Raw genomic sequence first — 48506 nt, 5'->3', positions numbered from 1 at the left:
ACCACACTTATTCCAGCAGACGGCTCATTGCTCGAACATTGGCGAGGCATTAAGTGTGGTTATCCCACTCTTACTGTGTTCTGAACGGGAATCGTGTACGTTTAAGCAGGGGTTAGCCACACTTATTCGACTTATCCCATCATCCGCATGTACAACGCGACGCGACTTTACTGAACTCGACTGGGCGTAGATCCATGCACAAGAAAGAGAGGCAGCCCGACTGCGACTGCCTCTCCCATTTGTACAACTATTATGGCTGCTGGAACGAGAATAACTGATTATCGGCGCCGGTATAGCTCCACTGCTGGACAGTACCGCCGTTAGCCGTTGATACGCTTGCGATATCCAGCGCTTTGCCGCTGCTGCGGCTAATGATTTTGTAATAACCGCCGCTTACAGCGACGACCTGCCATTGCTGGTTCGTGCCGCCGCTCCCGGATACAACCCACTGTTGAATGCTGCCTCCGTCTGCTGTAGATGAGTTAGCGACATCAAGTCCTTTGCCGCTGTTCACGTTAATGATGTTGTAATAGCCATTGCCTGCATCCTTCAAGTACCACTTCTGATTGTTCCCGCCTGTATAGTCCCACTGCTGCACTTTCGCGCCGTCGGCTGTCGAAGCGTCGGTAACGTCCAGCGCTTTGCCGCTATGCTTGGCGACGATCTTGTAATTCGTATTGAGCTGAGGCACTACTGGCGTAACCGGAGGGTTAGTCGTAGACGAGCCTGCCGTCCATTTGAACGTAATCGCGCTCTCAGCCGGCACCTGGTAGGTGAACGATTGCGAGCCCCATTGGATCTTAACCGATTTGGAGCTGGTCAGACGGTTGGACAAAATGACGACGATCGAACCGTCCGGATTGCGATAAGCGACGTCCTCCATGTTGTCCTGATAGGTGTTCGAGTCGATGCGCTGCGCACCTGGATCAACGAATTTGCTGCTATGGCCGAGGCCGTAATATTGCGAGTTGTACGTTACGCTGTCATTCACGTCCGAGCGGATCGTAAGCAAGCCGCGGTTCGTGTTGCCGACACCGGCCAGAACTGGACCGCCATTCTGATCCAAGGCGACATTCCACATGATGTACGACTTTGCCCAATTTCGAGGGAAACGAATCGTGTGCATCATTAGATCTTGGAACATTCCTTTGTCAGTGCCGCCGCCGATCCACGTGCCGCTGCCGCCTTCCGTGAACCAGATGTCTTTGCTTGGGTAGTTGTTGTGAAGCGTCGTCAAATTCGAATGGCTGAGTGAAGAGTAATAGTGGAACGCGCTGCCGCTTACATAAGATGAGGCATTGTTAAGGACGGTGGATGGATAGCTGATGTCATCGTAGTTGTGGTCATAACCGATGATTTTGGTGGTAAGACTGTTCTGCGCAAGCTTAGGTCCAAGCACGTTGATGAAATTGGCCTGCTCCGTCGCCGACATGACCAGACCTGGATAATGCGGTCCGAACTTCGGCTCGTTCTGGACGGACATCGCATAGACCGGCGTTCCTTTGTCCCGGTATTGCTGTAAGTATTTGACGAGATAATTAGCATACGCATTATAGGCGTCCGTACGCAGTGAACCGCCGCTGTCTCCGAGCAGCGTCTTGCCGGTCTTCATCCAAGCCGGAGGGCTCCATGGCGCTGCGAAGATTCTAATCCTCCCCGGATTCACGCCATACGCTTGATCCAGCATGGGGCGAATGTACGCGTCCTCCCGCCACAACGAGAAGGAATTCAGATTCATATCGTCCACATTGTTCGTCGTATCGTCGTACGTCCAGCTTTCCCAGTTGAAATCGCTTGCACCAATCGGTTGGCGAAGGGCGCTGATGTTGATGCCGCTCGGGCCAAACAGATTGTTCATAACCTCTGTGCGTTTGGCCGCTGACAGCTTGTAGAACAACAGCCAGCTGGACGAGTCCGTCAGCGATGCGCCGAAGCCGTCCATCGATTGATACTTCACCCCGTCGTTGACGGTAATCGTGTAATCTGCGTTTGCGCTTGACGCGCCAAAATTGACATCAGCCTGCCGAGCCAGCCACGTACCGTTGTTCGGATTGGTCAGCCATACTTGCGCCGTTTCGCCTGCCGCCAGCGTCTGCGATGGCGCCACAGTTGCGGCAGGAACGGCAATCGCCAGCGCCGCCGCGGTGGTAACCAGCTTCTTCAAGGACTTCTTAGACATGAATAATACCTCCCTTGATTTGGTGTTTTTTGCTCATTCGAGACAATCCAATCAATGCGAACTGCAAACTGCTCCCATAAAACGCGGGTAGATGGAGCAGTTATACGATGCAGACAGACTACATAGGCCACCACCTCCCTCCCGCAAATTGCACAGGAAAGAAGACGCCCGGCCTATACCAGCTAGGCGTCTTCGTCGTTCGCTTACAGAGGTCGTTCAACAATTCCGCTTTTGATCACGAAGCAGCACAAGAAGAGTATTCGGCATCAGGTGCTGAAAACCTGACTTCTTGAACTCGCACTTATACTCGCTTCAGCGCGACTAAGAGGTTATATAAAACAGTTGCAGCTTCAGCTCTTGTAGAAAGCTTATCCGGCAGGAACAGGCCCTGCGAATCGCCATGAATAATGCCTGCGTCATACACCTGTGCGACCGCGTCCTTCGCCCAGCCGGCAATGTCTGCCGCATCCTTGAACGCCGCTTCCAGCTGCTGCACGTCAGCAGTTGCATTGTCCTGCTGCTTCGCTCGAGCAATCGCCTTCGCCAGCGTAACCGCCATTTGCTGCTTCGTCACGAGCGCGTTCGGCTGGAATGTGCCATTCTCGAAGCCTTGAACCAAGCCCGCCTCAGCTGCAGCGCCAATTGCACCTGCATACCATTGGCTTGGCAGAACATCGGCGAATGCCGCCTTCTCAGGCTTCTCGGTCAGATCCAGCGCTCTTACGAGCATCGCTGTCCACTCAGCACGCGTCACGGCACGATTCGGTGCGAATGTATCCTTACCCGTGCCTTGTACGATGAATCTCGAAGCCAGTGCTTCGATCGATCCGCGAGCCCAATGCTTCGTCACGTCGTTGAAGCTGACCGACGATTGCACAACACCATACACGCTGTTATGGTTGTTCGTCATAACCGCGTGCATACTGCCGTCTTCAGTCGACGGGCCGAATACGGTCGATACGAACTGCAACTTACCGGATGCATCAACAGATACGCCGACTGCATTGGAAGTATCGGCTCCAGCATGCAGCGGCAGTACACGAGATACGGTGTAGATGCCGAAATCGTTGATCTCCTGTTCGGAGACGCCGCCAGTCACAAGTGACACGTTGAACGCCACCAAGTCGGACAGCAGCGCTGAGCCTCGGCTTGTCAGCGATGCTACTGCAGCTGCCTTCTTGTCGCCTGTCACCTTCGCAATCTCGATTCGCACCTCGGCTTGCGAGTCGAGATTTCCCCATACCGATTCAATCGAACCGATCGGAAGCTCATAGCTGATCCCGTTCCAGTTGACGGATATAGTCCGCGTTCCGCCATTTTGTACCGCGTTGCCAAGCGCTGCAACTGGGAACGATACCGTCACGCTATCGAGCTTCTCTGCAGAAGCAGGCAGCTGTGCGACAATGCGATTCGTATTGGAACGCTCTGCTGCTTCCTGCACCAGCTTCGCAGGGATATGGAATAGAGCCGCCCCTTCGTTGGATGCGCCCTCCGCTTCTGCTGTCAGGCCATGAATGGTCGATGTACCGCCCTTGTGCTCAACCGTCGGCTCGGCAGACGTGCCCGACCCTCCAGATGATGGCGGGATTACGACTGGTGGCGTATATTGATCAGCCGTAACCGTCACGGTCGCCGATGCTGTAAACTCCCCATCCTCGGTAGTCGCTGTGATCGTTGCCGTACCGGCGGATACTGCCGTTACATTGCCGTCATTGGATACGGTTGCAACCGCTGGGGCACTGCTGCTCCATGCGACGTTCTTGTTCGATGCATCCGACGGGTTAATGACAGCGGTCAGCTTATCCGTCGGATTAGAAGTCATATGAAGCGCGAGGCTGCTCTTATCCAGCGTCACTCCGGTAACCTGCGTCGGATAACGATAAATCTCGAAATCGTCGATCGCAGTCCAGTTGCCCGCCTTCGCGTCGGAGAAGACGCCGATCTCGAGCTGGCCATTCGTTACGACGACATTGTCGATGCTGAATGGCGTATACGTCCCGCCGCTGGCGCTGCGCAGATCCTTAGTCAGCTGATTGCCGCCGTAGTTCTTCACTTCAAGCTGCAAAGTGTTCTGTCCGCCGCCTGTGCGCACCCACACTTGAACCTTGTAGACGCCGTTCGGCAGGTCGAACTTACGGTACGTCGATTGCTGATATGCCGATCCGTTCCAGTGCGTCAGCTTGTATTGCCCGCTGCGAGGCGTATCCTGGTCTACGAAATTGGCGATTCCCTGCGTATCCGGATGCCATTCCGACCAGCCTTCGAAGCTGCCTTTCTCGAAGTCCATGTTATCCAGCGGCACTAGCACGCCAGCTGCCTGCGGCACAGCCGTAACGGCCGTGCTTCGAGCCGATTCGTTGCCCGCTTGGTCAACTGCCGTCACTTCGAAGCTGTACACGGCTCCTGCTCGCAGCGGAACAGCCGTGTACCACGTATTCGTTACAGGGTCGACGGAAGCAATCTTCACGCCATTGCGATACACGTTATATTGCAGGAAATCGCTCTCCAGGTTCGTGTCCCAAGTCAGCTTCGCTTGCTCAATGCCCGCTGCCGCTGTTAGGCCAGTTGGCACAGCAGGTGCCTCGGTATCAGACACGGCGGCCGTACGTGCCGAGACCCGATCGGAAGCAGCCGATTCGCCTGTTTCGCTAAATGCAGCGACACGATAATAATAGGTCGTATCTCCACGAAGACCGCGATCGATATATTGGACAGCGCCTGCTGGCGCCATGCCCACATCTTGATAATCGGCGTAGATGGAATCAGCGCCGCTGGCCGAATCGAGAACCGAACGATAAATCTTGTATCCCGCCGCGCCCGGTACGTCATTCCACTGCAGCCCAACATTCAATTGATCAACACTAGGCACAGCCGTTACACCTGTCGGCGTTGCCAGCGCATTCGTGCCGCGTGTGGAAGCCGAAGCCTTCGTCGTTACGCGGACGAGCGAGAAATCGTCGAACGCCGCCCATTCGCCGCCTGCGATAGTCGAGTGAACGCCGATGTCCACCTGACCGTTCGTCACTTTGATCGCTGGAATAACAAGCTGCGTCCATTGACCGACGTAATCAGCAGTCCCTGCGCCAACTGCCAGCGCAGCGCCGCCATAGTTTCCAGCTTCGAGCTGGACATCGGAATGCGACCCTTTCTGATACCACACGGATGCGCGATAAGTGCCGTTCGGTACTTGAACCGTGCGGAAAGTCGACTGCTCGTAATCGGTGCCAAGATAATGAACCAGCTTATAAGTGCCGCTTCTCGGCGAACCGTTATCTACCTTGTGCGCGGAATCCTGTCCGTTAGGCACCGTTTCCTGCCAACCCTCCAGCGTGCCCTTCTCAAAGCCGCCGTACATCGCTAAGTAGTCGAAGCTGTCCTGGATGTTGTCGAAGGAGAATTGGAACCAGTTAAGGTTCACTGAGCCCGTGAATACGGCATACAACGTGTGCGCACCGGATACGGATTGGACAGCCGCCGATTTGGTCGTCCAAGCATCTGGGCCGCCAGTGCTGCTCAAGTGAACGCTGCCTACGGATTGTCCGGTTGGGCTGTCCAGGCGGAAGTCGATCACCGCATCTTGACTCGCCGCCGCTCTTACCTTCACGCTTGTGGTTCCGTTCATGAACGACACGTTGTCAAAAGCGATATACCCGCCAGCGCTTCCCGTGGTTACTTTCTGGCCGCCGCCCTTGTCACTTGCAACAGCGAGCTGCACACCGTTCATCGCCGTGTAATCTTCCGCCTCGATCTTCGAATAAGGCGTTACGAAGCTCGCATTGTCCTGTGTGCCATTCCATACGAACGTTGCAACGGCACCCGCAGACAGCGTATACGTGAAGCTTTGCGTCCCCCACCGCACCTTGAACAGCTGCGACTGCTTCGAGGAGTTGAGCGCAATGAGCACCTTGGAGTCATCGGGATTGCGGAACGCAGCCGACTCGATGCTTCCTGCTCCGAACGTATTCGACTTGATCCGTACGGCGCCCGGCAATACGAACTGGCTTGCATGGCCGAATGCGTAATACTCTTCATTCAGCTTATAGCTGCCCGTCTGGCTGTCGATCGTCACGAAGCCGCGGCAGTCCATGCAGCCGCCATTCGTTGGGCCATGGTTCTCGTCGAGCGCAATGTTCCACTTCAGCGACGTCTTCGCCCAGTTGCGCGTCGCGCCGATAATCAGATTTTGCACATCCCATGCGACATTATCGCCGAACACATTGGCAAACTCGCCGCCTGAGCTTTCGGTAAAATAAATGTCTTTGTCCGGATGTTGATCATGAACGAACGCCTGACTATCAACCGAGCCTGCGTAACCGTGGAAAGCCGAGCCCGCAATATATGGCTTCGCTTCCGCATCGTTCAGCACGTCGATCGGATAGTTCGGTTCATCCCAGTTGTGGTCCCAGACGATGATCTTCGTCGTAATGCCTGCAGCCTGGAAAGCAGGGCCGAGCACCTTGACGAATGCCGCTTGATCCGCCGGTTCCATGCGCATGCCCGGATAGCCGCCCGGCTCAAAATGCGGTTCATTCTGCAGCGTAATCGCATCGATTGCGATGCCTTCTGCTTCATATGCCTGAATGAACTTCACGAAATATTGCGCGTAAACCGCGTAATACTCCGGTTTCAGCTTCCCTTTGATCAAAGACTCGTTCGTCTTCATCCATGCAGGAGCACTCCATGGCGTCGCCATGATCTTCAGATCGGGATTGATCGCGAGCGCCTGCTTGATCGTTGGTATGATGTAAGCTTGATCGTGCGCAATCGAGAAATGATCGAGATTCTCATCCGTTGTCCCCGGCGCGATATCATCATAGGTATAGTTGTTTAACGCAAAATCAGTCGAGCCCATCGGCAGTCGCATATAGCTGATGCCGATGCCGCCTGTGCGGCCGAACATCTTGTTCATCAGCTCATTGCGCGAAGCCTCGTCCAGCTTGTTCTGAATCAGCCACGTAGAGGAATCGGTGAACGCTGCCCCGAAACCTTCAATGGACTGGTAAGTCGTATGCTCATCAACCTCAATCGTAGGGTTCACGGCCGCGCCATCGGCAGCGAAGGTAATGCCGGACTCCGCGCTGAGCAGCTTGCTCTTATTCCCTTCCGTCACCCATGCCTGAACCGCTTCCGCCGCAGCGGAAGCCTTCGTGACATACAAGCCGCCATAACCGGACAGCATGAGACTGAGCATAAGGATGAATACAATTGGTTTGCTTATTCGCGAATATCTCATTCGAATGGTTACTCCCCTTCGTATCAATGGAATGGTATACATCGAGCGACTAATCTTATGCATTCATTAATCTCATAAAATGTAATCGATTTCATTTTTAACGACACTAATTAATCGCATTTCTCCCCGATAGTGCGTCTACAATTCGTTAGGGAGAAAACAAGCCGTGTCCACGGCGAATAGCATTGCTGAGGTTCTTCAGCCAAAAATCAGTCGACTCCTAAGAATGAACGAAGTAACGAACTGAGCACACGCTATCTGCCCTTGGTGGAACGCTCGTCGCTGTAACGAATCGAGAACACTCTATATGGAACAAAACCTAACCTACTACACGCATTTCTCCCAAATAGTACGTCTACAATTCGTTAACGAGTAAATAAGCCGTGTTCACGACGAATAGCGCTGCTAAGGTTCTTTAGCCAAAATGGCATTAAGATTAAAGCGGAGGGAGAGGCAAGATATTTGTCCCCTTATAAATTCCCGAAACGCATAAGCATCGCGGTAATTCTACCTCCAGTTCACCAACCCAGGGGGATTCTTAGAATGCGAAGCGATAGACAGCTTCAAGATTATATCTTTGGGCTAGACCACCTCCTAAACATCGTCAGAACGCTTCGCAACCGGACGCATTCGGCAGCCTTGGAACGCCCGCCCTTCGAATCCCTTAGTAGAATTACGATAGGCGAGCGAACCGTTGAAGCCCTTGGCTTAACCTGTACACTTATGTGCGTAAGCTGCGATATGCACAAATAACTCTATACTAGCTGCGCCATACATAGGTTCCGATTGCACGAGCAGGAAGCACTGCCATGAACTGCTTGCCTTCACACAACACGCGGAATGGCTGTTCCTCGTCCGTCTGATTGATGACGACGGCCACCAGATCGCCGTCCGGATTGCGGAACGCAACGTTCGTCACCGTATCCTCCGAGCCGTACGTGCTCTCAACTCGGAACGCGCCGGGCCGTACGAATCGCGCATATTGCCCAAGCAAGTAATATTCCGGCGTCCGCCAGTAACGATCCGGCTCCGAGGCATCCTGCACGAGCATCGTTGGTCCAGGCGTACCGACCCACTGATGGGTGCCGATCCGGCTGTCCAGCATCGTCACCCACGCATTGTAGCTGGAGGCATAGTTGCGGAAGTACTGCGCCATGCGGTCGGCTCCTGCGGTCCCCCACACTGCCCGTTCCGTTAGATAAATCGGTTTATCCGGGTATGCAGCATGCAGCTCGCTCATAATCGCCAGCGATCCCTCGTAATCGTGGAGTGCAAGACCGTCCACGACATCTCGTCCTTCTTCATCATTGAGAATCGGCGATATATAATCCCATGCATCGATGCAATTATGGTCGAAGATCCACAGCTTCGTCTTCATGCCATGCGCCTCGAATTCGCGTCTTAGCGCAACCGCAAGCTCCTTCTGTCTGGCTGGGGTCATATGGCAGCTCGGATAATCGATCTCCAGCAGCGGTTCATTCTGCAGCGTCATCGCATAGATCGGAATGCCGTGCTGCTCGTACGCCTGAATCGCCATCCGATAATAACGAGCGAGCGCTTCGGTATACTCCGCACCTTCCTTCAGACTGCCGCGCTTCAAGCTGCCATTCGTCTTCATCCAAGCAGGCGGGCTCCACGGCGAAGCGAAGAATACGGTGTCGGGCGCAGCCTCCAACAGCTGCTGAACCGTCGGGATAATATGGAGATCGATATCCTTCTGGATCGAGAACCGCTTCATCTCGAAGTCGGTCTCCCCTTCCTCCAGATCGTTGTACGTATAGAACGGCTCTGCCGTGAAGTCCGACGTTCCGATCGTCAGTCGGAACAGATTGAACCCGATGCCGCTCTCCCGATCGGTCAGCTGTTGGATGATAGCGGCTTGCTGCTCCTTATCCATCTTCGCCAGGTTGTGGATTGTCGTTTCTTCCAGCGAGGTGCCGATGCCAAGCATTTGTTGATACGTATGCTCCGGCTTTACAATTATCGTCGTTGCTGTCGACGGAGCAGGCGATGTCAACGCCAGATTCGGCTGAGGGCTCAGTGCATAATCAGCCGCATGCGGCCCTTCGAACCAACGGCCGCGGCCAGGATCCAGCTCCGAGCTGATCCATACTTCGACTTCATGGTTAGTCAATTGATTCCCCTCCAGATCAATGTAATTTCTCTATTTATCAGGTCTTTGCAGCCGGCAGAACGAACGTCGCCGCCGCGCCCGCAGGCAGCTTATAAGAGAACGACTTGCTGCCATGGCGAACATGAAGCTCCCGCTCCTCCCCGGCGCTGTTCATCGCAATAAGCGCGATGGAGCCGTCCGGGTTCTGGAACGCGACCTGCTCGATTCCTTCTTCGTCCGAAGGACCCGATTCGATTCGATAGGCGCCGCTGCGGACGAATTTGCTCGCATGGCCAATCGAGTAATAATCGGAATTGAACGTTACGTCGCCCGAATGCTGATCGATCGTCACGAAGCCCATGCAGTTCTGGCAGCCGCCGATCGTCGGCCCATAATGCTCGTCGAGCGCCAAGTTCCATTTCAATACGACCTTCGCCCAGTTGCGCGTCGCGCCGATAATCAAGTTGTGCATATCCCACTTCAAATTGCCGCCGAACTCGGTCGCCCATGCGCCGCCGGAAACTTCGGTGAAATACATATTTTTATCCGGGTATGCATCATGCACTTTGGATTGGTTGTCAACCTCGCCTGCATACCCATGGAACGCTGAGCCATCGATATAGCGGTTCGCCTCTGCATCGCCTAGCACGGTCATCGGATAATAATACTCATCCCAGTTATGATCCCAGATGACGATCTTCGACTTGATGCCTTCCTTCTCGAAGGCCGGACCAAGATTGCCCTTGATCCATTCCGCCTGCTCGAACGGCTCCATCCGCATGCCGGGATAATTGTCAGGCACATAATGGGGCTCGTTCTGCGGCGTAACAGCATCGAAAGGTACGCCCTCCGCTTCGAACGCCTTAATAAACTTCGTGAAATAGTTCGCATACGGTTTGTAGGCTTCCGGCTTCAGACCGCCGCCGATCATCGACTCGCTCGTCTTCATCCATCCCGGCGCGCTCCACGGGCTGCCCATCAGCTTCAGATCAGGGTTGATCGCAAGCGCCTGCTTCAGCGTCGGAATGAGAAACTCCTTGTCGTGATCAATCGAGAAATTGGCGAGCTGCGGGTCCGTTTGACCTGCAGGCATTTCATCATACGAATACAGCGTCCGTGCAAAATCCGATGCGCCGATCGGAATGCGCATATAGCTGATGCCGATGCCCTGCTCGTGGTCGAACAGCTGATCCATCAACGTCTCCCGCTGCTGCTCGGACATTTTACTGGCGATCAAGTAAGCAGACGAATCGGTCATCGATGCGCCGAAACCGTCCATCTGTTGATATTTCGTCGTCTCGTCGAGCACGATGCCGCCAGCCTGTGCGTCCTCGCCGGATGTCAGCTTCACGCTCTCTTCTTGCGATAGCAGCTTGCTCTTATCCGCCGTCGTCAGCCACACCTGCACCTGATTCGACGCCGAATCGCCTCCAACACCACTGCATGCAGCAGTCAGGCCAACGAGCAGAACGCCAGCCAGCGCACTGCTAACAACTCGTTTCATTGCGTACCCCTTCCCGCACCGTGACAACGCCGCCGCTGTCTCCTGTAAGGGACTGATAGTCGGCTCTGATATGAGCAGCAACCTGCTTCTCTGTCGTACGATCCATATGACAAATGCCGAACGTATCGATCCAATTGTTGTGATTGACGTACCAGTCATACATAATCCAGAAATCGATGCCGGCTACGTACCCATCAGGCCGCCACTCTCCTGCATCGCTCACCGTTGCATGCTCCATCAGCGCCCGCATGGTATCCCGGTAAGTCGCCACCTGCTTCGCTTCTTCCGAATCGGCTCCTGCCGTCCAATGGCCGAATTCCGTATTCAGAATAGGCTTATTCGGATAAGCCCGATGGGCCTCCTCTAGAAAATCGCGTGTACCTTCGTAATAAGTGCCGCCGTGAAAAATGCCAAAGTACATCGTCCATGCCGCTACATCGAGAGGAGCCATGGACGGATCATGCGGCCCCGGCTGATCGGCAGCCGAGCTTTGCGTCAGCAGCCGGCCGTCGTCATAGCTGCCGCGCAGGTCGGCCGTCAGGCGCTCGTTATAAGCAAGGCGGAGCCACACATCCTTGGATTCGTTCTGCGTGCTCCACATGATGACCGATGGCCGGTTGTACTGCGAGAACACCATCTCCCGCCACATTTGATCCGCCAGCCGCTTCTCGTTCTGCGCCTCGTAATGCTCCGTCTCGAACTGCCAGAGCGGAATTTCGCTCATCGCCAGCAATCCCAGCCTATCAAGCAAGACATAGGTGTGCAGATGGTTCGGGTAATGACCCGTGCGAACCATATTGGCATTCATCCCCCGGATCTGCTTCAGATCGGCGAGGATACGATCCCATGAAGCGGTTCTGCCGGTATCCGGCCATTCCTCGTGACGAGCGATTCCCGCCAAGAACAACGGCGAACCGTTCAGCTCGATCTGCGTGCCGCGCGTCCGTATCGTCCGAATGCCGAACTGCGTACAGAACGTATCCTTCGACTCGGCTGCTCCGCCTTGGATCAGAGCGGTCAGCGTAAATGACGCCACGTACAGGTTCGGCTGCCAAGCGGACCACAGCTTCGGATTGAGCACGGTCGTCTCGAATCGAACGACCCTCGCTTCCCCCGGCTGAAGCGTCAGCATACTGCGCATCTCCCTATTGATAGCAGCCGGTATATCTGCAATCGTCGATGCTTGCGGCGATGCGAGAAAATGGTCCGACCGCGGATCTGCTTCGAACAAGCTTCCCTCCAAGCAGACATAGGACGCAGCATGCCCCCGATTGTCCACCACCACTGTCACTTGCAGCCGTCCGTCCGTATCGAGCGGAACGATGTCGGCCCTAACGATCGAGGATGCCGGCGCGGCCTCGATCCATAAATCTTGAATGATGCCTGTATAGTTGAAGAAATCGGTGCCCGCCACTGCAGGAATCGTATCGATGCGGCTTCCCCAAGGCGGATTATCGACGCGAATGCGAATGTCATTCTCGCCCTCTCGCAGCGCAGTGGTCACATCAAATGCGAACGGCGTAAAGCCGCCCTCGTGATACCCGATCCAGCTGCCGTTCACCCATAAATCAGCGACATAGCTGATGCCAAGCGATTTGAATGTATAGACGAGACTTCGATCCAGATGCTCCACTACGAATGTGCGCCGGTACCAGACGCCGTCCTCATACGTCTCGGCTGCCTTCGCCTCGGCCGCTCCGCTCAATTGGTTTTCCGGCATCGGTACGGTATGCGTTGTCCACTGCTGCGCCGCATCGCCTCGAACGTAATCGTCCTCCTTCTCCGTAAGCTCCCGCAGCCATTGCTCGCCGCGCGGGGCAAGCGAGAACGAATGATCCATCGCTAGACGCCGCTTCATCCATTCGCCATTCAAAGAGATGACCGTACGGTTCTGCTCCTCGAAGGACGGTACCGGCATGCCGTTCTGATAAGGAATGCTCACGCCGTCGATTGTATTCAGCGTCATTGTCGTCTGCAGCATGATTGCTCTCCTCTTTCGTTAAACTCAAACAGGGGGATGCGGACCGCACGGCAGCCCCTTCTATTGCAGCTGTCGCGTAAGTCATTGAACATCCCCCTGGAGCTTGATGATTAACGTTTATTTATTATTTGATGCCTTGCGAGTCAAAGTACTTGTTCGCTTGCTCTTTGATGTAGTCCATAACATCGTTCACGCCGGCTGCTTCAAGCTGCTTGCGGTAGTTCGCAATCGCCTTGTCCACGTCCGGTACGAGACCCATCATGATCGGCATGCCGTACTGCTGGATAACCGAGTTGACGGCTGCTTGCTGCGATTTCACCGGTGCATAGTCCATCAGAACGCCTGCGAAGATGTTCGGCTTGCTCTGCGATTTGAATTCTTCCAGCAGCGCATCGAAACCTGGCCAGCCGCCTGCTTGCTTCACGCGTTCCATCGACTCGACGCGGTAGCCCCAGCTTGCAACGCCGTATGCCGTATGCTCTTTGTCGTCCTTCGGCGTGCCTGCCGGCGGAGAAACGATATACTTGCTGTCTGTTGTATCGACCGAGTAGTTCGTGCCTTCGAGACCATAGTTCATCAGGTCATAGTACTTCGGATCGTTGCGCAGTTTGTCCAGCACCATCAGGGAACGCTCTGGGTTCGGCGCGCTCTTCGGAATCGCCATTGCGTTGTTAACCGACAGCGTAGGCATCGTCAGGTTGTTGAAACGGCTGAAAGGGAAGTAACCCATCTCAATGTCTGGATTCGACGTTTGCAGACCCATGATGTAGCCGCCTGCACCCGGTGCGTTACGCCAGTACACGGCGCCTTGACCTGTCTTGATTGCGTCGCCCGCTTCCTTCTGGTCGGACAGCGTATCGGATTTCCAGAAGCCTTTGTCTTTCCACTCTTTCATCTTGTGCGCCCATTGCTCGAACTCCGTCGTGAACGGATAAGCAACGATATCACGCGGCGTATCATACGACTTCGCTACAACGACGCCGCTGTCGCCGCCGATTTGCTGGTAGTTGTTGTACGCTTTGAACATGGTGAAAATTTCGTTGTACGCTTTGCCGTTGATCGGCGTTACGTTCTTCGATTTCTTCACGCCATCCAGGTACGCTTCGATCGAATCGAGGTCCTTGATTTCTGGCAGATTCAGCTCTTTTCTCCAGTCCTCGCGGTACACGATGCCGTCCGGCGTATATTCCGGATACGTCGCAGGCACGGCATAGATTTTGCCGTTAACCGTCGCTTCTTTCCAATCCTGCTCCGGTACGCTCTTCCACGTCTCCGGCGCGTATGTCGGCAGCAGATCATCAAGCGGCATGAACGCGCCTTGATTTGCGAATTTGTAGTAATCCGCCCATGAAGAGGCGAAGATCATATCGACTTTCTCGCCGGAAGCGAGCATCAAGTTATACTTCGTCATCCAATCCGTCCACGTCGTGAAGTTCAGCTTCACCGTTACGTTGAGATCTTTCTCGAGCATCTTGTTCCACTCTTCAACGACTTTAGGCGTATCCTTGTGCGCATCGCCGAGCAGATACCAGACGAGCTGGACTTTCTTCGACGTATCCGGTTTGGACGCGTCTGCCGCCTCGCCGCTCGTATCCGTTGCGGCCGTATCGATCTTCGTCTCTGTTCCTTTGCCTTGCGACGTTTCTTTGTCCGAGCTGCTGCCGCATGCCGCAAGCGCCGTTACCAACATCACATTCGCGACAAGCAGCGCGCTGAATTTCTTTATCTGTTTCTTCATGCCCTTGACTCCTCCTTATAGTAAGAAAGCATCTATGTTAGCCGGGTTATGCCGGTTCTAACCTTTGACTGCGCCAATCGTAAGACCTTTGACGAAGAAACGCTGGACGAACGGGTACAGGAAAATAATCGGGCCCGTTGCGATAACCGCCGCCGCCATCTTGAGCGTCTCGGCAGGCGCTTGGAAGTCCGGCGACAGATTGCCTGCGACGTTCGTCTTCAGGACGGCTGCGCTTGCAAGTATTTTGTAGAGCAGGAACTGCAGCGGGAACTTCGATTCCGTCGTGATGAACAGATTCGCGAGGAACCATTCGTTCCAGTAGCCCAGCGCCATGAACAAGCCGATCGTGGCAAGACCTGGTGTGGAGAGCGGCAGAATGAGCTTCATGTAGATCGTGAACTCGCCGGCTCCGTCGATTTTGGCCGATTCGGTGATGGATTCTGGAATCGATTTCATAAAGTTCTTCATAAGGATGATATTCCAAGCGCTGAGCAGACCAGGAAGCAGCAGCGCGAGATAAGAGTCTTTGAGATCCAAATATTTGACCATCATAATGTACCAAGGGATAAGACCGCCGCTGAACAACGTCGTGAAGTAGATGAAGAATGCCAGCTTATCCTTGTATTTGAACTCCTTGCGCGATAGAACGAAGCCCGCCATCGACGTCAGGAACAAGCCGAGCGCCGTACCGATCAGCGTGACGAGCACCGTCACCTTATAGCCATCGAATATTTGCTTCGGATTGCTGAATGCCGCCGAATACGCGTCGAGCGAGAACTGCTTCGGTATTAATTTGAACCCTTGCGCAATGATTTCCATCTCTGGCGTGAACGAACCGGATACGATCAACAGGAAGGGCAGCAAGCACAACACGGCCAGAATCGTAATGATCGTATACCCGATCGCGTTGAAGACGATTGTCGATTTCTCCATTTTAATTTTCATGCCGTTTCCTCCTAGAACAGCGCGTAGTCGCTGCGCACCTTCCGAATAATGTAGTTGACCGTCAGAATAAGGACGAAGCCGAAGAACGATTGATACAAGCCGGCTGCCGTACCCATGCCGATATCGAAGTTGACTGCGAGCGAGCGATACACGTACGTATCGATAATGTCGGTCGAGTTGTAGAGCATGCCGTTGTTGCCGATGATTTGATAGAACAGGTCGAATTGTCCCTTCAGAATGCCGCCGAGGCTGAGCAGAATGAGCAGGATGAACGTCGGTACGAGCATCGGCATAATGATATGTCTGACCCGTTGGAAAATGTTCGCGCCATCGATCTTCGCCGCTTCATGATACTCGTCGCTGATGCTCATGATAGCTGCCAAATAAATGATCGTACCGTAACCGAGACCTTTCCAGACGTGGAAGAAGACGATGATGTATTTCCAAGGCGCCGTATGGACGTAGAAGTCATATGGCTGCAGGCCAAGCTGCGTCAGTACCGTGTTCACAACGCCGTTATCGGAGTTGAACAGGTTGAAGACGAATGCGCCGACCAGTACGAACGAGACGAAGAACGGCAGGAACATGATCGACTGCGTCGTTTTCTTGAACAGCTTGCCCGGCAGCTCGCTGAGGAAAATCGCGCATAGCAGCTGCAGTATATTGCTGATTAAGATGAAGGCGATGTTATATAGCACCGTGTTTTTGGTCAAATTCCAGAGCACGCCCGAGTTGAATAGAAACTCGAAGTTTTTCATGCCGATAAATTCGCTTCCGAACAATCCGCCCTCGAAGTCGAACCTCGTGAAGGCGTAATAGACACCCACCATCGGCACGTAGGAGAAGACGATAAAGAACAGCAAAGTTGGCGCAATCATAAAGAACAGCGTTTTGTTACGATAAAGTTCTTGGATGAAGCTTTTCATATCCGACACCTCCACTACGTCATTAACTAAAATGTAATCGATTTCTTTTTTACTTTTAAAAAAGCAACTTGCTCAATGGTCCAGCAGTTTCCCCTGGTTTCCGACTATCCCGGCTCCATCTGTTCCTCCGCTGATTGTTGTCTTGCGTACAAGGATGACTCCCGAACGAGCAGCTTCGACTCCACCTTGAAGCACCGCTGATCTTTGAACTCGTTGCCGTTCATCTGGTCGATCAGCTTCTCCGTCAGCAGCGCCCCCATCGCGTATTTGGGCTGCTCCACCGTGCTGAGATTCGGCGTAATGAACCTCGTAATCCGAATGTTATCGACACCGACGACCGCCACATGTTCCGGCACTTGGATGAGCAGCTCCTTGCACGCTTTGTACACGCCCAGCGCCATCTCATCGTTAGCCGCGAACACCGCCGTCAGATCGGCGTTACGCTCGCGCAGCCGGAGAAATCCTTTATAGCCGCCGGACTCGTTAAAGTCCCCATTGTCAATCAGCTCCGGAATAAACGGCATTCCCGCATCTCTAAGCGCTTTCATATAACCTTCAAGCCGTTCGTAACTGTCAATCGCATCGGCATAGCCGCTTAGGAAGGCGATCTTCTCATGTCCCTGCTCGATGAGATGATTCACAACATCCTTGCCGATCTTGACGTTGTCGGTGAAAGCGCAAGGAATTTGTTCATGCTCGATGAACCGGCCGATAACGCCAACGCTGTAACCATCTTCTACAAGGGCGATCAGCTCTTTATTGCTCATCATCGGCGTAACGAATATCATACCGTCCACCGTCCGGTTCTGCAGCAGCGATACGTACTCGCACTCCCGCGTCTTCTGGTTCTGAGCGTCGCAAATAATAATGTTGTAATCGAGCGAATTGGCCATGTTCTCGATCCCTTTAATAATCTCCGCATAGTAGGAAACCTCGATATCGGAGACAACGACGCCGATCTTCATCGTCTTCCTAGACCGAAGATTCTGGGCCATCGCATTCGGCGTATAGTTCATCTCTTCAATGGCCTGCTGCACCCGCTTCTTCGTCTTCTCCTTGACGAGTCCGCTCTGATTCAGCACCCGAGAAACTGTCGCGGCCGAGACGCCTGCTCGCTTCGCTACATCGATGATTTTGCTCTCGTTCATCGCATCACTTTCTTTGGTCCGTTTTGATATTCTGATAGTAGCAATTTTTGAAATCGATTTCAATAGCTAATTTTATAAAATGTTTAGCACAAGGTAAAAATCAATGGTTTTAAGCGATTTCATTAGCCCTTCTCGACTAATTATTAATACCATTGAATGAAATCGATATCATTTTTAGTCGAAAAAGCTGCCATTCGGTCACCCTGCAGTCTTCATCGCATGATTCAGGAACCATGCTCACCTCACTAACGGCCCCTATAGACTCTATCACGTCTCAGCGTCACAATTGCTACGCTAACGGATTCATCTGTGCTTATTCAGGTGTTAAACGATGAAATGAACACCAAAAGCACCGAATAGCGCCTGCTCAGTCCGCTAGCCTTCGCTAGCGCATTAATTTGTGCCAATAGCGTCCATTGCGTCCGTTAGAACGATGCATTTACAAACCACTGGTCACCAACGTCGGCACCCTCGAAACAATAAAAGCTGCCACCGGCACTAATGTGCCAGAGACAGCTCTTACGCCGCTTGCTGCAATCATTTCCGTGTATGATTGGAGGAATCTCGAACAATCAGCCGCGACTCGATGACATATTTGTTTTGTTCGCTTTCGTTCAGATCGTTCAGCTGATCGATGAGCTTCTCCGCCAGACAGACGCCCATCTCATACTTCGGCTGCTCCACCGTGCTGAGCGACGGCACGATGTAGCTTGTGATCCGGTTGTTGTCGACGCCGACAACCGCCACATCCTCCGGGATGCGCAGCCCCTTCTCTCTGCATGCCCGATACACGCCAAGCGCCATCTCGTCATTGGCGGCATACACCGCCGTGATTGGCTCCTGTCGATCGAACAAACGCATCGCCGCTTCGTATCCGCCGCTTTCCGTGAAGTGGCCCGTGTCGATGAGACTCGGTTTGAACGGAATTCGATTATCCTTCAACGCCTTCAAGTAACCTTCCATCCGTTCATAGTTTTCCATGGAATCCGAGAAGCCGCCGATATAAGCAATCTGCTTATGCCCCTGCTCGATCAGGTGGCGGACTGCCGCTTCCGAGAACTGCACATTGTCCGTCTTGCAGCTCAAGATGACTTCGTCATCAATCGCTCTGCCAATGACGCCAAGCACATAACCCTTCTGCGAGTAGTCCTTAATAACCTCATCGCTGACGAATGGCGTAACAAGAACCATGCCATCGACCGTCCGGTTGGACAGGAGGCCGAGGTACTCCATCTCCTTCTCCAGCTCATTGTCCGAGTCGCAAATAATAACTTTGTACTTGCGGGCATACGCTGCATTCTCGATTCCTTTGATGATCTCCGAGAAGTAAGAGACGATAATGTCCGGTACGATGACGCCGATCGTCATCGTCCGTTGAGACCGCAGCTGCTTCGCCGCCGCATGCGGATGGTAGTCCAGCTCCTCGATCGCCTGGCGCACCTTCTGCTTCGTTTTCTCCGATACAAGGCTGCTGTCGTTCAACACGCGCGATACGGTTGCAGCCGATACGCCGGCCCTCTTGGCGACATCTACGATTTTATTGTCCACGATACAATCAACCTTGTCTTTTTTTATAAAAATTATAGGCTTTAAATCTAGCGATATCAACCTAGAAACAATGATTTGCAATATCTTGGCATACAACTATTGCAGTGTATGGCGGTGCGTGATACACTTTTTCCAGCATCCAGTGTATGATCTGTCATCATACACTCCAAACAAAGAAAGGGCTGGTGAACGATCCGATGCCCCCAGATATGATTTGGCGGATTGACGATTTTCAGATTGATCCGTCCCGTCCGTTGTACGAGCAATTCGTCGAACAGATTCGGGCGATGATTGCCAAGGGCAAGCTAGCGCCTGGTACAAGACTTCCCTCCGTCCGAGAAACCGCATCGTCGCTGCGCGTCAATCCAACAACCATCATGAAAACCTACCAAGAACTTGAACGGCAGTCGCTGCTTGTCACGTATCGCGGACAAGGCACATTCGTTACGAATGAGGAAGCTGCAATTACGCGTTCGCGCCGTGAGCTGGCACGCTCGGCGGTTGCACGGCTGGAAGAGCTGGCGCAATCGATTGGCCTGACGCTTGAGCAATTCATTGCCCTAGCCAAGGAGGAAGATTAATCATGATGGACCAAACGATAACGATCCAATGCACCGGCGTCGAAATGACTTTCAAGAAGAAGCAGGCACTCCGCAATGTCACATTTACCACGAACAGCGGCTCTATCGTCGGTCTTCTTGGGCCCAATGGCGCCGGCAAATCCACGCTTATGCGCATTCTGACTGGCATACTGGAGCCGACTAACGGCACCGTTGAGGTGCTTGGCCGCAAGCCTGATGTGGAGACGCTCGGTCAGCTGTCGTTCCTGCCGGACCGCGGACACCTTCCGAATTGGTTGACCGCAGACGAGTGGCTCGGCTATGCGGCTGGCATCTATCCCGACTGGGACCTTTCACTGGAACGGGAATGGATACGCAAGCTGGAGGTTGATCGCACTCTTAGTATCGGGACGATGTCACGTGGTCAAGAGGCTAGGCTGCAGCTGCTTACTTGTCTATCGCGACGAACCAAGCTCGTTATTCTCGATGAGCCGTTCACGGGCGTCGACTTGTTGTCACGAGAGCGCATCTCCTCTGCCATTGCAGAAGAAACCGCTGAAGGCGACCGTACGTTCCTCATTGCTACGCATGACATTCGCGAGATGGAGTCGATGTTTGATCGTATCATTCTAATCGGGGATGGCACGATTAAAGGTGTATACGATACGGAGGATCTCCGCGATGAAGGTCTTTCTGTGGAATCCTGCTATAGGGAAGTGTTCGCATGAGCCGCGGCCCACGAGCATTTAGCCCAATCGTTGAATTTGAACACAGCGCTTATAACCGCTACCTGCCTACAACCAAGAGACGTGCGGCTTTCTGGATTTTCGGTATCGTTATCACTGTTCTCGCCAGCCGCATCGCATTCGGAGACCGCAACGAGCCCGAAGCGATCTACCTGCTTGGTGCATGCCTATCTTGGATTGCATTCATCATGCCGCCCGGCATACGCGCCATACAGTCGGCGCATCAGCCGTTTCAAGAATGGTGGCTGACGTTCCCTCTCGACCGCCGCACGCTTATACGGGCAAAGCTGCTGGCCGCCCTTCGATTCAACAGCTATTTCGCTGCCGCAATGTGGCTTATCGCTACCATCCACAATTCGGGCGCTGCGATGCTGACAGAATCGCCATTCCATGCGAGCACCGCTCGACTATGGGCTGATGCCGCTGCGTACGCACTCTTATACGCAGCCATCGTATTGTTCGTAACATGCTTCGCGGCTCTGGTTCCCATGATGATGAACGGCTGGTTTCGGCTGCTCCTCTTGCCTTTTATTGTCGTATGGTCCTTCCCAATGGGGAACTTAGGAAAGTTGATGAACAATGACTATCTGCTGCCTGCCCGCTGGCAGCAATCGGACATGGCCGTCCTCTATGCGATTGGACTCGCACTACTCGGCTGGGGCGTCTATCACGCTGCGATTAATGGTGTTGCGAAATACGGGATGAAGGCTCTTACCCCTCGCACTTCTGACAACATCGGAATCAATTCGCGTCGCAACCCCAGCCTCGCGCAGCGGGCCGTTCGCAAAAGATCGGCAGCAATCGGCTTCCGCAGCCTCATCCAGCTTGAGCGCTCCAAGCATCGAAGCATCGCTTCAAACAAGTGGATGAGGCTTATAAGAGGAATACTAGCCATCGGGCTTGCAATTGGCGGATATGCCGCCCTTCAAGATAACGAATGGGTCGATATGGTACGGGTAATCCTTATTTTCCCAAGCATGATCACTGTTACACTCGTTTCACTCTTATATTTGAATGATATGAGCAAGCGCCGAATCGAATGGATCTTCAGCTTTCCTTACAGCCCATTCAAGATTGCTCTATCCAGACTAATAGCATTGTGGACAACAACCCTTCTATGGGTGGGCGGCGCCCTGCTCGCGGCAGGTATAGGCGCAGGCATCCGCTATTTCGTGCAGCGTCCAGATATAATCGCAACTATGAAAGACATCGAAGGAGCAGGTTATCTCCTGCTCGCTTTCCTGACTTATTTCTTGTTCGGGACGCTCGTCATCCATGCACAGTACGGTTCTATGAGGAATCCGTTGCTTGCCGCTCTCGGCCTTCCTTTTGCCATGGTATCGTATCTCGTTCCTACGATGATTAACACGTATGTATTGCCCGTTTCCTTCGGCGATAACGGAGTGGCATCTCACTGGTGGATTGGCCTTGGCATCACCGCTGTCATAGCGATCCCATTCGCTTTGTATATCTTCGTAATCGCTGCACGAAACATGGCTAATTCGCTGCTCAACTCGCAAGCCCGAGTGCCAGGCAGAACCCTATTCAAGTAATTCAGCTTGACAAAATATCCGTTCGGGAGTATAACATTACCAATCCGAACGAAGTATAACTGCAATAGGATGAAATCTCACATTCAACGAAGGGACCACGTTCACCGTTCACGCACTCCCCAGAGAGTCGGCAGCCGCTGAAAGCCGATGTGTGCGCCCGGATCGAGCATCCTCCCCGAGAAGCTGTGCCGAACCTAGACCCTTAAGCGGGCTGTAAGCACAGACGGCCGTCCCTCGTTACCGGGAACGCGTATGAACACGTACGCGACAAAGCGCTGCCTTCCGCGAGTAATAATGGGAGTGGCAGAACAAGGGTGGTATCGCGAGTCAATCTCGTCCCTATGAGGGACGGGATTTTTTTGTGTACAATGCTAATATGGGCTTAAGAGCCATTGAAAGGATGACGCCAGATGAACGCAACGAGCAGTCACGAATCACGCAAAATTTCACTCGAAGAAATCATGCAAGCTCACCTGCACCTTAAGGAGGTCGTGACGCGTACGCCTCTGCAGCACAGCCGTGTGCTCTCCGAGCGCTACGAGTGCGACGTCTATCTCAAACGCGAAGATTTGCAAATCGTTCGTTCGTTCAAAATTCGCGGCGCCTATCATACAATCCGGTCGCTGCCGTCGGAGCAAATCTCGCAAGGCGTGATCTGTGCCAGCGCAGGCAACCATGCGCAGGGCGTCGCTTATTCGTGCCGAACGCTCGGCATTCGCGGCAAAATCTATATGCCAAGCACGACGCCTAGGCAGAAGGTGAAGCAGGTATCGTTCTTCGGCGGCTCAGAGGTTGAAATTGTACTTGTCGGGGATACATTCGACGATGCTTATGCAGAGGCGATTGCCGAGAGCGGCCGAACAGGCATGACCTTCATCCATCCATTCGATGATTCGAAGATAATCGCGGGCAATGGCACAATCGGCATGGAAATTATGGAGGCGGCAGAGCGCTCTCCTGACTATATCTTCATTACAGTAGGCGGAGGCGGTCTCGCAGCAGGCGTTGCTTCTTATGTGAAAGCCGTCTCTCCTGCGACCCGCGTCATCGGCATCGAGCCCAAAGGCGCCCCTTCCTTGCAGCGTTCGCTCAACGCAGGCAAGGTCGTTCCTCTTGAAGAGATCGATAAATTCGTAGACGGCGCCGCGGTCAAACGAATCGGCGAGCTGACCTTCGAAATATGCCAAGAGCTGGTCGATGACGTGCTGATCGTACCGGAAGGCAAAGTATGTACGACACTGCTCGATCTCTATAACGAGAACGCGATCGTCGCCGAGCCGGCAGGCGCGCTTCCGATCGCAGCGCTCGACCTGTATCGGGAGCAGATCAGAGGCAAGTCCGTCGTCTGCGTCATTAGCGGAGGCAACAACGATGTCGATCGCATGCAGGAGATCAAAGAGCGCTCGCTTATTTATGAAGGACTCAAACATTATTTCATGGTCAACTTCCCGCAGCGGGCGGGCGCCCTGCGCGAGTTTCTCGACGATGTATTAGGGCCGAACGATGACATTACCCGGTTCGAATATACGAAGCAGCACAACAAAGACAACGGCCCTGCGCTCGTCGGCATCGAGCTGAAGCATCGGGAAGATTACGCGCCGCTCATGGAACGGATGTTTGCCAAGGGGTTGACGTTCTACGAGCTGAATAAGGATCCGCTGTTGTTTAACCTGCTGATCTAAGGAGGAATGGACGATGACATCAAGCGATAAGGGGGCTCTGCAGAGCGGAGAGGTACGTCACGGAAGCAGTCATAACATCGGAGATGCGATCGACGCCGCATGCCATTCCGAATGCGAGGCAGCAATCACCGCTGCGAGACATGAGGATAAGAAATGCGCGGAAGCTGCGCTTGCTCCTGGTCCTTCATCGCTGATCATGCCGAAGCATCGCGTACACGAGATGGTGCTGCTGAAGACGATCGCGGAGACGCTTAATCAATCGCATGAGCTGTCCTCGATGCTTCACTCCGTACTCGAGAAGCTGCTGGAGCTGACCGGTCTGACGACAGGCTGGATCTTCTTATCCGAACGATATATGGATTTCTGCTGCGTCGCCGAGCAGAACCTCCCTCCAGCACTGACCGGTAACAACGGCAAACGGATGAACCTCGGCTCCTGCTGGTGTCTCGATCGGTATTGGGACGGCCGGCTCGTCAATGCGATCAATATTTTGAACTGCAAGCGGCTGGAGGATGCCGTCACCTTCCGCTGGGGGGATACGCAAGGCATTACGCATCATGCAACCGTACCGCTGCGGACTGGCAAAGAGCTAGTCGGACTGCTTAATGTCGCTGCGCCTGGCAAAGTGCACTTCACGGATGAAGAGCTGGCTCTGCTCCAATCGGTCGCCTTCCAGATGGGCAGCGCAATCGAGCGCATCTATTTGTACGCAGCCGAACAACGCCGTGCCGAAATGTTCGCTCGACTAGACGAGTTCAGCCGAGCGCTTACCGGTCGAACGGGCGGATGCTCGGATCTGGTGCCTGTCGCGAAGGCTGCCTTGCATCTGATCGGCGAGCACTTCCATTGGCCGATTGCAGCGCTGTACGAGCAGACAGACAACAAGCTGTCCTTGCGATCAGCCCAGATCGCAGACGATTCGTTCGATCTGCCGGAGCGTATGACAATCGATGACGCGGCCTGGATTGGCGAAGCCATCACTACCCGCCGCCTCCGAAGCGCCTCGGCTGAAGAAGCGGCGCTGTTATTCAACGCAGGCAGCCGTGAAGGCAGACGACGCTCCGCATCGAAGATCGCCAATGCGGTCGCCGTTCCGCTGCCATTCGGCGATACAGGTTACAGCGTGCTTGTGATCGGCAGCACGAAGCGTGATGAATTGAACGTCGAAGACCGCCCGATTCTAGAAGCGCTTGCCGAACATATCGCCGGTGCGCTCGAGAGCACGCTGCTAGCCGATCATCGCAAAGAGTTGACCCGTATCGAAGAGCGGAACAGGCTGGCACGCGACCTTCATGACTCCGTCAGTCAGCTGTTATTCTCGTTGTCGATGACATCCCGCGGCGTGGAGAGCCTGCTGACAGGTCCTGCGCCGGATACGGAAGCAGCACTGGAAGCCGTCCGCGATCTGCAGAGCTTGTCGCAAAGCGCGCTCAAGGAAATGCGCTCGCTCATTCTGCAGCTGCGTCCTGCCGAGCTCCAGGCTGGACTTGTTACCGCACTGCGTGAATATGGCGAACGGCTCGGACTCCAGATCGCGACGCGAGTCGATGGCGTCCGCGGACTTCCTCGCCCGCTTGAGGATGCATTATGGCGGATCGGACAAGAAGCGCTCAACAACGTCAGCAAGCATGCAGGTACGTCCTCTGCCGAGATTATGCTGACCATTACAAGCCTTGAGGTAACGCTTCGTATTGCTGACAAAGGCCAAGGACTGCCTGACAGCAGCTCGAAGCTGCACAACCCCACCACATCCATCGGACTATCAACGATGCGCGAACGCGCAGAAGCGCTGGGCGGAACCGTCTCGATCATTCGCAGACGAAGCGGCGGTACGGCGGTAGAAGCGATTATTCCGATGAGAGCGGTGAATCAAGTGGACGGAAACGAGGGGAATGAACGATGACGATCAAGCTGCTGCTCGCCGACGATCATGCGATGGTGCGCAAAGGGCTGCAGATGTTTCTCTCCACCCAATCCGATCTTCGCATTGTCGGTGAAGCGTCGAATGGTCAAGAGGCGATTGATCGAACGAATGAGCTTTCGCCTGATATGATTCTAATGGATTTGCATATGCCGATCATGAATGGAATCGAGGTAACGAAGCAGCTGAAGCAGACGCATCCGAATGTGAAGGTCATCGTATTGACCTCCTTCTCTGATGATGATCACGTCCTCCCTGCCATTCGCGCCGGCGCCAAAGGCTATCTGCTCAAGGACATCGAGCCCGACGAACTCGTCCGCGCGATTCGGCGCGTCTGGCAGGGGCAGGTCGAGCTGCACCCGGATGCAGCGGTCAGACTGATGAATCTGCTGTCGACGGAAGAAGCCGAGGCTAACGACGAAGACGCCTCCGCCTCGCGTCTGGCTGAACTGACAAGACGCGAGATGGAGGTGCTTAGGCTTATCGCCGCGGGCAAGAGCAATAAGGAGATCGGCGATTTGCTGACTATCACCGAGAAAACAGTCAAGACGCATGTCAGCCATGTGTTAGACAAGCTCGGCTTCGCCGATCGGACGCAAGCAGCCATCTTCGCAGTCAAGCATGGATTGGATTAATTTCTACGACGAAAGTTGTATACCATATACAACCGAAGCCGAATGATTTGATTCCCCATAATCATCCTGCGTTCTGACGCTTATTGGCATCTTTTCCATTACGATTAAGCTACAAGAGAGAGAAAGCCTTTGTGCTTATCGGAGGAGGAGAAAACCATGCAAATCGTTATTATCGCCGGCAGCAATCGTCAAGGCGCTGTCAGTACGAAGGCGGCCGCCTATGCCGGACAATGGCTCGCCAAGCAAGGCCATCAAGTTCGACTGTTCGACCTGTATCAGCAGCCGCTGCCGCTTTATTCCCCGGACACGAATAACGTAGCGAACGATACAGCAGCTGCGCTTCAGCAGGCGATGCTGGCAGCGGATGCCGTTATTCTATCGACGCCTGAATATCACGGCAGCTTCTCCGGCGTATTGAAGAACGCGCTGGATTTCCTCGGACAGTCGCATTTCAGCGGCAAAACCGTCCTATCCATCAGCACAGCCGGCGGCCCGATCGGCGTCAGCTCGCTGCAGCAGCTTCAAGCCATTATACGCAATCTGCACGGCATCAATAGTCCCGAATGGATCTCGATCGGCGGCACGCAGCGCGATGCCTTCGAACAGGGCGGCGACTACGAGACGCATGCCGCTATATTCGACCGGATCCACCGTGCGCTCGATACATTCGCCGATCTGGCGGGCCGTTTGCAGCGTCCGACAGCTGTACGCACGATTGGATAAACAACAAAGGCGGCGATCATCCGATCGCCGCCTTTCTTGCATCCGCTGCTGCCATCTCCTGATGATGCAGCAGTTGACTGAACGTACCGGTAGAGGCGTCAGCAAGCTGGTTATAGCTTCCTCGCTGAACGATCCCCCCATTTTCCAACACGATGACTTGATCCGCATGACGAATCGTCGACAGCCGATGTGCGATCACGATGATCGTCATACTCCCCCGAATTCGTTCGAGCGCCACTTGAATCTTCGCCTCATTCTCGCTGTCCAGCGCGCTCGTCGCTTCGTCCAGAATAAGGACGGATGGTTTGCGCAATATCGCACGGGCCAGCACAATCCGCTGCCGCTCGCCGCCAGACAAGCGGATCCCGCGATCGCCCAGCATCGTATCCAGCCCGTCCGGGAGATGTCTTACGAACTCGTCCGCGGCCGAGAACCTAAGCGCTTCCCACAGCTGTTCCTCTGTTGCATCCGGCGCCCCCATGCACAAATTGTCTCGCAGGCTTAGATGAAAGAGAAACGGATCTTGCGATACATAACTAACCGACTGCCGGAATTGAAAGGCGCATTCTCGCATAGGTATCCCATCCACCTTGATCTCACCCTGTTGGGGCTCGATCAGGCCGATAAGCAGATCGATAAGCGTGCTTTTGCCAGCGCCGGACCTCCCTACAATCGCCGTCATGCTATTCGTTGGAATATGCAGATCGATGTGCCGCAGTGCGTAGGACGTACGCTGCACGTCGTATTGATAGCTGACATCGCGGCATTCGATGCCGCGTTTCATACGCCAGTCGCCGTTTATATCGACAAAGAGATCGGACACGTTCTGCGCGTCGAACTCTCTGGCTTGTTCTGATTTGGATTGCAACTCGCGCAAGGTTCTGCAAGCGGGTACAACTTGCGAAAGCCCTTCCCAGCTTGATTGCAGCTGCGAGAACCTAGGCCACAACCGCGAGAATAGGATGACGATAAGCAGGAGCATAGAGCCTTCCGCATGGAAGAACGCCGTCGCTACATAAACGAATAACGCAATGAATACGCCCGATGCAAGCTTGTAATAAAATTGGGAGCCCGATTGAATGCGCGAGAATCGGACCACATTGTGCTCCATTCGTAAAGTTAGTGCACGAAACCAGTCAATATGCTGTCTTTCGGTCATGTTGCTCTTAATATCTTTGATACCGTTGAAGTGCTCGGTCATACCCGCCATATAGCTCTTCATGAGGGTGGTCATCTCATCGCCAATCGACCGCGAAGCCGCAAAGGACTTTCGGTTAATAAAGGCAAGCAGCAGACCGCACGCAAGGACAAGCAAGGTGAGTTTGTAAGATAACCACAGTGCAATGCCGATTTGCACGATTGTAAACAGCAAGCTCATAACCATCTGCAGAAACGTAAAAATCCCGTAGCTGACTCGCGGCAGCTCCGTCGTCATGACATGCGTAAGGTCGGATTTTCTCGTCCGCAAGAAGAATGGCCAGTTCGCTTCGAGCAATGACCGATACACGTCGTTACGGATATGACGAATAAATCGCTGCTCCAGCTGAATGTTCCGATTGCCAAGGTATCGCGACAACGAGGCTTGACTAATTAATAGCACAAGATATATCAACAGCACGGCCGGCAGCTGAACGGCAGCATCAAGCGACCGCAGCGGCTGCACAAGCGCTTCCAGATAGGAATTGCTCATCACACCAGCAAGGCCGATCAGGCTGAGCATCGGAAGCAGCATTAGAATGCCAAGCCCATCAAGCAGACTGCTGACCGTCATTCCAACCATATTCAGATACAGCTGGAGCCCCGCGAACCGTTGAAACTTCCTAAGATAAGCGAGCAAATCACGCAATCGAAGCTCCCCCTTACTCTGCTATCGAACTCAGATGCCGGCCAGCCCCCGCCAGTAGGACAATCCGTTCCGCCAAATCAGAGATTGTCATTCGTGTGGATGGTCGCTGCAACTGATAGATCGGGACCGTGCTGCACAGCTTGGCCGTCTCTGTGAAATGCCATTGAGCTAAACCGAATTTAGGGATTAAGAAGTTCCGGAAGGTGTGAGTGTGAAGAACATGCAGCCCTTTGATTCCCTCATAGCGGGTGAATGTCGTTTCTTCAAGCTCTTCGTTCTTCACGAGTTCGACGATGCCGCCAAGCGGCGTAACTTCATTGGAGAACCTCGATGCGACAGGAACAGCGAACTTGTTCTCATATAATGCGGAATAGAAGCCGGCGTTCATTCCCAGATGATCCAAGCTTTGTTCCCACAGCTTCTGCTGTGGATAGGCAGGAATGACAGCAGGGATCTGCTGATCTGAACCGCGCCAGGTCAGGGCAATCACGTCGTCCGTAAGCAGCTTATATCCCTCTTGCAGCAGTGCCGCAGCAAGCGTCGATTTGCCTGCTCCCGATTCACCTACAATCGCATAGGCTTTGCCGTGGATCACAATCGCACTGCCGTGAAGCGGTACAATGCGCCGCTGCAGCAGTATGGCGCCCATGCAAGTGCCGAGCAAATACAGCCGGATTTTATTCTCATCCGCATCCGCATAAGGCGACACGGTGATCCGCATTCCCTCTTGCACGCTGAACAACGCAAGATCCGGGATGTGCATCATAAATTGCTCCTCTGAGAATGCGTAGTAGCTTTTGTAGATTTCACTCTCGTTCCACGCCTGCTGCAAATCCCCATAAACAATCGTGACATCAGGCTCCTGATCTTCCAGCGCCTCTTGCCAGAATGAAGCCAACGCCTCTGGCAGCGCCAATTCACTCGCGATACGCAGGCCGAATGCCTGGTAGCTGTACCTGTTCATTTCATACACGCCTCCTTTCAAAGGGAAAGGCCCTTAGATGCTGACTGCTGCCAAGGGCCCGCCGAATCTTACAACATTGCATGAGAGAATTAGGAAATCGTTGGATTAGGCTCCTCTTCATGGCGGTTGTTCGCACCCGTGCCGCGTGCGTCCGGCACTACACCGTTTGGTCCGCCAGCCGTCATCGTAACATCAAGCGTTTCAAGTACTGGCGCTTGCCATTGCTTCAATGTTTGATTGCTCATCGTTATCACCTCCTCTCATGCGCGATGCTATTACACAATCTTGTTCATAAAGCGGGCCACGATCAGGCTCTGCATCACAAGTTTGACATGAGGGTCATAGGCTTGTTCCGCCTGCGGCATCGGGCCGATGCGTTCCAGAGAGGCTCGAATCTGATCGATATGAAGCAGCCCCTGGACAGCACTGTTCTTATCCTCGGCGAAACGCATGACCTCCTCTGCGACAGCTCCCCAGAAAGGACGAATGCGATGAATCCAATCTGCGCCTTGAATGCCATATTGGCGATGGTTGAGACGGACCTTATCCGGCAAATAGCCTTCGGTGGCCCTCCTAATCAATGAACGGTTCACGCCGTTCTGGACATATTGTTCGGTAGGAATAGAAAGACAGAATCGGACTACTCTAGGATCACTGGTAGGATCACGCTCCGCGACGCCGTAGCGAAGAGAGAGCTTGGTGGAGGATGCGCCGTTATGGTTGGAGACGGCGAGTTGGTTGAATTGGTAGTCTCTTGCCTCGAATTCATCCATTTCATACTGCCGCAGACCAACATTGTGCCGCTTCAGCCTGCTATAAATATTCGTCCGTGCCGCAAGCTCGGGGTGAATCAGCTGCGGTCGATCGGATCGGTTGTATCGAGAGAGAGAACGTGTAAGAAACGGAAAAGCCATCCGCGCGACTTCCGGCAATATGCGTGACCGTCTCCTCGAATGGATATGGCCGTACTGCTTCAGCTCTTTATGTAAGCGCATCCAATTAAATCTTTTCAAAAGCCTAGCATAGTAATCATATGCCGGTCCCCACGAGATCGAATAATTCCCGCGAGCTCCGCTCAATACGATGCCGACCTTATCCCGCTGCGCTTGCTCGAGTATTCCTTTCAGCCAGAAAGAGTTCTCAATGAACTTGTAAGGAGCCTCCATCATATCCAGGATGTCGTCCACGTCTTCGAACGAGTTTCCGCCCGGGAAATCCAAATAGTTCTCTTGTATGTTCCCGACATGCTGAGCAACCGCCCGAATGAATGGGGTTTCGTCCGGCACCCAGCTTCTGCTCGTCCAATCGGTAAAATCGCTGGGGGGAACGTAGCTATAAGCCCGAATCGGCTTTCCGGCCTCACGCAGCGGAGATGCTGCGAAGCTGACCACCGTCCCAGAATCTAATCCGCCGCTTAAGCTGATACCTACCTGGCGATACGTACGCAGCTTAGCGTGAACCGCCTCTTGAAACACATCGCGAAACGCTTCCTCATATTCATCATTCGATTTCAACTTCAGCTGGCCATCTGGCGAGTCCAGACTGTCGAACTGCGAGAGGTGCATTCGACCATCTTCCAACGTAAACGTATGAGCAGGCGGCAGCATCTTAACTTCTTTGTACACCGTCCCGTGAACGTCGATGCTGTCCATAATAATCGGGATCGCCAGAAACTCGGCAAGCCACGATTCATTCAGCTGCTTATTCATTCCAGGCAATTGAAAGAGGGGTTCAACCACCGTACAGAATGCAAAATGGCGGGGAGTTTGATGATAATACAGCGTTCGGTTTCCCAGCAAATCTCTGGCACCGAACAGTCGGCGCTTGTCCGCATCCCATATGACGAAGGCATAGTCCCCGATCAAATATCGCGGAGCTTGATCTCCCCATCGCCGGTAGGCCATCAGAATAAGCTCGCTGTCGGTGATCCGCTGCCGCTTAGCGTAATCAACCTGCAGTTGCTCGAACAACTGCTGTCGATTATCGATGATGGCATCCGCCGTTATGGCCAGTCTATACCGTTCATCGTAATAAGGAAGCATATCATACACCGATTCCGGCGTAATCCATTGTGCATGGCATCCCAAGCTGATCGAGTCTCCATGCCAAGTTCGTGCCGCATCAGCAGGATATTTGCGCAGTGAGCACATCATGGCTTGGACCGATTCGTACGAGTCAGCAGCCGGGTCGTTATACAGAATGCCGGTGATTGGACTCATATGACCCTCCATTCCTGCGTGTGCATTAGTTCTTTGTTACTAGCTTGATACGATCATATCACATAATGATACAGTTTGTAACCATATTTTTTATATTTTTTTAACTTTTTGTTACTAAACGTATCAACACATAAGTCTCTACTACGCTTTATGCAGTACCCAGGCTCCTTTAGCACCTTCGGACGCTTTGATGCCCTCCTGTATTTATTCTTATTGTATAATCGCCCATATCATCCTCGCATAGGAAATTAGTCCCTTGAAGCCGACAATCGATACGGCTAATTTATAGACTGCGCATTGCTATTAAAGGGAGAGAGGAAGTGCTGCCGATGTTCGCAGGACATTTTGGACTAGCGGCAATCGTGAAGTCACGTACCAGCCGAGTGCCGCTATGGGCGCTTATGGTCAGCTCGCAGCTTCTGGATGTTGCATTTATTCCTATGGTGATGACAGGCGCGGAATCGATGGATGAAACGGTCTACGGCGGCGGCTACGGAGAAGTTATCATTCACGCGGATTACACGCATTCCTTGCTTGGCGCGATCATTCTTACACTCGTTGCAGCCCTAGCAGGACGTTGGATATGGGGCAAACGGGCAGGCGCGATTATAGGAGCTGTCGTCATCAGCCACTGGCTGCTCGATCTCCTCGTTCATCGTGCTGACATGCCGATATTGCCGGCCAACTGGGGCGATCTGCCGCTGCTTGGCTTCGGTCTCTGGCAGTTTCCCTGGATAACGATCACACTCGAAGCGCTGCTCATAGCTGCCGGCACTTGGATGTACGCAAGAGCCTCCTTACAGCGGAAGAGCACAAGCAGCCGACTTGCTCCTGTAAGCGCCTCTGCTCTTCTTGGGGCCGTGCTTGTACTGCTGCTTGTATCGGATGCGGCAGGCTGGTTCTAAGTTGTAAGCCTCCAGATCCCTCCTCCGATGACCAAAAAAGAGCTCTGGACGCTTCGCGCGCCAGAGCTCTTCCATACCTACCTTACCAAGCGTACGCCCGCGGCGCTTCGCCGCCCGGGCCCGGGAAAATCTCGTCGATGCGCTTCAGCGCCGACTCGTCGAGCTTCACTTCGACCGCACGCAGCGTTCGGTCGAACTGCTCCATCGTACGCACGCCGATGATCGGCGCCGTTACCGCTGGCTGTGCCAGCAGCCACGCCAGCGCTACTGTATCTTCGCGCTCCCCAAGCTCGTCGCACAATGCGCCGAACTGCTCGAGCTGCGAAGCGTGCTTCTCCAAACGCTTCGCATCGCCGCTCCGTTTGCTGCCGCCGCCATGGCGGGCGTTGCCAGCGAGCAGGCCGCCGTCGAGCGGGCTCCAAGGAATGACGCCAAGTCCGAGCGCCTGCGATGCTGGCAGCACTTCAAGCTCCGGGAGACGGCAGAGCAGGTTGTACTTATGCTGCTCGCAGACGAGGCCCAGATGGCCGCGCGCCTTCGCCTCGCCTTGCGCGACAGCGATGTCCCAGCCAGCGAAGTTGCTCGAGCCGACGTAACCGATTTTGCCTTGCGCCGCAGCGATTTCGAACGCTCCCCACAGCTCCTGCCAGCTTACGCTGCGGTCGATGTGATGCATTTGGTAGAGCTCGATATGATCGGTTTGCAGCCTTTTGAGCGAGCCTTCGAGATGGCGGCGAATTTTGTAAGCGGATAGGCCCGCTTCCCGGTTCGGTCCATCGAGCGGATCATGCATATCGCCATACATCTTCGTTGCGAGAACGGTCCGTTCACGGCGTCCGCCGCCTTGCGCGAACCAACGTCCGATAATCTCTTCCGTCCGTCCTGCGTTCTCGCCCCATCCGTAAATGTTAGCTGTATCGAAAAAGTTGATGCCCGCATCCAGCGCAGCATCCATAATGCGAAATGATTCCTGCTCATCGGTGTCGACACCGAAGTTCATCGTACCAAGACAGAGACGACTTACACGCAGACCGGACTTACCAAGCTTCGTAAATTCCATAATCATTTCACTCTCCTAAACTTGTATAAGGTATGTATTTCCTCTGCTATAGTACCACATACGAATTTATTACGTTACCTAGTGTCACTAGAAAAAACAAATTCTTATTGGCGATAAAACCTTCCTTTAAACGCGGTCGCTCACCTTCGAACGGCCTCGATAGCGGTTTTCTCACCACAGCCCAATCTCAAACCCAAATTCTCCAACACCGATAATGCTCCGATGACAATTGCAGGATATACTCCGTGCAGGAGGTGTGTCGTATGCCAATCCCAATAATGTCTGCGAATTCGGCCGGCCGCATTCTGATCATCTACGCCTCATACGGAGACGGCCATCTGCAGGCTGCCCGTGCCATTCGCGATGCATTGGAACGTCAGGGTATCGAGGCGAACCGAATCAAGCTCGTCGATTTGATGGCCGAAGCTAGTCCGCTGCTGAACGAAGTATCCCGCCGTTTCTACCTGCACAGCTATTCCAAGATGCCTACCCTTTATGGTTGGGTCTATGATCGTACCCGCCCGATGAAACATGATTCCTTATTCGGCGGCTGGCTCCACTCCTTCGGCAGAGAGAAGCTTCACCGGCTGCTCCTGTCCGAACGTCCAGACGCCATTGTGTACACTTTCCCCGTATTCGCTGCTCCCTCCTCGCGCCGAAGATCCTACCCGCCTATACCGACTTCCGCTGTTGTAACCGACTTCGACCTGCACTGCCGCTGGGTTCACCCGCATGTAGACCGCTACTTCGTCGCAACCGATGATCTCAAATCGGAATTAGTGCGACTCGGCATTGTCGAGCGCCGTATTACCGTCAGTGGCATTCCGATCAAGCAAAGCTTCAACGCTCTTCGCCCGAATGCGCAATGGTTCGCCAAATACGGTCTTCCCGAAGACCGCCCCATCGTTCTCGTTATGGCAGGCGCCGCTGGTGTCATGCCGGATGTACCAGAGGTATGCGAAGCGCTGCTGCAGGACAATGCTGTTACTGTGGCCGTTGTATGCGGACGCAATGAAACGCTGGAAGATTCGCTCCGCTCCCGCTTCCATAATGAGCTGTCCGATCGCATGGATCGGCGACTGCACCTGTTCGGCTATGTCGACACGATCCATGAGCTGATGGCGGTTGCCGATTGTCTGGTCACGAAGCCAGGGGGCATCACGCTGTCTGAAGGGCTCGCTGCCGGTCTGCCTCTGTTCATCTACCGCCCCGTGCCCGGCCAAGAGAAGAACAATGCGCTCTATTTGCACAGCAAGGGAGCTGCTCATATCGCCCGTCATCCGCAGGAGCTTAGCGATGCGATACGCTCCCTGTTGCATAATCCGATTGCGCTGACCCTTCATCAGCAGGCGGCACGCATGCTTGGCCGCAGCGGAGCGGCCGACACAGTTGCTTTGGATATTCTGCGACAATGTCTTATAATGGAAGAGGCGTCCTCTCCGACTCATTATTGAAGGAGCTATTGCCGTGACCACTATAGCTGTCCGATGGTTCAACGCGGAGAATGTACTGTTCTCCGCTATTCTGTTTCTAGTCGAGTTCATTCGGGGTGCCGGCGTCATCAGCTTTCTGCCGATCTATGGCGAGAAGACGCTTGGCCTATCGCTGGATGTCATCGGAATTGCGGTTACCGCCCATTATGTAACCGATACGGTATTGAAATTGATCATCGGCTATTTGCTCGATCGCTTGTCCGCCCATATCGTCGTTCAGATCGGATTGGTGCTGACAACGGCCGGCATCGCGATGCTGCCCTACAGCCAGAGCCCTTGGCTGTTCATCACGGCGTCCGCCTTGTTCGGCATCGGCATCTCGCCAATCTGGATCGTTTGTTTGACCCGCGTCTCTGATCGGAAGCGCGCGACGCAGATGGGCTTTCTCTACACCATATGGTTCGTTGGACTCGGCACAGGGCCGATCGTTGCGAACATTCTGCTTGATTATACGCGATCCGGTACATACATGATGCTGCTCATCGCTTCGGCCGTCGCGCTTGTGCTGTCTCTGCTCATGAAGCCAGGGCGTGCATCCGGTGTTGCGACCATTCCGTTCACGGAGCAGCTGCACATTCTTCGGGACAAATTAAGCCAAATGAAACTGCTGCTGCCGGGCATGATTCTGCAGACAACAGGAGCGAGCATGCTCGTTCCCATTCTGCCGAGCTTCGCGACCGATCAACTGGGACTGACAGGCGCTCAATATTCGCTTCTGCTCGTGATCGGCGGAGGTTTCACGGTCGCGGGCTTAATGCCGCTTGGTCGATTAGCAGACAAGCTCGGCGGGAAGAAGTGGTTTCTCGTCATCGGCTTCGCCTGCTTCGGAATTATGTTGTATTCGCTCGCGTGGGCGCCTTCGTTCTGGCAGTGTTTGCTGCTCGCAGCCATACTTGGCCTTTCCTATGCCGCCGTCCTGCCTGCTTGGAATGCATTGCTCGCTTCCTATGTACCTATAAAGCAGCAAGGGCTTGGTTGGGGATTGTTCTCGACGGTCGAAGGAATTGGTGTTATGATCGGGCCGATCGTAGGCGGCGTCATTGCATCAAGAATCGGTGTGCCTGCGGTAGTCTGGTATAGCGCCGCGTTGTTCGGGCTTATTGCCCTGTTCTACTTATGGTTCCCGTTTCGTCATTTCAAAGAGAAACAAAGCGATTCGCGCAAGAAAGGATAAGGTGAATTTATCAGCATGAGTCAATGGCAGGACTGGCTGCATCATCTCAAATCTCTCGATCTCGAGCATATGGAGCGTACGCTGCGCAGCTACTCGGCGTACGGACCGCTGCCTGGACTGCTCATGCCGATTGCGGAGGCGCTGATTCCAGCGCTTCCGCTCATTGTGATAGTCGCGGCTAACGCTAACATTTATGGGCTATGGTACGGTTTCTTGTTATCCTGGCTTGGCGCTACGATGGGTGCAAGCATCGTCTTCTGGCTTGCCCGTAAGCTGGGCAGACGATTGGGCGGACGTTTCCGGAGACGATTCCCGAAGTCTGAGCGCTTCTTCGATTGGGTCGAGCATAGAGGCTTCACCCCGTTGTTTCTGTTCGCCTGTTTCCCGTTCACGCCATCCGCACTTATTAATATTGTGGCAGGCTTAAGCAAGCTGCCTTTCCAGACGTTCTTCTTAGCGACATTGCTTGGCAAATCCGTCATGATCTTCAGCATCTCGATCGTGAGCGCCGATATCTCTAATCTAGGACGCCAGCCTTGGCGTATCTTCGTACTCATTACAGTGCTGGCCGTCATGTGGTTCTTAGGCAAGCAGCTGGAACGCAAATATGCGATCAAATGACCGCTAAAGGGAGTCGAACAAACGAATGACGATGAGCATCAATTGGTTTTCAGTTGGCGCGACTTCCCTCGTGCTGCTGTTGACCTTCGGCCTGCTCGGGGCCATGTTCCTCATTATTAAGCTATCATCCGACGATTCAGGCAAGTACAATGCACTGAAAGATATGGTCGAGACGTTGTTCGAGACGCCTGCGCATCTTCGCCCTGGAGCGGCTGCCAAGAATGACGACAACAACAAAGAAGCGGCCGCGCAATCGGCGGCCGCCTTGGAACCTTTCGTGGAAGCATGCCCCGCCTGCGGGGACACGGTCACCGAAGCGCACAAGGAATGTCCTACGTGCGGCTTACGGCTGCAATGATAGCTACGGCTTCTTCGCCTCTTCTTGGGTCAATGCCCAATCGGCGTTGATACGGTCGAGCTCTTGGTCGAAGCTGGCGTCCAGCGAATTCGAACGCTCGTCTCTGACCGTGTCATTCAACAGAATGCTAAGCCTCATGATCGCGGCATAATATCCTGGTTCGCCATTCTTGCTGTACATGCTGCCTGCATTCGTCTTGACGATGTACGCCAGTCGATCGGCCAGCGTCGGATCCTTGAAGCTGTTTCGCCACGCTTCCCGCACCTTATCCGTTAGGAGAAGCGGCATTGTAACATGCTCCGTCGCGTATACGATGTTCGCCTCTTCGCTGCCCGACATATACTGGGCGAACTCAATCGCCTTATCCGAATGTTCACTCTTCTTAGAGACAGCAAGCGCTCCAACATTCCCTATCCCCTGCTGCTTCATAGGACCTGCCGGGAACGGAGCAACGTCGACATCCGACATCGACGACAATAATATCTTAAGCTGCTGGCTGTGGCCGACCATCATCGGAATATTGCCTTCATTGAAGTGGATCACAAAATCGTCCGCCACTGCATCTTGCCCGCCGATCTCGTCTGTTTTTAACGCGCTCAGCATCAACGACAAGCCTTGTCTGAACGAAGTATCGAGCACCAGCTTGGTCTGTTCTTCGTTCAGCGGTTCTCCGCCGTAGGACTGCCCAGCCGGCAGCAGCAGTCTCGCGCCTTGCTCCAGGCCGACACGAAGCTGCTTCTCCTTCATAACCGTCTTAACGGAATGGATCATATCTTCATATGTCCAATCCAAAGTCGGTACCGCGTCACCGGTCACCAAATTTTTATTATAGTAAATCAGTTCGGTATCATTCGTGATCGGAAACCCATAGGTTCCTCCGTCGATCATCAGTGAGCTTGCGAGCGACGCATAGTAGGCATCCGAGCCAAACTCGCCTTGATAGGAGCTCAGATCCTGTACGAGTCCATCTTTAACGAAGTCTTGGAGATCCTCGGGAATTTCCACCCAATAAAGATCCTGCGCTTCGCCGGGCTCAATCAATTCAGCCAACTTTACCGGCTGCGTTCTAAGATGCAGCTTCCATTCCACACTGACTTCAGGATGACTCGCCTTATACCCTGCTGCCGCCTTCTTCAGCGCCTCCAATGTAAAGTCATCCTGCGAGAAATAATGGACCGTCAACGTAATCGGATCGAGCTGTTCCGGAGCCTTATCGACTATCGTATCTGTATCGACCGGCTTCGTAATGCTGTCCTCAACGAAGCCATCCTCCCAGTTTTCCTCTTCCTTCGTGCTAGAATCACTCGAACAAGCAGTTACTGCTAGCATAACTGAAATCAAAACCGTGCCTATTAGGCTGGCCTTCCATGACACACGAGCTCTACCTCAACTCTCTTACGATAAATTTTTCGGCGTGTAACGTTCCCCATATTTCTTTTTTTATGATATTTTTACCATTTAGCCATTAATCTGTCAATTGAATTTAACCTTAAGGGTTCAGACCTACTGGGCACTATTGATGAAGACGCCAAACACAGATGGACCAGATACTTGTCAACAGGCTGCGTGAGCAAGCGAAAGTTCGAGCTTGCAGTATCGATTGACGAGCGAAGCATCCGCTGTCAGCGCGATGAAGACGAACTTCATTGTTCGCTTATAATTGACCGCCTTTTGCGGCAAACTGTTGAAGCAAGCTTCCGCAGCGCCGATCGCGTATCGGCAATGCCAACATGGAAGGAGAAGGTTAAGCATGTCCGGCAAATTGCCATCTGACAAACAAAAATCAGCACGCAAGCAGCAATCACTTGCAGATCGGGGTCAAGCCAACAAATCGGCAGCGAGCGAGCTTCAATCTGAAGCGGACAGCGCGGCCGTACCTAAGCACGGACTGTGAGTCTGATATGGAAGGTGCTGACGAGGCTGGCATCGTTGGTGCTGTACTCGGGCGAGTAGCACGAAGGAGGAAATCCGTTTGAGTCGTGACAATCAGCATAATAAAATGGAGCCTATCTCCGGCGAGCAGGTTGAAGTCGAAGGCGTATATCGCAATGAGTGGGGCCGCGAGGAGAAAATGGAGCGCGGTGAAATGTTCCCTTCCGATCCAATGCTAGGCAATACGGAATGGGAGCTTGTCGAGCTTGATTTTGACAATCATCATAAAGGCCATACCGACCCGCGTCTCGTCCCGCATGACGACGATGACAACCCTGAAGCACATATGCAGCATCCGCGGCGCCATCCACAGGATACGCGCACGGAGAAATAGGACACCCGATTGCTCAGCAAGCACGACAGCCCCGTCTATCCCCTCTTCAACAAGAGCGGAATGGACGGGGCTGTTGCAATTGTTACGCTTATCGCTATGTACTGCGCTCGCGTGTATTCATGCTTGCTTGCGGCGGCCACGGCAGCACCCGCAGGACATTATCGGATGAAGCTCGCTGCAGTGCCGACGATTCAGCGGCAGCAGTCGTATTCGGCACTCTGCCGCTTGGAGGCGCTGCATATGGAAGCATGATCGTGAAGATCGTCCCCTCGCCAACCTCGCTGTGTGCCGTCACTTTGCCCTGATGATTATCGATGATTTTGTATGTGACCATAAGACCGAGCCCTGTGCCTTTATCCTTCGTTGTGTAGAACGGCTGCCCCATCTTCGATAGCTGCTCTTGCGGTATGCCCGGTCCTTGATCGGCAATCCGAATCATGACCGAATCCTCTACTCGCTTGCACATAATGGATATCGTACCGCCATCAACCATCGCTTCGATCGCATTCTTGAGAATATTAATGAAGACCTGCTTAATCTGATTCTCCACGCCAAAGATCCACAGCGGCTCCTTGCCTGCATCAACCGAAATCTGCGTATTATGCAGAGCGGCCTGCGCTTCAAGCAACGTGACAACATCGTACATGACGCGCCGTGTATCCTGATGCGTCAACTCATACACCTGCGGCTTGGATAACATCAGCATCTCGCTGACGATCGACTCAATGCGAGTGAGCTCGGATTTCATGATGTCGAAGTAATTCTTCCCATTGCCGCGCCCCGATGAAATGAGCTGCAGGAAGCCCTTCAGCGACGTAAGCGGGTTGCGAATTTCGTGCGCAATGCCTGCCGCGAGCTGTCCCGCAACATATAGCTTCTCCGAGTTGATCAGCAGCTCTTCGTTCTTCTTCCGCTCCGAGATGTCTCGAATGATAATCTGGAAAGCTCGGCGGCCAGGCATCGATGTCGGCGCTAATACGATCTCGGTATACAGTCGTTTGCCGGTTACCGTGAACCACTCGAGCTCGATAGGTCCGTGCGTCAATCCAGGCTCCAGCGTGCCGATATAACCCGCCATCTCTTCATGATGCTTCGGATCAAGGAACAAATAAATCGACTTGCCGAGCATCTCTTCCGGCGAGGAAGCATTAAACATGACCAGACCTGAGCGATTCACATACTCCCAATGATTGCCGTTAAGCACTGCGATCATATCGATGGAGTTCTCCACGAGCAGCTTATAACGCTGATCCGCTAGACGGAACCGGCGGTCCGTTACCCGCGTCATAAGACTGATCGCCAGAATCGTTAATGTCGCCGCACCAAGCACGATTGCTAATACGAGGTAAAATTCATTCAATCGTTCACTCGTCATGATCTCGCTGTATCGAATGACAATCCCCTTCATGCCGAGCATATGCATCATCATGCACGAGCTTCCTAGCACGATGCTCGCCGGCCAGATGGATGTTTCCAAATTCGTCTCATTCAGCAGCAATGCGATTAATGTGCCAATAAGCATAATCGCTATCGATAACGAGAACATAACGGGATCAAAATCAATCGAGAGGAATGGTGAAGACAGCCTGCTCAAATAATGAAGCAGCAGCGCACCTGCGCTAAGCAGCAAGGCTGCAGCCATCACTCGGACGGGGAAGCGCGTAATCCGCTCCGACTCGATGACGAGGAAGGAAAAGTAAGCGAGTCCCGCCGCCACTACTAACGTAAGCAGCATCTGGACATTAATAAAGGCATATTGCTCGGTGGATAATAGAGACAGGAAATGCATGGCCCATTGCCCGATACCGATTACAACGGAACCGCACAGCAGCCACATGTGGCGGCGCTGGCTCTGCTCCCGTTTGAGATGGCCGATGAGCGTGAACATCGTGAAGGAAGAAAATACGATAATGACAAACGCTAATATAAGAAATACAAGAAGCTCCGTCCTGACACTCATCCCTAGGTAATCATTCATAGATCAGCACAAACTTTCTTCTCAGTCTAGTCGCTTCGTTTTAATTCGACAATTTTCTAGATAATCCTTTTAATTTTCCAATTATTTTACATAGTCCAATAGACCTAATTTATTCCACAAGTCCCTCCAAGCGTCAATTCTTGCGATCCATTCTGTTCGATATACCGCAATAGCGGGTATAATAGAACGAACAAGAGTAGGAAGGATAGGATAGAATGAAAACCTTATTGAAAGAATTCAAATCGTTCGCCGTCAAAGGCAACGTGATCGATCTTGCGGTCGGCGTCATTATCGGCGGCGCTTTCGGCAAAATCGTCTCCTCGATCGTCAACGATCTCATTATGCCTCCAATCGGACTGCTGCTGGGCGGCATGAACTTCGTCGATCTGTACATCAACCTGAACGATATTGACAAAAGCGGTACGGTGAATGGCATACCTGCCTCGGAGCTGTCGCTTGCAAAGGCGCAGGAGCACGGCATTCCCGTCATCGCATACGGTCAGTTTATTAACGTTGTGCTCGACTTCACCATCGTTGCATTCTGCGTATTCCTCCTCGTCAAAGGGATCAGTAAACTGAAGCGCACCGAGGAAGAGAAGCCTGCAGCGCCGACGGAGAAGGAATGCCCGTACTGCTTGTCCTCTGTTCCGATCAAAGCGACTCGCTGCAAGCACTGCACTTCGCATTTGGAACCTGCTGCTGAACCTGGAGCGGCCATCTAGAAGGAGTGACACGCTCATATGAAAGCGGAGCTGTTCGATATATTCGATGAAGCGATGAATCCGATCGGCCAGGCAACGCGGGCCGAGGCGCATGCGAAAGGTTACTGGCATCAGACGTTCCACTGCTGGCTGACTAGGCGCGAGGGCGATCGGCGTCTTGTGCAGTTCCAGCTTCGCACCGCGACTAAAGACACGAATCCAAGCTGTTATGACATCACGGCTGCCGGTCATCTAGCAGCTGGCGAAACCGTCGCTCAAGCGGTTCGCGAGCTCGAGGAGGAGCTTGGCGTATCCGCCCCGTTCGAACAGCTTGTCCCGCTGCTCCGCTGGCAAGAGGAAGACGAAGGCGTCGCGAATGGCATTCCTTATATCGACAGGGAGTTCAGCCATGTGTTCGGTCTCGTGTGGAACGAACCGCTGGCGGCAATGCGCCTTCAGGCTGAAGAGGTGGCCGGCCTCTATGAAGCGGAGCTGAACGATATGATCGCACTGTTCGAAGGGCAGATCGAGACCGTTGAGGCCTCCGGTATTGCTCTCCAGAAGAGCGGCAGCGACTATGTCAACGTCGCCGGTCAGACTGTCGTTCGCGCATCACAATTCGTGCCGCGCGATCTGGCTTACTACATCCAAGTGCTTCGCGCGTTGGAGAAGCTTACTTAATATCGGACTCATACGAAGAAGCCGGAGCACACGGTGACGTGCTCCGGCTTTATTTTATAATCGAGACCGCTTCTATTCCTCATCCACACGAATCGGCCTGCGTCCACGCTGCTGACCGGTCGCCCGCTCCCAGTTCCGGTACCAATTATCGATAAGGCCATGAATGCTGTAGAATACCGTATTGCGCGGCGCCACGTCGAAATCGTTAATGTCCGGCTCGCGGTAAATTCTCGCCGCTGTCATATGAATGCATGCGTGCACCTGGCTCGACTCCATGAAACGCCCCAGCTCATCAAGCGTTGCGAATGACTCAGGCTGATTCACGATCCGATTCTCTGCCGCCCAATTGTAGCAAGGCGCACGCCGAATCGCATCCGGCACCTGCGGCCAAGGCTCAACCCAGCGGGTGTCATACCCCTGCTGTTCATACCAACTTAATGCCCGGCGAATGAACTGGCGATGGAACCGGAGGAACCGATCTCCCCAGCCCACAGGCACGAACGTCCCGTTCACATGATTGGCATGGTGCCACAGCCGGTGCTCCTCCAGCAGCTGCGGAGGAAAGTTTGGAATTGTTGGCATGCTTCAATGCCCCCCTTCAACAATAGCCCATACGTTCACGTGCTGTAGCATATGCGCGCCTCTTGCGTCCCGTGAATGCCCCCATTAACCGTCTTGATGAGAAACCTTAGCCCCATAAAGAAATAACGGCCTCCTCATAGGAAGCCGTTGTTTATGATACAAGATGCTAGTATCGACCGCAGGACGATTTTTTACGTTTGATGCAAATGTCGAACGTCACCTTTACTTCATTCCATTTGCCGAACTCGCAGCAGATGCGTACGCAATCGGACTCGCCTGTGCAGAAAAAGCCGACAACCTTGCAATCACAGCCGCAATGCTTCAGAATTTCCTGAATAACACGGCTCTCACGCCAACGAATCGCTTTAGCCAGTTCTTCTGCTACCCATTTGTTCTGCAGCGTATTAAAAATACAACTCAGCTCTTTGCCAGCCTCTTGAATGCCTTCAACTGCTGGATCCTCACCGCCGGAGCGACAACCGCCGCTGCTCCGACCGCATCCACACGAACCGGACGACGACCAGCTTGTCCGTGCGCCGCGTTTGTTAGCAACCGAATAACGGATGCCTGTGAATTTCATAGTAGCCGATTTCAGTGTCATTCCACCTCCTCCTTTCCGTTTGCTCACCATATCCTATGCCAAGACGTAGAGAAGGTATGGACAAGAACTATCCGATATCCGCGCATTGTTCAGCTCGCACTGCAACTGGACAATTCTCGGCATCCCATCATCTGCGGAGCAGGCGATTGCGTACGCGGACAGGCAAACTTACCGGACAATTGGAGGTTATGGAGGACATGCCGAAGAGGATGAGCGGCAGTCTGCTCATCCTCTTCAATAGTAGATCCAGTTCTACAACTGCACTTCGACACCTGTCTTCGCCGTCGTTGCAACATGGAGCGATTTGCGGTATTCCACACGTCCGATTTCGCAGCCCTTCCCGATATGAACCTTGTTGCCGCGCACGACGTCTGCTTTCGTATGCTCCAGATAGATATCATCGCCTTCGATAACCGACACCGTAAGCTCGGTATGCATCTGCGATTTGACCCAGTTCTTAACTGACATCCAAGGGCTCCGGCGTATGTCAATCTGTCTGCCGCCGATTTCCTTCACACGGCATGACCCGTACAGGCGAATGTCCGCATACTCCGCATTGATTAATCCGTCAACGGCGATCGTGCCTTTGATTTTGAGATGCTCCGCATCTACATAACCTTGCGCCTCCAGATTGCCGGTAACGTTAACGATTCTGCCGCGAACGCCTCCGCGAACGATGAGCTGTCCGAGCAGCTTCAATTGTTCGCCGCTGCACTCACCTTCGACCGCAATATCGCCTGTTGCCTTAAACATCTTCTGTGTATGAATGTTCCCTCTAACTTTGCAATTGCCGATACAGCTGAACGTATCGCAATCAATCGGGCCGAGCACCTCGCTATCGCCCATAATTCGGACGGAGTCATAAGAGCCGCCTGCGATCGAACCATTGCCCATGACTTTGGCGCTGCCTCGATATGCTGTATTCATGTCTATTCTTCCTCCTCGTTTCATTCAATCTGTATCCCTGTCTCGCATGACCAATTGAGTTACACGCAACTGACTAGATCTGCACGCGCTCCCTGACCGTTGACGATGCATCAACCTTCAATTCCGTCTTGTACTCCACTCGACTAATCGTGCAGCCCGGTCCGATAACGACGCTGCGCCCGCGAACAACCCCTGCTGAAGTTGACTCCAGCGTAACGTCGTCCCCTTCGATCAACTTGGCTTCCAGCTGCGGCACGATCATCGGGATCAAATAACGAAGAGGACCTATCCATCGTTTATTCGTCCGTTTGACCTTAATCGACGTGCCTCCGATTTCATTCACGCGGCAGCGTGCTTGGAGACCGATCTCGATATGTCCCGCGTTAAGCAGTCCGTTCAAATCAAATCCCCCATGCACAATGACTTTCTCCGCTTCGCAGTCACCTGTGAGCTTCAGCCATCCATTCACGCGGATCTCGTCACCAGCTACCGATCCGCTCATCCGGACTTTCCCGTCAATTGCGATCGTATTGGCAGCAATGTCACCGTGGCCATTCATAATACCGTTCACGTCGAGCCGGTCCGCCTCGATGCCGCCCTTCATTTTGGTAATGCCGTTCACCCTTATCGTCTCGCACTTCACGCTGCCATCGACTGTAGCTATGCCGTCCACGTTCACATACCGGTACCAACCGCCAGCCGCTCTTCCTGTCCCGTTAATCGTCAGATCGCCGCGAACCGCCTCTTGTTTGCTTTCCATTCCCGATTCCCCCTGTCCACTGCTTGTTGTCATTCATATGCGTACAGCTTCGACTTGAACGTCTCTGCCGCTTCATCTATCGATAGACTTGCCGCTATCACAACCGATTCCTCTGGATACAGAGGCCCGCCCTCGAGAAGCAGGATGATACGCTTCCCCGCTGTTTGCAAGACGACGAGATGACATGCCCGCTCCTCCAGCTGTGGGATTCGACTGCTCAGCAGCTGTAATAGTCGCGTGCCTTCTTCCTCCGTCATACCGCCCGGCAGCACCCGATGCAGCCAGTCTGCAACGAACAAATAAAACGCCTGATCAAAGGCCAGCTTGCCACCGTCGAGCATCTGCCGTGCATAGCGGTCTATCATGATCGTTGATACGATGCGTCCTTGAATCTCCTCCATTTGCAGGCGAATGTCGGATTGCAGCGTCGACAGTCTGCCGACCAGCTCATCAAGCGAGAGATCCTCCTTCATCGAGAGAATGTGACTGATTCGTCCAACAATCAGCCCACGAGGGAAGAACGTTTCTTGACCTGTGAAGGTCGACTTGCGGATAAACCACTCTTCCGGAATAAGCCGCTTCCGCTTCCAGCGGTACAGCTGGCCGTAGGAGATTCCCATCTCTTCAAGCAGATCCTTCTTCGAAATAAGCTCTTGTTCCATCCTCTTCTACTCCTTTCCGATCGAATGATCGGTAATATGGCCGTGTTTCCATCGCAATTCCTTCGCAACAATGTAACATAACACTGTTACGCTGATTAAACAGAACAAAGCGCCGACTTAGCCAGCATTAGTCCGAATCGCAAACCATTGATTTATCCTTATCATACTTGACGCAATCGAGATGTTACAGCGCCGTAAGCCTGAACATGCATCGGTCTTCAGACGGAGAACTGCAATTTTAACGAAAAACGCAAAAAACGCGATTCCCGAAGGAATCGCGCTCGAATGTGAAAGAATGGTGCTGATGAAGGGATTCGAACCCCCGACCTACGCATTACGAATGCGTTGCTCTACCAGCTGAGCTACATCAGCATGTCCGCCTTGTTAAGAGGCTTCGTCGCATCAGCGACTTTTATAATATACCTCGCGGACAAACAGAAGTCAACACTTTTCGTTCAAAAAGTTTTACTGCTCAGGCGACTCCGCTTCGGATGCCGTCAGCAGCGGCAATCGCAAGGTGAATGTGCTGCCTTCCCCCTTCGCGCTCGAGATCGTGAGCGAACCGCCAAGCAGTCTTGCAAGCTGCAGACTGATCGATAATCCAAGACCCGTGCCGCCATATTTGCGATTGACTGCGCCATCCTCTTGCTGGAATGCCTCGAATATAAGCTGCTGCTTCTCTTCGTCGATGCCGATACCGGTATCGATAACCGACATCGTCAGCCAGCGTTCCTGCTGCTGCGAATTCTCCTGCTTCCGCTGCCTTCTAGCCGTGTCCTGCATGTCAGTCTGTATCCCATCCGACTGCCATTCGTAATCCGATGAATTGGACGCGCGTACGGGTGCAGCTTCTTGTCCCGCTGCCGCCTCCTGTTTCGCAGCGCCTTCGCCGCGCTTCAGCACCGACAGTGCAGGGGCGACAGCCGCTTCATAGACGGATTTGCGAATACGGCCCGTTGTCGTCTGGCCGGAACGGACAATGACACCTTGTGACGACGCAGGACGGCCGCGATACAGTGCAGATGTCCAGTCGCGGATGCGACGCTTCGTTGCAGCCGTGTCGGTCATCGTCTCCATCGCTATGCGGAGCGTGACGGAACCCTGCTCTGTAAACTTGAAGGCGTTGACGAGCAAGTTTCGCATAATCTGGTTCACCCTTAGAGCGTCCGTATACATCGTATACGGCACGTCCTCGGCGATTTCCACAACGAAAGGCAGCGACTGCTGATCCGCCATCGGCTGGAACATCGCCTGCAGCATTTGCACCAGATCGAGCGGTGAAATCGGCTCGATGACAATGTCCATTTTGCCCGCTTCGACCTTGGAAAGATCGAGAATGTCGTTAATGAGCTGCAGCAGCTCATTGCCCGCGGCATTAATAATCTCGCCGTAGCGCACCTCGTCCATTCCATAGCGTTCGTCATCATTATCTCTAATGAGCTGGGACATGAGCAGAATGCTGTTGAGCGGCGTCTTCAGCTCGTGCGACATGTTGGCGAGAAACTCCGACTTGTATTTCGAAGCGAGCATCAGCTGCCGGGCCTTCTCTTCCAGATCCCGCTTCGCTTCGCGC

The 48506-nt window shown here is 53.5% G+C and carries 39 protein-coding genes and 1 tRNA gene (1 of these 40 only partly in view); 16 read left to right on the top strand and 24 right to left on the bottom strand.

Annotated features, from left to right (window positions below):
• Window positions 1-250: 250 nt before the first annotated feature.
• The 10 genes from SBI19_RS15400 to SBI19_RS15355 all read right to left on the bottom strand — a co-directional run bounded on the left by SBI19_RS15400 (window position 251) and on the right by SBI19_RS15355 (window position 19315).
• On the bottom strand, window positions 251-2179 hold the full coding sequence (locus SBI19_RS15400; RefSeq protein WP_317969663.1) for an RICIN domain-containing protein: 1929 nt from the start codon (window positions 2177-2179) through the stop codon (window positions 251-253).
• A gap of 301 nt (window positions 2180-2480) precedes the next feature.
• Window positions 2481-7412: an S-layer homology domain-containing protein gene (locus SBI19_RS15395; protein WP_317969661.1), complete on the bottom strand. Its 4932-nt coding sequence runs from the start codon at window positions 7410-7412 to the stop codon at window positions 2481-2483.
• 760 nt (window positions 7413-8172) lie between these two features.
• Window positions 8173-9546, bottom strand: coding sequence for a glycoside hydrolase family 30 protein (locus tag SBI19_RS15390; RefSeq protein ID WP_317969659.1), 1374 nt, complete (start codon window positions 9544-9546; stop codon window positions 8173-8175).
• Between the two features lie 37 nt (window positions 9547-9583).
• Window positions 9584-11029 carry a glycoside hydrolase family 30 protein gene (locus tag SBI19_RS15385; protein ID WP_317969657.1) on the bottom strand — a complete coding sequence of 482 codons (1446 nt, stop codon included), beginning with the start codon at window positions 11027-11029 and terminating at the stop codon, window positions 9584-9586.
• A complete protein-coding gene (locus SBI19_RS15380; protein WP_317969655.1) occupies window positions 11013-13010 on the bottom strand; it encodes a glycoside hydrolase family 2 protein in 1998 nt (665 codons plus the stop codon). The genes SBI19_RS15385 and SBI19_RS15380 overlap by 17 nt, the downstream gene beginning before the upstream one ends.
• Window positions 13011-13134: 124 nt before the next feature.
• Entirely contained in the window at window positions 13135-14748 is a 1614-nt protein-coding gene (locus SBI19_RS15375) for an extracellular solute-binding protein (RefSeq protein WP_317969653.1), read from the bottom strand.
• A gap of 57 nt (window positions 14749-14805) precedes the next feature.
• Entirely contained in the window at window positions 14806-15693 is an 888-nt protein-coding gene (locus SBI19_RS15370; RefSeq protein WP_317969651.1) for a carbohydrate ABC transporter permease, read from the bottom strand.
• Window positions 15694-15704: 11 nt separating this feature from the next.
• Entirely contained in the window at window positions 15705-16619 is a 915-nt protein-coding gene (locus tag SBI19_RS15365; RefSeq protein ID WP_317969649.1) for an ABC transporter permease, read from the bottom strand.
• A 104-nt stretch (window positions 16620-16723) separates the two neighbouring features.
• Complete coding sequence (locus SBI19_RS15360; RefSeq protein WP_317969647.1) at window positions 16724-17767, bottom strand: LacI family DNA-binding transcriptional regulator; 1044 nt, start codon at window positions 17765-17767, stop codon at window positions 16724-16726.
• Window positions 17768-18304: 537 nt separating this feature from the next.
• The gene (locus tag SBI19_RS15355; protein WP_317969645.1) at window positions 18305-19315 is read right to left on the bottom strand and encodes a LacI family DNA-binding transcriptional regulator; all 1011 of its coding nucleotides are present in this window, start codon (window positions 19313-19315) and stop codon (window positions 18305-18307) included.
• 197 nt (window positions 19316-19512) lie between these two features.
• Between SBI19_RS15355 and SBI19_RS15350 the strand changes: the two genes are divergently transcribed.
• The 7 genes from SBI19_RS15350 to SBI19_RS15320 all read left to right on the top strand — a co-directional run bounded on the left by SBI19_RS15350 (window position 19513) and on the right by SBI19_RS15320 (window position 27135).
• Complete coding sequence (locus SBI19_RS15350; RefSeq protein WP_317969643.1) at window positions 19513-19896, top strand: GntR family transcriptional regulator; 384 nt, start codon at window positions 19513-19515, stop codon at window positions 19894-19896.
• A 2-nt stretch (window positions 19897-19898) separates the two neighbouring features.
• Window positions 19899-20603 (top strand): ABC transporter ATP-binding protein, encoded by a 705-nt coding sequence (locus tag SBI19_RS15345; protein ID WP_317969641.1) that lies wholly within the window; start codon window positions 19899-19901, stop codon window positions 20601-20603.
• Window positions 20600-22174: a hypothetical protein gene (locus SBI19_RS15340; RefSeq protein WP_317969640.1), complete on the top strand. Its 1575-nt coding sequence runs from the start codon at window positions 20600-20602 to the stop codon at window positions 22172-22174. The genes SBI19_RS15345 and SBI19_RS15340 overlap by 4 nt, the downstream gene beginning before the upstream one ends.
• Before the next feature lie 410 nt (window positions 22175-22584).
• A complete protein-coding gene (gene ilvA, locus SBI19_RS15335; RefSeq protein ID WP_317969638.1) occupies window positions 22585-23856 on the top strand; it encodes a threonine ammonia-lyase IlvA in 1272 nt (423 codons plus the stop codon).
• Between the two features lie 13 nt (window positions 23857-23869).
• A complete protein-coding gene (locus tag SBI19_RS15330; RefSeq protein WP_317969636.1) occupies window positions 23870-25759 on the top strand; it encodes a GAF domain-containing sensor histidine kinase in 1890 nt (629 codons plus the stop codon).
• On the top strand, window positions 25756-26412 hold the full coding sequence (locus SBI19_RS15325; protein ID WP_317969634.1) for a response regulator: 657 nt from the start codon (window positions 25756-25758) through the stop codon (window positions 26410-26412). Before SBI19_RS15330 ends, SBI19_RS15325 begins: the two co-directional genes overlap by 4 nt.
• A gap of 156 nt (window positions 26413-26568) precedes the next feature.
• Window positions 26569-27135 (top strand): NADPH-dependent FMN reductase, encoded by a 567-nt coding sequence (locus tag SBI19_RS15320; protein ID WP_317969632.1) that lies wholly within the window; start codon window positions 26569-26571, stop codon window positions 27133-27135.
• A gap of 16 nt (window positions 27136-27151) precedes the next feature.
• Here the strand turns inward: SBI19_RS15320 and SBI19_RS15315 are convergent, their stop codons facing one another.
• From SBI19_RS15315 to SBI19_RS15300, 4 genes are all read right to left on the bottom strand, one after another.
• Window positions 27152-28981, bottom strand: a complete 1830-nt coding sequence (locus SBI19_RS15315) for an ABC transporter ATP-binding protein (protein WP_317969630.1) — start codon at window positions 28979-28981, stop codon at window positions 27152-27154.
• A 13-nt stretch (window positions 28982-28994) separates the two neighbouring features.
• Window positions 28995-29945: a phosphoenolpyruvate carboxykinase (ATP) gene (locus SBI19_RS15310; RefSeq protein WP_317969628.1), complete on the bottom strand. Its 951-nt coding sequence runs from the start codon at window positions 29943-29945 to the stop codon at window positions 28995-28997.
• 89 nt (window positions 29946-30034) lie between these two features.
• Window positions 30035-30190, bottom strand: coding sequence for a paeninodin family lasso peptide (locus tag SBI19_RS15305; protein ID WP_317969626.1), 156 nt, complete (start codon window positions 30188-30190; stop codon window positions 30035-30037).
• A gap of 30 nt (window positions 30191-30220) precedes the next feature.
• The gene (locus SBI19_RS15300) at window positions 30221-32164 is read right to left on the bottom strand and encodes an asparagine synthase-related protein (RefSeq protein WP_317969624.1); all 1944 of its coding nucleotides are present in this window, start codon (window positions 32162-32164) and stop codon (window positions 30221-30223) included.
• 329 nt (window positions 32165-32493) lie between these two features.
• Here SBI19_RS15300 and SBI19_RS15295 point away from each other — a divergent pair, with 329 nt between their 5' ends.
• Window positions 32494-33069, top strand: a complete 576-nt coding sequence (locus tag SBI19_RS15295; protein ID WP_317969677.1) for a metal-dependent hydrolase — start codon at window positions 32494-32496, stop codon at window positions 33067-33069.
• A gap of 82 nt (window positions 33070-33151) precedes the next feature.
• Here SBI19_RS15295 and SBI19_RS15290 read toward each other — a convergent pair whose 3' ends face one another.
• The gene (locus tag SBI19_RS15290) at window positions 33152-34129 is read right to left on the bottom strand and encodes an aldo/keto reductase (protein ID WP_317969622.1); all 978 of its coding nucleotides are present in this window, start codon (window positions 34127-34129) and stop codon (window positions 33152-33154) included.
• A 263-nt stretch (window positions 34130-34392) separates the two neighbouring features.
• On the opposite strand from SBI19_RS15290, the gene SBI19_RS15285 reads away from it, so the two are divergent.
• The 4 genes from SBI19_RS15285 to SBI19_RS15270 are packed head-to-tail and all read left to right on the top strand — an operon-like array spanning window position 34393 to window position 37775.
• Window positions 34393-35583 carry an MGDG synthase family glycosyltransferase gene (locus SBI19_RS15285; RefSeq protein WP_317969620.1) on the top strand — a complete coding sequence of 397 codons (1191 nt, stop codon included), beginning with the start codon at window positions 34393-34395 and terminating at the stop codon, window positions 35581-35583.
• Between the two features lie 13 nt (window positions 35584-35596).
• On the top strand, window positions 35597-36796 hold the full coding sequence (locus SBI19_RS15280; RefSeq protein ID WP_317969618.1) for an MFS transporter: 1200 nt from the start codon (window positions 35597-35599) through the stop codon (window positions 36794-36796).
• A 15-nt stretch (window positions 36797-36811) separates the two neighbouring features.
• A complete protein-coding gene (locus SBI19_RS15275; RefSeq protein WP_317969617.1) occupies window positions 36812-37417 on the top strand; it encodes a TVP38/TMEM64 family protein in 606 nt (201 codons plus the stop codon).
• Window positions 37418-37442: 25 nt separating this feature from the next.
• On the top strand, window positions 37443-37775 hold the full coding sequence (locus tag SBI19_RS15270; protein WP_317969616.1) for a hypothetical protein: 333 nt from the start codon (window positions 37443-37445) through the stop codon (window positions 37773-37775).
• A 3-nt stretch (window positions 37776-37778) separates the two neighbouring features.
• Here the strand turns inward: SBI19_RS15270 and SBI19_RS15265 are convergent, their stop codons facing one another.
• A complete protein-coding gene (locus tag SBI19_RS15265) occupies window positions 37779-39104 on the bottom strand; it encodes an extracellular solute-binding protein (protein WP_317969615.1) in 1326 nt (441 codons plus the stop codon).
• A gap of 421 nt (window positions 39105-39525) precedes the next feature.
• On the opposite strand from SBI19_RS15265, the gene SBI19_RS15260 reads away from it, so the two are divergent.
• Together SBI19_RS15260 and SBI19_RS15255 are read left to right on the top strand one after the other, a co-directional pair.
• Window positions 39526-39669 (top strand): hypothetical protein, encoded by a 144-nt coding sequence (locus tag SBI19_RS15260; RefSeq protein WP_317969614.1) that lies wholly within the window; start codon window positions 39526-39528, stop codon window positions 39667-39669.
• A 78-nt stretch (window positions 39670-39747) separates the two neighbouring features.
• Window positions 39748-40041 (top strand): transposase, encoded by a 294-nt coding sequence (locus SBI19_RS15255; RefSeq protein WP_483312299.1) that lies wholly within the window; start codon window positions 39748-39750, stop codon window positions 40039-40041.
• 94 nt (window positions 40042-40135) lie between these two features.
• On the opposite strand, the gene SBI19_RS15250 is transcribed toward SBI19_RS15255, so the two are convergent.
• Window positions 40136-42001, bottom strand: coding sequence for an ATP-binding protein (locus SBI19_RS15250; protein WP_317969613.1), 1866 nt, complete (start codon window positions 41999-42001; stop codon window positions 40136-40138).
• A 233-nt stretch (window positions 42002-42234) separates the two neighbouring features.
• Between SBI19_RS15250 and mscL the strand changes: the two genes are divergently transcribed.
• Both mscL and SBI19_RS15240 read left to right on the top strand, forming a co-directional pair.
• Window positions 42235-42741, top strand: a complete 507-nt coding sequence (gene mscL, locus SBI19_RS15245; protein ID WP_317969611.1) for a large conductance mechanosensitive channel protein MscL — start codon at window positions 42235-42237, stop codon at window positions 42739-42741.
• Window positions 42742-42759: 18 nt separating this feature from the next.
• Entirely contained in the window at window positions 42760-43401 is a 642-nt protein-coding gene (locus SBI19_RS15240; protein WP_317969609.1) for an NUDIX hydrolase, read from the top strand.
• A 72-nt stretch (window positions 43402-43473) separates the two neighbouring features.
• Here SBI19_RS15240 and SBI19_RS15235 read toward each other — a convergent pair whose 3' ends face one another.
• The 7 genes from SBI19_RS15235 to SBI19_RS29665 all read right to left on the bottom strand — a co-directional run.
• The gene (locus SBI19_RS15235) at window positions 43474-43983 is read right to left on the bottom strand and encodes a hypothetical protein (protein WP_317969607.1); all 510 of its coding nucleotides are present in this window, start codon (window positions 43981-43983) and stop codon (window positions 43474-43476) included.
• A gap of 166 nt (window positions 43984-44149) precedes the next feature.
• Entirely contained in the window at window positions 44150-44584 is a 435-nt protein-coding gene (locus tag SBI19_RS15230; RefSeq protein WP_317969605.1) for a hypothetical protein, read from the bottom strand.
• A gap of 252 nt (window positions 44585-44836) precedes the next feature.
• Complete coding sequence (locus SBI19_RS15225) at window positions 44837-45511, bottom strand: hypothetical protein (protein WP_317969603.1); 675 nt, start codon at window positions 45509-45511, stop codon at window positions 44837-44839.
• Between the two features lie 73 nt (window positions 45512-45584).
• On the bottom strand, window positions 45585-46271 hold the full coding sequence (locus SBI19_RS15220; RefSeq protein WP_317969601.1) for a hypothetical protein: 687 nt from the start codon (window positions 46269-46271) through the stop codon (window positions 45585-45587).
• Between the two features lie 29 nt (window positions 46272-46300).
• Window positions 46301-46933 (bottom strand): DUF4004 family protein, encoded by a 633-nt coding sequence (locus tag SBI19_RS15215; protein ID WP_317969599.1) that lies wholly within the window; start codon window positions 46931-46933, stop codon window positions 46301-46303.
• A 296-nt stretch (window positions 46934-47229) separates the two neighbouring features.
• Window positions 47230-47305 (bottom strand) — tRNA-Thr (locus SBI19_RS15210).
• Between the two features lie 93 nt (window positions 47306-47398).
• Window positions 47399-48506, bottom strand: the 3' portion of a protein-coding gene (locus SBI19_RS29665; RefSeq protein ID WP_483312298.1) for a sensor histidine kinase. 647 nt of this gene lie beyond the right edge of the window; 1108 of the gene's 1755 nt are visible here — the last part of the coding sequence; its start codon lies beyond the right edge, outside the window — the gene reads right to left on this strand; its stop codon occupies window positions 47399-47401.

Origin of the sequence: Paenibacillus sp. CCS19, from assembly GCF_033239625.1 — a bacterium.
Lineage (GTDB): Bacteria > Bacillota > Bacilli > Paenibacillales > Paenibacillaceae > Paenibacillus_T.
Note: the sequence above shows the minus strand (reverse complement) of the source record. Positions and strands in the feature narration are given on the sequence as shown.

What these genes read in the sequence shown, in the direction of transcription:
- SBI19_RS15395 (WP_317969661.1), bottom strand. Translation starts at nt 7,412, where the DNA reads ATGAGATATTCGCGAATAAGCAAACCAATTGTATTCATCCTTATGCTC.
- SBI19_RS15370 (WP_317969651.1), bottom strand. Translation starts at nt 15,693, where the DNA reads ATGAAAATTAAAATGGAGAAATCGACAATCGTCTTCAACGCGATCGGG.
- SBI19_RS15250 (WP_317969613.1), bottom strand. Translation starts at nt 42,001, where the DNA reads ATGAGTGTCAGGACGGAGCTTCTTGTATTTCTTATATTAGCGTTTGTC.
- SBI19_RS15305 (WP_317969626.1), bottom strand. Translation starts at nt 30,190, where the DNA reads ATGAGCAATCAAACATTGAAGCAATGGCAAGCGCCAGTACTTGAAACG.
- SBI19_RS15230 (WP_317969605.1), bottom strand. Translation starts at nt 44,584, where the DNA reads ATGACACTGAAATCGGCTACTATGAAATTCACAGGCATCCGTTATTCG.
- SBI19_RS15320 (WP_317969632.1), top strand. Translation starts at nt 26,569, where the DNA reads ATGCAAATCGTTATTATCGCCGGCAGCAATCGTCAAGGCGCTGTCAGT.
- SBI19_RS15275 (WP_317969617.1), top strand. Translation starts at nt 36,812, where the DNA reads ATGAGTCAATGGCAGGACTGGCTGCATCATCTCAAATCTCTCGATCTC.
- SBI19_RS15360 (WP_317969647.1), bottom strand. Translation starts at nt 17,767, where the DNA reads ATGAACGAGAGCAAAATCATCGATGTAGCGAAGCGAGCAGGCGTCTCG.
- SBI19_RS15330 (WP_317969636.1), top strand. Translation starts at nt 23,870, where the DNA reads ATGACATCAAGCGATAAGGGGGCTCTGCAGAGCGGAGAGGTACGTCAC.
- SBI19_RS15375 (WP_317969653.1), bottom strand. Translation starts at nt 14,748, where the DNA reads ATGAAGAAACAGATAAAGAAATTCAGCGCGCTGCTTGTCGCGAATGTG.
- SBI19_RS15290 (WP_317969622.1), bottom strand. Translation starts at nt 34,129, where the DNA reads ATGGAATTTACGAAGCTTGGTAAGTCCGGTCTGCGTGTAAGTCGTCTC.
- SBI19_RS15295 (WP_317969677.1), top strand. Translation starts at nt 32,494, where the DNA reads ATGTTCGCAGGACATTTTGGACTAGCGGCAATCGTGAAGTCACGTACC.
- SBI19_RS15225 (WP_317969603.1), bottom strand. Translation starts at nt 45,511, where the DNA reads ATGAATACAGCATATCGAGGCAGCGCCAAAGTCATGGGCAATGGTTCG.
- SBI19_RS15380 (WP_317969655.1), bottom strand. Translation starts at nt 13,010, where the DNA reads ATGCTGCAGACGACAATGACGCTGAATACAATCGACGGCGTGAGCATT.
- SBI19_RS15385 (WP_317969657.1), bottom strand. Translation starts at nt 11,029, where the DNA reads ATGAAACGAGTTGTTAGCAGTGCGCTGGCTGGCGTTCTGCTCGTTGGC.
- SBI19_RS15350 (WP_317969643.1), top strand. Translation starts at nt 19,513, where the DNA reads ATGCCCCCAGATATGATTTGGCGGATTGACGATTTTCAGATTGATCCG.
- SBI19_RS15235 (WP_317969607.1), bottom strand. Translation starts at nt 43,983, where the DNA reads ATGCCAACAATTCCAAACTTTCCTCCGCAGCTGCTGGAGGAGCACCGG.
- SBI19_RS15400 (WP_317969663.1), bottom strand. Translation starts at nt 2,179, where the DNA reads ATGTCTAAGAAGTCCTTGAAGAAGCTGGTTACCACCGCGGCGGCGCTG.
- SBI19_RS15240 (WP_317969609.1), top strand. Translation starts at nt 42,760, where the DNA reads ATGAAAGCGGAGCTGTTCGATATATTCGATGAAGCGATGAATCCGATC.
- SBI19_RS15220 (WP_317969601.1), bottom strand. Translation starts at nt 46,271, where the DNA reads ATGGAAAGCAAACAAGAGGCGGTTCGCGGCGATCTGACGATTAACGGG.
- SBI19_RS15300 (WP_317969624.1), bottom strand. Translation starts at nt 32,164, where the DNA reads ATGAGTCCAATCACCGGCATTCTGTATAACGACCCGGCTGCTGACTCG.
- SBI19_RS15270 (WP_317969616.1), top strand. Translation starts at nt 37,443, where the DNA reads ATGACGATGAGCATCAATTGGTTTTCAGTTGGCGCGACTTCCCTCGTG.
- SBI19_RS15365 (WP_317969649.1), bottom strand. Translation starts at nt 16,619, where the DNA reads ATGAAAAGCTTCATCCAAGAACTTTATCGTAACAAAACGCTGTTCTTT.
- SBI19_RS15340 (WP_317969640.1), top strand. Translation starts at nt 20,600, where the DNA reads ATGAGCCGCGGCCCACGAGCATTTAGCCCAATCGTTGAATTTGAACAC.
- ilvA (WP_317969638.1), top strand. Translation starts at nt 22,585, where the DNA reads ATGAACGCAACGAGCAGTCACGAATCACGCAAAATTTCACTCGAAGAA.
- mscL (WP_317969611.1), top strand. Translation starts at nt 42,235, where the DNA reads ATGAAAACCTTATTGAAAGAATTCAAATCGTTCGCCGTCAAAGGCAAC.
- SBI19_RS15215 (WP_317969599.1), bottom strand. Translation starts at nt 46,933, where the DNA reads ATGGAACAAGAGCTTATTTCGAAGAAGGATCTGCTTGAAGAGATGGGA.
- SBI19_RS15325 (WP_317969634.1), top strand. Translation starts at nt 25,756, where the DNA reads ATGACGATCAAGCTGCTGCTCGCCGACGATCATGCGATGGTGCGCAAA.
- SBI19_RS15260 (WP_317969614.1), top strand. Translation starts at nt 39,526, where the DNA reads ATGTCCGGCAAATTGCCATCTGACAAACAAAAATCAGCACGCAAGCAG.
- SBI19_RS15345 (WP_317969641.1), top strand. Translation starts at nt 19,899, where the DNA reads ATGATGGACCAAACGATAACGATCCAATGCACCGGCGTCGAAATGACT.
- SBI19_RS15265 (WP_317969615.1), bottom strand. Translation starts at nt 39,104, where the DNA reads ATGCTAGCAGTAACTGCTTGTTCGAGTGATTCTAGCACGAAGGAAGAG.
- SBI19_RS15285 (WP_317969620.1), top strand. Translation starts at nt 34,393, where the DNA reads ATGCCAATCCCAATAATGTCTGCGAATTCGGCCGGCCGCATTCTGATC.
- SBI19_RS15310 (WP_317969628.1), bottom strand. Translation starts at nt 29,945, where the DNA reads ATGAACAGGTACAGCTACCAGGCATTCGGCCTGCGTATCGCGAGTGAA.